Source organism: Nocardia sp. NPDC020380 (genome assembly GCF_044386975.1).
In the GTDB taxonomy this organism is placed as follows: Bacteria; Actinomycetota; Actinomycetes; order Mycobacteriales; family Mycobacteriaceae; genus Nocardia.
The window spans coordinates 1-56,480 of the sequence record NZ_JBIRVQ010000030.1; the positions used below are offsets into that span (position 1 = coordinate 1).

Sequence of the window (56,480 nt, forward strand, 5' to 3'; positions counted from 1 at the left end):
GGTTGACCCTCTGGGGAAGTCAGGTCTCGTTCACTATTCGGCCGAACGCAATAGTTCCTGCACATTCGACACCGCCCGGCTGAGTGTTTCCGGCTCTGGGCGGAGTTCGCTGATGAGCTCGTCCAGCTCACGCAATCCGGCCCGTTGCAGGAGCCGCTTCTCGTTGGTAACCCATTCGCCGCGGGCAGCCAGCACCGCGTGCGCGGTCTGCATGCCTGCGATGGCGAGTGCTCCCGCGACCTCGGTTTGACGGCTCGCTCTGCGAGCAGCAGATAGCTGGGGATCCCGGCCAGGCGGAACATCAGTGGCTCCCAATGAAATCGGCCTTGGCGTACCTCGGTGATTTCGTTGTCCACGACGTCGAGGTCCCGATAGTGGATATCGGTGTGGCGGCCGTCGATGGTCAGCCATGCGCCACCGTTGAACACCCCGCCACCCCACGCGCCGATCTCGGAAACTGTTCCAGGCCAGCCGATCTCACGCAGGCTGTCCGGGGAGAAGTGGCCCCGGTAGTAGAGGGCGAAGTCTCAGTCGCTGTCCGGCGTGTGGGTGCCGGTGGTGGATGTTGGTTGTCCGGTCAGTATTGCAGTTACACTGCGCAGTGTAACTGTACATTTATCCGTGGGAGATCGATGAAAGCCGTGCACCTGCAGGTCGATGGGCGGCGACGGTCCTTCGTATTACAGCTACCGGTCGTGTCCCGTGCGGGTCTGCCCCTGCTACTGGTTCTGCACGGGCGGCGTTCGCCGGTAGTCGCCCCGATCCAGCGCTTCGCCGAGTCGGTAGCGCGGCGCATGAACGGTTTCGGCGCGTGCGTAGATCGATATGGCATCGCAGTCGCGTATCCGGAGGCCCTCGATGGTGCGTGGGCAGACGGCTGCGGTGTCACGACAGCGGACCTGCGGGGCGTGAACGACACCGCCTTTCTGCTCGCCGTCGCCGAATGGTGCGCCGAGCACCACGGCACCGGCCGCGATGGATTGTTGCTGGCAGGCATGTCGAACGGCGCGTTCATGGCACACCGCGCAGCCTTGGAAGCCTCCGAATCGATAGCGGCATTCGGTGCGATCGCGGGCGGACTGCCTGCCGACTTGGCCGATCACCACCCGACGCACGCAGTTTCTGCACTACTGATCAACGGCACCGAAGACCGAGCGGTCCCGATCACCGGCGGATACTCGCGCCGCCGCGGCCCGAACGGCGAGCTCCGCGGACGAACCCTCTCACTCGCCGAAACTGCCCGACGCTGGGCCGAAATCGACCGCTGCACAACCGACGAGGCGATCGACGAGCGGCCGAGCGGACTCGGCCCGAACGACCTGGCAATAACCCGCCGCACCGCCGCCGAGGGTGTCGGCGGGACCCGGGTGGAGACGTGGACCATCAACGGCATGGGCCACACCTGGCCCGGCGCTCGCTCACCGCGGATCCTCGAACCACTAGAGGGCAAGACCCCACAGAACATCGACGCGGCAGAAGAACTGTGCCGCTTCGCCCTTCCCCTCCTCATCCCCACCGCGGACCGGCGACTTCAAGATCGTCAATAGAACAGTTGCCTCCTAGGCCGGTATCGGCGCTCGGGTACTGTGCGTGAAATGTCGGAACGGGGGATGGAATTCCAATCGGATGCGGAAGACCCGAAGAGCATCAAGCTGAGTCGGGGACTACCGGATCGCGTTGCACGGGCAGAGATCTCGTATCGCCGAGAGGGCGTGATCATGGGCACGCGCGCTGTCGCTGTAACTCGACAGCGGGCGGGAGCCGCTGGAGGCAGAGGACTCCAAGGTGTGGGTGGTCGTCCATGAGTTCGCGCCGCCTGGTGCGGGTGCACTGTATTCGCTTGCGTCACTGATCAGCACGAGAACCTTGCTGCCGCGGTCCACCGCACTTTCGAGAACTCCAGACGCACCGATTATCCGTTCGTCCGGATGGAGTTGGGGTTCCAGCTGCCTCGAGGTCGAGATGCAGCGGCTCGTGGAGGAACAGGTCGACACCAGGGCCCGGCAGCCGTCGCTGATCTAGACCCCGTGTGGCTGCTCGCCGTTGGCCAGTGCCTTCCACCCGATCGGGCTGAAAGTAACGCGGTGGCTCGGCATGATGGTCCGATTCTTTATTTCCGGGTCGGCTCACCCGTGCTGGGGAACAGGGTGGGCGGTGCTCGACGTTCGATGCGTAGTGGCATCTGCGGCTCACGCGCCGCGCTGCGAATACAAACTGCCGTGGATACTGGAGTCCGAAGATCATGACAGCAAACGAGATCACTCAGGACGGTCGAGCGCGAGTCCTCGCGGATGGGGGAACGCTGCCGCTGCTCGGTCTGGGGGTGTGGCAGGTGCCCGAGGGGCGGGAGTGCGTGGACGCGGTTCGTTGGGCCTTGGACGCCGGCTATCGGCATATCGATACGGCCCAGGTGTATCGGAACGAGGCCAGCGTCGGAAAAGCGCTCAAGGACAGTGGAATCGACCGCGATGAAGTATACATCACGACGAAGTTCTTTCCCCGCCAGAACGACCCGGTTGCGGCCGTCGAACAAAGCTTGCGCGCGTTGGGTGTCGATCAGGTGGATCTCTACCTTGTGCACTGGCCGCAAGGAGGTCCGACGTGGGCGTGGCCGGGTATGGAGCGCGTGGTGGAGAACGGTTACGCGCGCTCGATCGGCGTTTCGAACTTCAGCGCATCGGATTTGGACGCGGTCACCGCGGACGCCCGGCGGACACCGTCCGTCAATCAGGTCAGCTACAGCCCTGTCGCATTCCGTGAGGGCCTGCTCGATGCCTGCCGGCGCCACGACATTGCGCTCGAGGCATACAGTCCGCTGGGCACGGGACGATTGCTGAGCAACGCCACCGTCGTAGATATCGCGTCCAACATCGGCCGAACTCCGGCTCAGGTGCTGCTGCGCTGGGTTGTCCAGCGCGGTATTCCGGCGATCTCCAAATCGGTTCACCGTGAACGCATCGAAGAGAATCTGCGGATCTTCGATTTCACACTGTCGCCGGAGGATGTGGCTCGACTCGATGCCCTCGATCGGACCGGTCGCACGGGTATTGCGCTCGAGCGCCCGTGGTGGTGAGCCGGCCCAAGGCTCGCTGCAGAGCGTTGCTCAGTATGGAGGTGGGATTCTGATCGGAACCCGTTGCACGCCAAGCGATCACCTGGTCGGGTCGGATCAGCAGCGCGCCGTCGTCGCTGACCCCGAATGCTTCCGGTCGGGGCAGTGATGCTGTGTCGAGCACGGTTCCGAGGGGATCGATTTCGCGTGCCACCTCCGCCCAGCGCTGACCGCCAGGGCCGGTGAGCAGCAGGTATCGGCCATCGCGGACCAGGCAGCCTGGACTGGTCCGTACTCGGCGCCATCCCGGAAATGCTGCAAACCGCCCACGGCTCATTGACCGTGGGCCTGGACGCCCAGCCGGGTCAGGCACTGCTGGTACGTGGCGGCACGTCCTCGGTGGGCATGGCGGCGGCCGTGCTCGGCAAACGCCTCGGGATGACCGTGTTGTCGACCACGCGCAACCCGGCCAAAGCCGATGCGCTGGTGAAGATCGGCGTGGACCACGTCCTCATCGACGACGGCGATGTCGCCGACCAGGTCCGCCGCATCTACCCCGACGGTATGGACGCCGCGCTGGAACTCGTCGGCACTCCTACCCTCCCGGACACCCTGCGCGCCACCAGGGTTCACGGCGTTACCTGCTTCACCGGGATGCTGTCCGACCAGTGGATCGTCGAGCGCTTCTATCCCATCGGCTATCTGCCGCGCGGCGTCCGCCTGAGCGCTTATGGCGGGGAGGCCGCCGACCTGCCCTCGGTAGTCCTGCAGAGCTTCCTCGACGACGTCGAATCCGGTCACGTCTCGGTGCCTGTCGCGCGGGTCTACCGGCTGGATCAGATCGCTGAAGCGCACGCCGATCTCGAGACCGGCAGGCACAGCGGCAAACTGGTGGTCCGCACCGACCGGTGACAGCGCTCGATGCACGCACCGCGGGTTGAGCTGAGCGACCTGGCATTCGGAGAATCTATGGCAGCGATCGATAGTATTCAGTTTGCGAAGGGATTATCCGTCGCCGGCGAGATGCTGAGCTAGGCATGACAACACTGCGAGACACTGCGGGTCGACGATTGCGGCCGGCCGGAATGAGAATTGCCCTGTTCGCTTGTGCAGCATTGCTGCTCGCCGCCTGCTCGACTCAGACCAAGACTCCGGCCCACGATCCCGTCGACCGATCCGGTCGACTTGTCGTTCCACAGGCCATCCACCTCGACAGTGGACTGAGCGCCGAGCGGGCAGGGCAGGAAGTCCATGTGGCGCAGCTGCTCTACACGTTCTGGAATACGGGCAATGCCGATTACCTGAATCAGGCGATTACACCGTCATTCCGCGACAACACCTTGCCGCCGGGCCGCCCACAAGGGCCTACCGGCCCCGCGGTCGCATCGAGGGGTTTCCGTGCCGCGGTCCCGGACCTGACCTGTGAATTGTCGGATCTGTACGTCACCGGTGACACTCTCACTGCGCGGCTGGTGTTCCGAGGCCGCTTCACCGGAAGCTACAACGGTGTCCAGGGAACCGGTCAGCCGATCGAATTCAACGCCATCGATCTGCAACACCTCGGCGGCGACCACTCCCTGATCACCGAGGACTGGCACATCGAGGACAATCTCACCTTTCTTCATCAAATCGGCCAAACATCTTGAGTATCCGAAAGAGTTGCTCGGAGGTGGTCGCCCATCGACGCACCTCCGACGCGGCGTTCGGGCACCGGGAAGAAGCCACGCAGGAGCGTGACACGGTGAATGCTCGGGCCAGGTCTGCAGCACAAGCTGTCGGCAGGGCAGCGAAAACCACGGCAACACACCCCGATTCGATCGTGAAACTGAATCGAATACCACCGCTACGGCGGTGAATGATCCTGCTACAACGGTAAGCGTAAATCATCCGTTGATCGGGTCATTTGCGACAATTCAGGTGGTCGATTTCATCGATCGTCCGCGTCTCAATCCGCCTGAGGCAGCAACAGTTCCGTGCGATACAGCGGGGCGAGGGCCTTGGATTTGGCGATGAACGCGGCCTGCGCGGCTGCGTCGAGCGCGGGTGGCGGGGTGGTTCGGGTCGGGACACGGACGCCGACCGAGGCGAAGAATTCCTCCTGGCCCGCCGGCGAGCACAGGCACAGCAGTCGTGCGGCGGTATCGGTGGCATTGGTGAAATGGTGGGGCGCGTTGGCCGGGATATTGATGGTTTCTCCCGCGCGCAGCACCAAATGCTCGTCGCGGAAGGTGAATTCACACTCTCCGTCGAGCACGGTGAACATCTCTTCGAAGTCGTGCCGATGCGGAGGCGGGCCACCGCCGGGCGGGATGAGCATGTCGATCAGTGTGTAGCGACCCGCGGTGTCCTCGCCGCTGATCAGGACCGTGTAGGTGTCACCGACCAGGCCTACGTGCGGAAGACTTTCATCGGTGTTGGGCCGCGCGACGACGAGGTTTCGCTTCGGGTCGTCGGGCGGTACCGGCAGGGGTGTCGAGATTTCGGTCACGGTATTTTCCTTTTCAATCAGATTGGCGCGCAGGATAAATGCTGGCATTCTGTTCGGTCATGGGGGCGATTACGTTCGCGCGAGCCAGTTTCGCTTGATGAACGCGGCGGCGGCATCGAGGGCCTGGCCGGCGTCGTCGAGCAAGGCGGCGTAGCCCTGGAAGACGTGCGGCACTTCAGGCCATACCTGCAGCTCCACTCGGACGTCCTGATCGGCGGCGCGGGCGGCCAGGCGGAGGGCGTCGTCGAGCAGGATCTCGTGTGAGCCGACCTGGATGAGCAGCGGCGCCAGCCCGGTCAGGTCGGCAAAGATCGGGCTGGCAAGGGGCGTGGCGAGGTCGTGCGCGCCGAGGTAGTCGCGGGCCCGGGTGCGCATCGCCTCCGGGGTGAGCACCGGGTCCAGGTCGGCTCTTGTTCTCGCGCTGGCGCCCGACACCGTCATATCGACCCATGGTGAGAAGACCGCCGCGCAACCGGGTTGCGGCAGCGCGTGATCCCCGAGCGCGGCGAGCGTCGCGGCGACCAGGCCCCCGCCGGCGGACTCGCCCACCATCGCGATCCTCGCGGCGGGCACACCCTCGTCGAGCAGGCCACGGTAGGCGGCCACAGCGTCCTCGAGGGCGGCGGGGAACCGATGCTCGGGCGCGAGGCGATAGTCGACCGAGATGGCCCGCGCACCGACACGCCGCGAGACGTCGGCGGCCAAACCCACCGAGTCGGCGGCAGATCCGAGGGCGTACGCGCTGCCATGGAGATAGAGCACCGCAACCGATGGATCGGTACCCGGCGTGTCCATGATGACGACAGGAACACCGCCGAGCTCGTGCTGCGCGGTGGAGACGTCACTCGGCACCGGAATCGCGGCGATCATCTCGTGGAAGATCGTGCGCTGCTCGGTGACGTCACCGCCGATGTCGAGCGGTCCGTGGCGCAGGAGTTCGTCGAGTTCTTTGCGTTGTTGCTCAGTCAATCGAGTGTCTTTCATTCGGTCCAGCGCTCGTGCAGCCGCAGTGTCGAGGGGTGCGGGCTGTCGTGGTGGTAGGTGTCGGTGCCGACCTTCTGCCCGTAGAAATGGGTCATCGGCGCATCGGTGATGAGCGAGTCCTGATTGGTGATCTCGAGCCGTATCCGATCCCCGCGCCGCGCAAGGAAAGACATCGGCAGCAGCTCTACGCGCAGTTCGTAGACCTCCCCGGGAGTGAGCGGCTCCACCCGCGCGTGCTGATGGAACGGCCGCATCTCGGAGGTCAGCTCGGGATCCTCGGCACGATGCGAAGCGCGCAACCAGCCCTGGGCGACCTTGATCGGCAGCCCGGCGGCCGGATCGCCCGACACCAGCGAAACCTTCACGAAGACATCCAAATCCGTCTGATCGGTCGAGGCGTACAAGGTCAGGACGCCGTGGCCGGTGAACTCGCGATCGGCGTCCATCGGCGCGGAAGTGAAGGTGTTGACCCGTGCGACATGGTCGGGCACGCCGTGCTTGTCGAAAACGGTGACGCCCGCCTGCCATTTCGGGTCGGGGTAGGACCAGGAGGTCGAATCCTGCTCGGCATCGGGTGCGGATTCGGTGAGCGAGCCGTCGTTGAGCGAGCTGACCGCACCACTGTGGCGCCCGCTGAGGAAGAAGGTCGCCGGCTGCACATCCGGCGGCGGCCAGGACTCGGCCGAACGGTATTCACCCGCCCCGTTGACATAGAAGCGCGCGGTGGGCTGCTTCATCACCTCGTTCTCGATGCCCTTGAGGTGAAAGTCGTACCAGGGCAACAGTTCCTCGCGATGGAACTGCTCGTCGAAGTAGTACATCTGGGCTTCGGCGAAACCGGACGGATGCGCGATCAGCAGCTTCTTGGGTCCCCGGACCCGCTCGAAGCCATAGAAGTTGCCGCGCAAATGCAGCGCCGCCTTACCCCACACACCGATGGAGAACACCGGGATATCGACCTCCGGCAACTCCCAGAACGGTGATCTGCGGCGCTGCCACTCGTCATCGAGGGGATGGGAAAGGATGTCGTAGACGTATTCCTGCTTGTTGCCGACATGGAAGTCGATGCCGTTGAGCTCGTGCTGGTAGAGCACCGATCCGAAGAGCCAGGAGCTGAGGAAACCCTGGATCGGAATCCCGCCGTGATACATCCAATCGCGGTACATGTCGGTCGCACCGTCGTATGCCACGATCGTCTTCAGATGCGGCGGCCGGGTTCGGGCGGCATTCCACTGACTCCAGCAGTAATGGGACATGCCGATCATGCCGACCGCGCCGCTGCTCCACGGTTGCACCGCGACGTGTTCGATCATGTCGTGGATGGCCTCACCCTCGCTGCGCGACACCGGATCCCAAGTGCCCTCGGAGCGGCCGGTGCCGGGCACATCCATCGCGACGTAGGCGTAACCGCTGTCGAGATACAACTGGATCGGGCCGTATTCGATGAACGGGAACACCGCATTGGGCGGAAGGTGGCGCAGGGCCTTCTGATAGGGCGACGCACCCAGGACGATCGGGTAGGGCCCGTCACCGTTCGAGGGCAGATACACATCGGCGCGCAGCAGATCCCCTGTGCGGCCGCGCACCTCGACTTCGAAGGGGGATACGTCGACGTCGACCATGTCGATCGGCTCCTGTCTGTTGTGAGCGGTGTCGCCAAGTCTGTTGCAGGGCTTGGTGAGTACGCGTCACGCGTTTCATGTGATTTCGCCCGGGCGACCCCGGTGACGTGGGGCGTGAGCATTTGCTCAGCCTGTGCACAGCGCGCCGGCGGCGCTACAGTGGCGCAATGGGTCCAACCGTCGAACCGCGATGGACGGCGATCCGGGCGCTACTGCCATGAGCCACGGAACTGTCTGCCGCACTGCGCTGTTCGAGCGACTCGGCCGCGCAGGACGCATCACCGAGGTGTCCGCGCCGGCCGGCAGCGGCAAGACCACCCTGCTGCGATCCTGGGTCGACGAGGCGGGCCTGACCGAGCACACGGCTTACGTGTCAGCGCGCGGGAAAGGGCGTGACCCGCAACGATTCTGGATAGCGGTCGTCGATGCGCTCCGAGGCACCACGGCCGGCGCGGCGCTGGTGCGGCGACTGACCGCCGCACCTGATCTGGACGGCTGGGCGGTGGTCGAACATCTGCTCAGCGACCTCGCCGCGCTGCGCGAGCGGACCTGGCTGATACTCGACGACCTGCACGAACTGACCGCCACCGACGCGCTACGCCAGTTACAACTACTGCTGACGCGGGCTCCTGCCGAGCTGCGGTTCGTCCTCGCCACCCGGCACGACATGCGACTGGGCCTGCACCGGTTGCGGCTCGACGGCGAACTGAGCGAGATCCGCGCCGCAAGCCTGCGCTTCACACTCGGAGAGACCCGGGCGCTGTTCGACGCCTCGGGACTGTCGCTGTCGGAGAAGGCCGTCGAACTGCTGCATCAGCGCACCGAAGGCTGGGCGGCCGGGCTGCGGCTGGCCGCGCTGTCACTGGCCGGGCACCCGGATCCGGACCGGTTCGCGGCCGAATTCTCCGGCAGCGACCGCACAGTCGCCGAATACCTTCTGGCCGAAGTGCTCGAGCACCAACCCGAGCCGGTCCGTGAGCTGCTGCTGCGGACCTCGGTGCTGGACCAGGTGAACGGCGGGCTCGCCGATCTGCTCACCGGCGGCTCGGGCGGGGAACGGATCCTGCTGGATCTGGAAAGCGACGGAGCGTTCGTAGTCGCCGTGGATCCACAGCGGACCTGGTTCCGGTATCACCGCCTGTTCGCCGATCTCCTGCAGCTCGAGCTGCGCCGGACTGCAGTGGCCGAGCCGCCTGCCCTGCGCGGCGATGCCGCCCGTTGGTATGCCGCGCACGGATATCCGGTGGACGCGATCCGCCACGCTCAGGCCGCACATGACTGGGACCTGGCCGTTCGCCTGCTCTCGGAGCATTGGGGAGATCTGTATCCCGACGGGCAGGTCGGTACCGCCCACGAACTGCTCGCCGGATTTCCTGCGAGCATCGCCGCCGGTAATGCCGAGATCACTGCCCTGATGGCGGCCTGGGATCTGGACCAGGGATCCCTGCACGAGGCCGAGCGTCGTCTCGCCCTCGCCGCCCAGGGAGCCGCCACCGTGCCTGTAGAGCGGCGCGGGCGTTTCGAGGTGATATCCACGGTCCTACGACTGCGTCTGGCCCGCCGTCAGGGGAACCTGTCGGTGGTGGTGCTGGAGGCGCAGCGGTTGCTGCGAGCGATCGAGACCGCCGACGCCGCGCACCTCGGCCTCGGCGACGGATTACGGGCACTGGCCCTGCTGAGCCTGGGCAGCGCCGAGACGTCGGCCCTGGGCCTCGACGGCGCGGAACAGCATCTGGAACAGGGCATCGTGCTCGCCCGACGGATCGATCGGCCGTATCTCGAGCTCGCCGGCCTCGTGTATGCCGCACATCTCGCCGCGACCAGGTCGTACGCGGCCGGCGCCGAGCTCAGCATGCGAGCGATCGACCTGGCCCGCCGGCACGGATGGGCCGACAAGCCCGTCACCTCCATCGCGTGGGCAGCTCACGCCGACGTGCTGATCGCTCAGGGACGGCTGGCGGAAGCCGAGCCTTTCCTCGAGCGCGCCCAGCACGCGCTGCAATCACAGGTCAACCGCGCTGCCGGGGTGAACCTGCACTGCGTCCGCGCCGGTCTCGAGCTGGCACGCGGCGAGTACGACGCCGCACTCGCCACGCTCGCGGCGGTCGAGCCGCTGGCATGCACACCGGTCACGCCGCACGCCCTGCGACCGATCCTGCGAGCGCAACGGCTGCACGCCCTGATCCGGCTGGGCGAGACGGAAACCGTCGAGTGCGTACTCGCCGAGATGCCCGCCGACGAGCGCGACAGCGTCGTGACGCGCATCGCCGAGGCGGCACTGCGGCTGGCTCAGGGTGATCCGCAGGCGGCGCGAAACGTGCTCGCCGCGCTCACGTCTCTTGCTGACGCGTCACCAGCAGATATTCGCCCGATGTGCGCCGTGGCGGTCATGCTGCTGGAGGCGATGGCATGTGATGCGCTCGCCTGCCCGGACCAGGCCCGGCGTGCACTCGAGCGGGCCCTCGACGCCGCCGCGCCCGACAACGTACTGTTCCCGTTTCTCGTCTACCGGGCACCGGACCTGCTCGAGCGCCACGCCCGCGAAAACACTTCGCACGCTGTGCTGATCGCCGAGATCCTGGACCGGCTCGGAGCCAATGTTAGTGTGCCGGAGTCGATTGCGCGTGCGAGGGCGGCGGTGAGCGTGAGTGTGGCGGCGCGTCTCGAGCCGTCGGCGCACTCACACGGGACGCTCAGCCGCGGCGAGATGCGAGTCTTGCGCGACCTGCCGACCAACCTGTCCGCGCCCGAGATCGCCGCCGAACTGTCGCTGTCGGTCAACACGATTCGCACGCACATGCGCCACGTCTACGAGAAACTCGGCGCACACGGCCGCAACGAGGCCGTGGAACTCGCACGATCCCTCGGCCTGGTGGCAGGGTCGCCTGCCCTGCGGATCTCGGGCTAGCCTCGGTCCGCTGAGCGCCGGACTTCGAGCAGCTCCAGTCCGAGCGCCTCGATCCTGGAGAGCACACCGTGCAGCGCCGCCTGGTCCGGAAGCGTTCCGGCGAGCACGGTTTCGGCTCCGCTGCTCTCGGCGCGCAGGTCGGGAAACGCGCCGAGCAACATCTCCCCGAGCCGCCCGCGCACCCGGATCCTGTAGTAATCCGACGTCGGTTCACTCATCGTGGGGTATTCCGCTTCTCGTCGTCCGCCGGTGATGCACCATCGTCACATCCGACTGGGTGAGGCGCCATCACCCAGATCCTGTGATCTTCTTCGACGACAAGGGATTGCATCGTTCGCCGGTCGATACGACGATCTGCGTGCGAACGCGGCAATGTAGACCAGCGCCTTGACCGGGAAACCCGCCTTCTGCAGGTCGGTGATCACCGGCGTCCATCCTGCCGCGTCCGCCCATGCCCCGTGCACGAGCACGATCGTCGGTTTGCCGCCGGGCCAATCCGCGGCAGCCGGGCTCTGGGCCGAAGCGGAGGATGACGCCGCCCCATTGTGGTCGGTCGTCCGGCCACACGAGGTGAGTGCCGCGGCCGAGAGACCTGCGAACGCGATCATCGCGACGATCGAACGAGTGTGTCGGGCACAGTGTTTCATGGCGGTGGATTCCGGTCTGTGCGTTTCGATCATAGGCGAGGATTCGCGCATGAACTCAGTGAAAGCCACGCCGTGGCAGGCCCCCGGACTTCGAGTGGAAAAGCCACGGAATGCCGCCGATTCCGAGGGATATCGCCGTATCGATGGTCGTAGGTGAGGGAAAGAGGCTGCCGCGTCATCGCCGATCATCAAGTCGCATAACCCGATCGAACCCGACTGATAGGTTCTGGCAGCCTGCCCAACTACTCGAGGTACTCAGGGGCAGCGGGGCCGACACCGGAACTCCCCACCTGTGCGCGGCTACCGCCATGGCGGCTGCATGGTCGGGGCTGGCGGGTGGGATGTGGCTGGAGTTGGCGTATTTCCAGTGCGTGAGGGTCTCGGGGGCGGATTGCAGGGGAGTCAGGTAGCGGCGGTAGAGGCGTTTGCCCAAGCGTTCGGCGTCGGGATCGGGAGGGAGGGGGCGGATTTCGGAGATCAGGCCCACCATGCGGGCGTGTGCTACCGGCTCGGCCGAGAACCACCTGGTGGACCAATCCGGATAGCATTCGGTGGCTTTGTAGCCGAGATGTACGGCGTCGGCGAGGACGACCTGCGATTCCTCGAGCAATTCCTGCAACAACACCGAGGGGTGTTCGGGGAGGTCCTGCAGACCCGTCGAGGATCCGGGCAGATGGTAGAAGGACGTCGAATCGGCGCTGACATCCTGCGCCAGCACGCGGCCGGTGGAATCCACCAGCCAGGCATGCAGTTCGGTCACAGGGAGACCGAACGGGATCTGGTCGGGACATCAGTACCAGGAATCGATCGGATGGCCGACCTCGTGCCGAGATGACCACTCCGACGCGCGATCTCGTAGCTCCCGCTCTTCGGGGGAGACCGGCTTCGGCGGCGTGGCCGGGGCGGCCGTGTTCCGTGGGCTCGCGAAGAACAGTGCGTTCCATGGTGGCGCATATCCCGGCACGAAGAACCCGAAGCCTTGCTGCTGCTGGGCCTCTCGTTCGCGGTCATGCTGCAACCGCTCCTGGTTCAACCACTGCTGTTGGTGGTACTGCTGCTGATAGTGGTTGTTCAGATGACTGTGCTGCTGGTGATAGTGCGGCTGCGGACTATGGTGCCCGATCGGACTGTGCCCCATTCCTCCATGATGACTGCTCTCTCGGGCGCCTGCCTCGGGTTCAGAATGCGAGGAAGAGGATTTCGTCGCGGCTGTAGTCGTGGTCGGGGTGCTTCTCGGCCAGATGTGCCTGGGTCTTCTCGACCAGATCGTCTTCATCCGTTCCACGGATGTCGTGGCCGCATGGGCAGTTGAGTCGCGTCTTCATGGGATGCACCTTCCTTCGTGAGAGCGGGTTGCGCAGCGGCGGTTCAGGATTCGGTGAATGAACCGGTCTGCTGTGCCAACGGTCGTCACAGTACCTCCGACACGGGACGCTCGTCGGCTGACCCGTGGAGCCGCAGCCGCTACCGAGGCAGGTACCGTCGGACGAAAAGGAGAGTGATCATGATTGCAGTCATCGCCGAAGTGACCGTCAAGCCCGGTGCGGGGGCGGAGTTCGAAGCCGTCGTCACCGATCTCATCGCGCAGATCAAGGCCAATGAGCCCGGGAATCTGACCTATCAGCTCGTGCGCTCGCGGACCGATGCCGATAACTACCGGTTCTTCGAGCTGTACACCGACGACGCGGCCGTCGAAGCTCATGGCCGGTCCGAGCATTTCCGTGCCGCCGGAAAGTTGATGGCGCCCTTGCTGGCCGGCGCGCCGAAGATCGAGTACTTCACCGCAGTCTGAGCCTCTCGACGATGCGCTCGCCGAAGCCCCGCCGACCAGGTCGGCGGGCTTCGTGCTTGGAGCCTCCGCCAACCGGCACTGGATCGCCCGCGGGTCTACGGAGATCGCGCGGTATTCGAGATCGGGCGAGTGCTGACAACGCGGTATTCCGACCCCGTGATCGGATAGTGCGGGCTATCCGGAATTGCGGTATGTATCTCCATATTGGGGATTCTGTTATTGAATGAAGTCTTTGTCTGCCTGAGCCTGTAATGGATGATTGCAGGTGCGTTCAGGGGCGGCACACCGCGCCGAAGATTTGTCGCCCCTGCTCGCGCAATCGTTTATGGAGCCGGGCCGATGAGGAATGTGTAATGGGTGAGATCGACGTGAATTACGGCCGGTGTGAGGAAATGGCCGACGAATTCGACACCTTGCCTCCTCAGCGAATGCCAGGCCGGGTGGTGAGTGTGCGGCGGTTCCGGCGGCGGCGGGGGATCTCGGGTGGGCGGCCGGTGCTCGAGATCCGGGAACCTGGGCGGGCCGGGCGGCGGGTCACGCTGCCCGGGGCGGTGACGATCGGGCGGTCCCATTTCGGGGTGCGGGTGGCCGATCCGGCGGTGTCGGGGGAGCATCTGCGACTGGTGCCCAGTCCGCTGGGGTTGTCGGTGGTCGATCTCGGCAGTAGCAATGGCACGTGGGTGAACGGGGTGCGGTTGACCGGGCGGGTGACGCTGGCGGCCGGGGATCGGATTCACGTCGGCGATACTGTCATCGTGGTGCTGGACGCGCCGACGGGCGATCCGGATGTCGGTGAGCCGGACTCGGCCGAGGCGGCGGGTGCTCGGTCGGCCGTGCGGGAGCGGGCCGATCGTGCGCCGGACGGGTGGCTTTTCCTGGTTGACCGCATTCTGGGGATCGATGCCACCGGGCGGCGGAATCTGTTCCCCACGTCCAGTGAGCTGCCGGCGCGGCTGCCTCGACGACTATGGCGGTATGTCCGGTTGGTGAGTATGGGGATCTACGCGGCCGATATCGTCGCGATGTTCTGCCGTCCGGCGCTCGGGTTGTTCGTGTTCTTCGGTATTGTCGTGCCGATATTGCCGGGGGCTGTTTCTACTCGCGCCCGGCATTTGGCGGAACAGTTGCCCGCTGGCGGCGGTGAATCAAATTCCGCGGGAGCGGGAATTCACGCGCGATAAACCACCACCGGCCGGGCTGTATGCGCGCGGCTATCCGATTTCGGTGTTTCTGTTCTTCGGTATCGCGGGCGCGCGGCTGGCCGGTTTGGATCGCAGCGGCATCGCTGCCGGGACCGTGCTGTCGCTGGTGCTGATCGCCGCCTTCGCCGGTGGCGTGTTGTACAAGGGCAAGAGTGGCTGGTGCAGCAGCATCTGTCCGTTGTTCGCGTTGCAGCGGTTGTACGGGCAGACGCCGTTCGCGACGGTGCCCAATTCGCATTGCCGGCCCTGCGTCGGGTGTGCGAAGAACTGTGTCGATCTGCAACCGCGCGGGGCGTACCAGGCCGACCTCGCGGAGCCGGCGGCGTGGTGGACCGGGCCGCGCCGATTGTTCGCCGCGGTGCTGCCGGGATTCGTGCTGGGGTTCTTCGTGCTGTCCGGGCATCCCGAAATGGGTGTGGTGCACCGGTATTCGCTGCTGGTGTTGTTCATGGTGGTGGCGATGGCGGTGTATTTCTTCGTGGATGCGATGACGCCGTTGAGTGCGGCCATCATGAACGTAGGTTATGCGACGATCGCGCTGAACATCTTCTACTGGTATGCCGCAGTCACTCTGGTGCATTCGATCACGACGATCACGGGTGTGGACGTGTCCTGGATGCGCTGGCAGATCCGTGTCACCGTGCTGATCGCGACACTGGTGTGGATCGCCCGGACACGGGTAGTGGAGTTGCAGTTCCGGGTACACACAGGAGTGCGCCGGGAGCCGGTGCTGTTATCGCTGCCGCGATGGCGCGGTGCACAGGCACGGGATACGCCGGCGGTGTCGGTCACCTTCGACCCGCACGACGCGGCCGTCACCGCGGAACCGGGATCGAGTCTGCTGGAGATCGCCGAGAAGGCCGGGCAGCGCATCGAAGCGGGATGCCGCATGGGGGTTTGCGGGGCGGATCCGGTGGCGGTGCTGGCGGGGGCGGGGGCGCTGTCGGCGCCGGGGACCGATGAGCTGAACACCTTGCGCAGGCTGGGTTTCGGCGACGACACCCGGCTGGCGTGCTGTGCGCGGATCGAATGCGGCACGGTACGAGTGTCTTTGGCGCCGCGGGCGGGCGGCGGACGGATCGCCGCGCCCGCCGACTTCGATCGGTCGATCGTCAATATCGTCGTGATCGGCAGCGGCATTGCCGGGGTCACGGCAGCCGACTTCAGCCGCCGCGGCCATCCCGACTGCGATATCCACCTGGTCGGGCAGGAGCCGCACGGCCCGTACAACCGGATGGGCATCTCGCGGCTGGTGTACGGGCGCTCCGCTATGCGCGGGCTGTCGCTGCTGCCCGAGGGCTGGTACGACGAGCACCGCATCACGACCTGGCTCAACACGGTGGCGACGAGCATCGATGTCGGCGCGCGACGGGTGCTGCTGGCCACCGGGCAGGAACTTCCCTACGACCGCCTGATCCTCGCGACCGGTGCGCGCGCACTCGTGCCGCCGATCGACGGGCTCTGGCGCCCAGGGTGTTTCACGATCCACGAGGCCGATGACGCGTTGCGGATCCGGTCCTATGTGCAGCAGTTCGGCTGCGCCGAAGCGGTTGTCGCGGGCGGCGGGCCACTGGGCATCGAGATCGCCTGCTCGCTGCACCGGCTGGGACTGCGGGTGACGCTGCTGACACGCGGCCCGCACCTGCTGTCGAAACATATCGATGGCCGGTGCGCGTGGCTGCTCGCCGAGCATCTGCTCGATACCGGGATCCGGGTGGTGGAGCACGCCGAATGCCTGCGGGTCGCAGGCGATCCTGCGGTGAACGGGGTGTGGCTGGCCGACGGGCGGCGGCTGGACTGCGATCTCTTCCTGACCGCCACCGGAATTCTGCCGAACATCGATCTGGCCCGCGCGGCGGGTATTCCGGTGCGGCGCGGTGTCCTGGTCGATGACCGAATGCGTACTGCCGCACCGCATGTGTACGCGGCGGGCGATGTCGCCGAGCATCGCGGGCAGGTGTCCGGACTATGGCCGGCGGCGGCCGAACAGGGGGAGGTGGCGGCGGTGAATGCGCTCGGCGGGGAGCGGGCCTTTCTCGGCGGCGCGTCGGCCGTGTTGTTGAAAGATGCGGGCTTGGAGTTGTTCTCGCAGGGGCCGGTGCATCCGCGGGCCGGTGGGTCGGCCATTGTGGTGCACGGTCCGGGGTCCTATCGGCGGCTGGTGGCCGAGCACGGGCGAATCACGGGAGTGACTGTGCTGGGCCATCATCCGGGGGATGTGGCTGCCGCACAGTTTGCAATTCGGACAAAGTTGGCAATTTCCGGCGAGGACTGTCGTGCATTGTCGGCGGGGGATTGGTCCGTTTTGCGGCAGGGTTGAGTTTGGCCCGGACCGACCGGTCGCTGTTGTTTTTCGTGGGTGCTCCAAATACTCTAAAATTCTTGACAGCAATAACACAGATACCTATCGTGTAGGTAACGCTTACGCGTAGAAGTTATCAAGCTTTGATTGCGAATCTGCATCTGCGGGCCTCCTCCCCGGTGATTAATTTGCTCTGCCGAAAGAGAATTCTTCATGCCGAAGCGCTATTCCGAAGACATCCGCCGAAAAGTACTCGAACTCGTCTCCACCGGTCGCACGGTCGCACGAGTCTCCGCTGATCTGGGCATTGCCGAGCAGACCATCTACAACTGGCGCCGCCAAGAGCTGATCGCCAGCGGTCATGCCCCGCTCACCTATACCGGATTGACCGAACTCCTCGAAGCTCGCCGGCGGATAACGGAACTGGAACGTGAACTATCCCGACTACGAGGGGTTTGTGAGAAGTCGCCACACGCCGTCGCCCGGTAACGGGCAGCGTAGCTCTCTCATTTCACCAAGACTCCGGCAGCCGCAATAGATTTCGGCGCCGGATTTTCGGGTGGCACCGATACTCGGCGGGTATTTTCCCGCCTTCTTTCGGCTGCCCGGCGATCGACGCATTGGCGCGGGTGTAGATCGATCAGATTCACCGATCGCTAATGTCTCGAGGAGAATGCTTTGCTTGGAAGTCACCGAAGCAGCGTCGATCGCAGGGTGAATGCGGCCATCGCGGCCGCGTCCGCCATCTCCGTACTGGTGGGTGTCGGGGTGGTGATCATCGACGACGTGGGCCCGGCCACCGCGGATACCGCTGTGCCGGACCCGAATTGCACGCTGATCGTGCCCGCCGATCCCTTGTCCGCCAGGGGACTGGCGACGCCGTATCAACTCGTTGCCACCGACGCGGCGGCCGGGCCCTGCAATGAAGCCAATGTCGGCCAGTCGGCCTTCGTCGAGGCGGCGATCCTGTCCGGGGACGGCAAACTGTCCACCTACGACCCGCTGGTCATCGACCAGGGCACCCGCCCCGCCGCCGAGACCGTGCCGGCCCGGGTGGAACCCGGCTCGACGGTGGCCCTCTGGTTCGGCTTCAACGGCACCACCCTGACCTTGAAATCATCCGGCAACGGGGACGCACTCGCGGATGCACACTGCGTCAACGGATTACCGGGTGGCACGAACTTCGGTCAGTTCGCCTACTGCAATGCCGCGACGTTCTTCCAGGACGCGAACCGGCGAATCACCGGCCACACCTTGGTGGTACCGGCCAACGGCACCGCCAAGGACGGGCTGCCCTGCCCGACCACCCGCGACTTCTCCGTCGTCGACCAGGACCAGAGCGACAATGTCGTCACCCACTACCTCGCCACCGCCAACGGCCAGACCGCACAGAACAATCCGGCCAACCAGGCGAAACTCACCAACACCAGGGACCTGCGGAACCTGCCGCGGAAACGACGGAAACCGCCCGCTCCCACCACGACTCCGGTCGTCGATCTCGCCAACGGCAGCGACAACCTGCTGCTGAGCGAATTCATCGACCCGGCGCTGGGCTGCACGCCCTTCACCGCACCGAACCAATCCAGTGGTGGCCAAGCGTCGGCAGCGTTGGCGATGGACGAACTGTCCGCCGCGGCGAACCAGCAGGCCCCGATCGCGCTCGTCCCACTGAACGATCCGATGACCCTGGACAACGGCGCGAACAGCCCCGACAAGACCAACCTCTATCGGCAGGGTGTCGACCAGGCCGCACTCGGTGGCACCGACAATGGCGACGGCGCGACCTACTGCACCAATGTCTTCACGAATGCGGCTGGTATCCAACGCGTTTTCCAAGACCAGGCCTTCTTCGCGGGCGCGCCGTCGGTGGATCCCGCCATGGCCACGAATCTGTTCACCTTCCTGGCCGTGCGCGCGCAGCAGTCGTTCGGGAATCTCAACTGCCAGGCCCTGACCGCCCTCGCGAATCCCATCACCCTCACCACCGACAACAACGGAGTGGTCACCGCCGCCACCTTCGCCGCCGTCGGCGCGGCAACCTCGACGACGCCGATCGACCCCTCCACCACCGACCCATCCACTACCGACCCGATCACTACTGACTCAGCCACGACGGATATCACGACGACGGACCCGATTACGACGACGGACCCGGCTACGACAACGAATCCGACGACGACCACAGATCCGACAATTACGACGGTTCCGATGATTCCGACAACAAGCACGGTCCCGACGACGAGCATGGCTCCGATCGCCACGGCTCCGATGACGAGGATTCCGCCACCCACCCGCCACCGGCATCGCTGAGTCCGGATATGCGGCGAGCCGGTCCGAAAGGACCGGCTCGCCGAATTCTTGTTCGCCGTGTATCAGTGCATGCCGAAGGTCTTCAGCAAGGTGGTGATATTGGCCGCCAGAGAGGTGACCGTGTTCGCCAGATCCAGTGCAGCGGAACCGAAATTGAGGAGAGGCATTGCAATCTTCTTTCGCAGTGAATATTGGAAGTACCGCGAAAGCTACGATAGTTACCTCGCAACCCGTTCGGAACCGTCATTCGGCCTTGCTGGAAAACACAGAAACAATTGCAGTCGAACGGGTTTCGCGCGCCTTCGTCCGCAACTCGCCTCGTTCGGTATGAGTCGCCGTCGGCTCGCAGACCCCGAGCCCGGCCTCTTCGATCAGGCGCCGGATGTAGCGGATCGTGACTCTGGTGAGCGGGCCCTCATTGCCGGTGGTCATTTGCGATCGCCTTGTCCGAACGGCTGATTCGACGTGTTCTCGGGAGCTTGCATACCCTGGGCCTGGCTCTTGGCGAGAGCTGGCTTCAGGCTGCCGGGGTAGAGGTACTCGTCGGCGGGCTGTTGTGTTCCGTTGAGCCAGGCGTCGAAGAATCCGTCCAGGTTCTCGGAGCTGCGGGACTGGATGAACTGGCGGAACTCCGGGATCGAGGAGTTACCGAACTTGTGGTCCTGCACGAAATCGCGGACGGCGGTGAAGAAGGTGTCGTCGCCGATGGTGCGGCGCAGAGCGTGCAGGAACAGGGGTCCGCGGGTGTAGACGGTGGTGAATTCCTTACCCTTGCCCGGGTCGTACAGCGGAGTCGACCAGATGTCTTTCTGGCCCGCTTTGGCGAGGGCGTCGAGGTAGAGCTGGTCGGCGTCCTTGTTGTCGGTGCGTTCGGGCCACAGGATGTCGGCGGTGTAGCTGGCGAAGCATTCGTTGAGGCAGACGTCCTTCCACTGCTTGACCGAAACCGAGTCGCCCCACCACTGATGCGCATTCTCGTGGACCACCGTGTTCAGGTCGGTCCACGGAGCGTAAATGGGCCGTGTCTCGGTCTCGAGGGAGAACTTCAGATCGGTGTCGACGTAGATACCGCCGCCGGATTCGAACGGATACGGTCCGTACAGCTGTTCTTCGAAATCGAGGATAGCCGGGAGCTGCTTTTCCAGATCCTGCTTCTGCTCGGCCGCGCCCTTGGCGAAGAAGCTCTCCAAAGGCGTTCCGTCGGAACGCTGCTGACTCAGGTGCGTGAACTTGCCGATCGCGACGGTGGTCAGATAGCCGACGATCGGGCTCTTCTCATCCCACGTGACGGTGTGCTTGTCGGTACCGGAAGGAACATCGGAGGTGAGGGTGCCGTTCGATGCCACGTCCCAACCGGTGGGCACGGTCGCGTGCAGGCTGAACGTGGCCTTGTTCAGCGGCGTGTCGTTGAGCGGGTACCACGTTGTCGCCGAATGCGGTTCACCGGCGGCGAATGCCCCACCGGACGGCGTATACGTCCAGCCGTTGCCGCCGGTATCTGCCGCGGTTCCGGAGTAATCGACCGTGACCGTGAACGGCTGCCCCGAAACCAGTGGCGCCGAAGGCGTTACGACGAGCTCATGTTCGCCTTGATGCTGAGAAGTGGCGGATTGACCATTCACGGTGACGGATTGGACCGGGGGACCGGCGAAGTCGAGATTGAACGACGACAGATCCTGGGTCGCTGTCGCCGTGATGGTGGTCTTGCCGGCCAGGTTATGGGACGCCGGGTCGTAGTCGATGGCGACGTCATAATTACCGGCGGTATAGCCACCATTGCCATCCTGCGGATAGTAGGGGTCACCGGTGCCATCCGAGCCCGGCGACGGCGCCGCCGAGCCCGAGTTCGAACCTTCGGCGCCCGTCGAGGGGGCCGCAACCGCGGGCGCGCCCGCCGTCAGACTCAGCGCAAGAGCCAATGCGGGCACGACAATCGGCCGCCGCCGCGATCTCGCGGCGATTCCGGACGGATTACGCATATCCGCCGAGCGATCAATCTTCATGGAACACAACTCCTGTGCTGGAAGAGTCGGAAAAGAGCACAATCGTGCAATGCATACCGAAGTCACGCCTGCGCGTAATGGCGTGCAGGACAGGCGAATTCAGCGATATGCGTGTAGCTGTTTCAGATTGCCGACTGGACGGCCTCGTTGTCCAGGACACCGGAAGTGGGGATGCGAGTGGGGATCACGAGTTCCGGCCGGATGTCGATCAGCGCGGTCGCCGGACGTCGGGACAGTGATGGATCCCGATGAAGGCAGGAGCGACCCCATGTCCAGCGACACACTTCCTGATATCTCACCGCATTTGGCGCGAACCGACCCCATAGCCATGGAGAAGTTCAATCGACTGCTGATCGCGCAGTACCTGGCCAACAACGGCCGACTGACAGGATTGTTCGAGCACGTGCCGGTACTGCTGCTCACCACCGTCGGCGCGAAGACCAGCCAGGTCCGCACAACGCCGCTCACCTACCTACGCGATGGCGAGGACTACGTCGTGATGGCATCCAAGTCCGGTGCCGCGGTCAATCCGGCCTGGTACCACAATCTGATGGCGGCAGGGACCGCCGCAGTGCAGATAGGGTCGCAATCGTTCCAGGTCCGAGCAATCAAAACCGAAGGCGACGAACGGGACCGGTTGTTCGCGCTGATGGCCCGACTCAACCCGGCAGCATCGCAGTATCAGCAGGTAACCTCCCGGCAGATTCCGATGATCGTGCTGCGTCACATCCAACCGGTGGCGCGATTCGTCGTGATGTACGACGTACCCTCCGATATCGAGGCATTCGAACGCCACTACCGCGAGGTCCACATCCCTCTGGCCAAGCAACTTCCCGGGCTGCGGCGATACACAATCAGCCACAACGTGACACCCGTGATCGGCGCACCCTACTACCTCGTCGCCATGCTCGACTGGGACGACCTCGACGCCCTCGGCGCGGCATTCGGATCCGACATCGGCACGCAGACAGCCCGAGACGTCACCGACAACCTGGTCCGCTACGCGACCATGCGCAGCATGATCCTGCAACTCGACGACAAATAGTAAGCCACGGTCGCACGCCGCGTATTGTGCTGGCGTGCGACCGAATTCGTCGAGCTGGAGGTGACGAGGCCGCGATGTCCGAACCGTATTCCGCGATGGCGCAACTCCAGATCTCACGGTCGGCGCTGAAGAGCTACCTCGCGGCACCCGCGCGACCCACGTCCTATTGGTCGGACTGGGCAGACATGCGCGGGCGCAAGGACGCGACAGGGAGGCAGGATGGCCTGCCTTTCTCCCTGCATCGGGAGATGGACTTCGACTCCGTCGACCGCTGGCTGTCCGAAGGCGATTACCGCAGCCACCTTCACGACATCCTGGGAGTCGCTGAGATGCCGTCCGCCGCTCGCTTCGACTACGACGAGCAGACGGGTCTGGCCACGATCGTGAATCTCACGGTGGGTGCCGAGTGCTTTCGCAACCCACTCTGGTTCCTCGCCACCGTCCGAGGAGCCGCCGACTACATGGATGCCGGCAGCGGGCTCGCGGTAATCCGTCAACACCTCTGGGGTGGCTCGAAAAGCAAGTACACGCTGGCCGTTTCGCAGCTTGAACCAGGCAGCTCACGGTTTCTGAACCCGTCCGCCGACGCCTACACCGATGCAGTGCACCGGGCCGGCACCGCCTTCACCGCCATCAGCCTCGGCCCTCCCGAGGTGTGATGTAGCAGATGCCCGGATAGATTGTGCACAATCTAATTGAGGGCTACTTTGTTGTGTGTGACAGAAGAGCTGGAGCTGGAAAATCAGCTGTGCTTCGCGCTCTACGCGGCGTCGCGGGCGATGACGGCCATGTATCGGCCCAAGTTGGACGCGCTCGGCATCACCTATCCGCAGTACCTGGTCTTGCTGGCGTTGTGGCAGCGCGACGGCCGAACCGTCGGTGACCTCTGCGCCGCGCTGGAGTTGGACTCGGGCACGCTCTCGCCGCTGCTGAAGCGGCTCGAGGCGGCAGGATTCGTCGAGCGTCGACGCTCGGCCGCCGACGAGCGTCGTGTCGAGATCACGCTGACCGATCGCGGGCGCGAACTGCGCACCGCCGCCTGTGCGATCCCGGCGCAGTCCGCCGAGATCACCGGCCTGGAACTCGGCGAACTCGCCGAACTCCGCGAAACCTTGCACCGCCTCACCGCGGCGCTGACCACGCACACTCCATCGAAGGAGAATCGCTGATGAATATCCTGTACACCGCCGAGGCCCTGGCCACCGGTGAGGGCCGCAACGGACAGGTCCGCACCGACGACGGCAAAGTCGATGTGACGCTGTCGATTCCGAAGGAGATGGGCGGTAGCGGGGTGGGCACCAACCCCGAACAGCTCTTCGCCGCCGGTTACGCGGCCTGCTTCCATTCCGCGCTGCGCAGTGTGGCGCGCGCGAGCAAGGCGAATGTCGAGGACTCCGCGGTCGGCGCGAAGGTCGGTATCGGCCCCAATGATGCGGGCGGCTTCGGTCTGGCCGTTACCCTCGAGGTGTCGCTGCCGCACCTGCCGCTGGAGGAGGCGCGGGAGCTGGCCGCCAAGGCGCACCAGGTTTGCCCGTACTCCAATGCCACCCGAGGCAACATCGACGTCGACGTGATCGTGGTCGAGGACTGAGGAGAACTGACATGCGTGCAGTAATCATCGAACAGTTCGGCGAACCCAAAGACGTACTGGTAGCGGGGGAGCGGCCGCTGCCCGAGCCCGGCCCTGGCGAGGTGCGCATCGCCACCGCGCTCGCGCCGATCCACAATCACGACCTGGCCATCATTCGCGGCGTGTACGGCTACCGGCCGGAGCTTCCCGCGGTGCCCGGCACCGAAGCGGTCGGCCGCATCGACGCCCTCGGACCCGAGGTGACCGGCTTCGAGATAGGCCAGCGTGTCACCGTCTCCGGCGTGCAGGGCGCGTGGGCGGAATTCTTCGTGGCGAAGGCGGGCGGGGTTGTGCCCGTACTGGATTCGGTCTCCGACGAGACCGCGAGCCAGCTGCTGGCCATGCCGTTGAGCGCACTGATGCTGCTCGAGGACCTGCAGGTCGAGGCGGGTCAATGGATCGCCGTCAACGCCGCCAACGGCGCGGTCGGGCGCCTGGTGAACCTGCTCGCCCGTGAGCGCGGTGTGCATGTACTCAATCTGGTGCGCAGCCCGGCGGCCGTTGAATCGTTGCAAGCGTTGGGTTTCGAGCAGGCGCTCGACATCGAATCGCCGGATTGGCAGCAGCGCGCGGCGGAGCTCACCGGTGGTGCACCTGTCGTTCGCGCAGTCGACCAGGTCGGTGGCCGCGCCGCCGGCGATCTGCTCTCGCTGCTCGGCGCACGCGGCGAACTCATCTCCTTCGGCGCCCTCTCGGGGCAGCCGCTGATCCTCGATCCTGGCCCGATCATCTTCAAACAGGCTGTGGTGAAGGGCTTCTGGGGCTCCAAGCGCGCCGAAGAGATCGGCGCGAGCGAACGCCGCCGCCTCATCGGCGAGCTGATCGGCTTGGCCGCGCGCGGCGTGCTGAAGCTGGGCGTCGAATCGACCTACCCCCTCGACGAGGCGGCCGAGGCGGCCGCGGCCAGTGAACGCCCGGGTCGCAACGCCAAGATCGCGTTGTCGGCTGCGCCGCTGGGAGGTTAGGGCGCCGACCCGACCGGGGCCGCGACGCACGCGCATACTGGGAGTCGTCTACTACCGGAGGTGCCCGATGGAACGCCACCAGGATCTATCGCAGGATGCACGCCGTAAGGCAGAAGCCGAACGAGCTGCGGCTCACCGCGCGGAACGCCACGACCGGGTAAAGGACATGAACGCCGTCCGCGAGGAGCTCGGCGGCGATTACGCTGAGCCGACCCACGACGCATACCGCGAGGACGGCGACGAGGAACCGAGCTAGTTTCCCGATCAACGTTGGTGCACTTCGAGTGCGGCGCGGACGCCGCTTTCCAGGGCGCCTTCGATCCAGGCTGGTTTGAGGCTGGTGTGGTCTCCGGCGAAATGGAGCCGGCCCTCCACCGAGCTGGTTGCGGCGTGGTGTTCGTGGAGTTGGCCGGGGGTGGGGATCACGGCCTCGCCGAGGGCGTATCGGGCGCGTTGCCAGCTTTGGGACAGGCCGATGCCGGTGAATTCGGTGTCGACCACCGGGCCGAACATGTCGCGCATGCCTGCGAGGGCGAAGTGGACGCGTTCGCTGTCGGTGAGGGAGTCCCAGCGCATGGCGTCGTCGGACCAGGTGTAGGCGGCGAGTACGACGCCGCCGTCGGAATCGTCTGTGTGCGAGGGGAAGTAGGTGAATCGGTTGGGTGAGTCGGAGACGCAGCCGCCGCCGCGGAATCCGTGGGGGCCTTGTTCCCAGAAGCGGTTGCGGAATTCGAGCAGGACCTTGGTGGCGGCGTCGTGGTGCATTTCGATGACGGCGCGGCGTTTGGGGTAGGACAGCATCGGTTCGAAGGTGCAGAACCGCATGGAGGTCAAGGGAATTGCGATGATCGCGTAGTCGGCGTCGAAGGATTCGATGGGGTCGATCGGGGCGCCGTCGGTGTGTTCGTTGCCGGTTTCGGCGGTGGTCCACACCCGGACGCCGTGTTCGGTGTGTTCGACGCGAGTCATGCGTTTGCCCTGAGCGAGCGCCGGACCCAGCTTGCGGGTGAGGGCGTCGGTGAGACTGGCGGTGCCGCCCTGTAGCTCCCAGTAGGTGGCGTCGGGGCGGATGAGGGCGTGATCGACCATGGCCGAGATGACGCCGTAGTGCAGGCGCGAGGTCAAGTTCTCGAGTGTGCCGACCGCCTCGATCTGCGGCAGCGTCCAGCCTTGTCGCATCAGGTAGCGGTGCAGCGAGAAGTCTTCGTAGGTGTTGAAAACATCCGTCCAGCCCTCGATTTGGTGATCGATGGGCTGGTCGGCGGACACCTGGGTACGACTCATGGCCTGGTTCAGGGCGATTCGCGCTTGGGCGGGCAGGGCGACGCCGAATCCCCGATGCACGGCACCGGGATCGCGGGCGTATCCGGCGCGATCGACACACTGCCCATTGACCTTGATCAATGTGCGCCCGGCGGCCGCGGGGGAGACCTGTGCCGGCGCGGCGGGGCCGTTGGACCACTCGGCGCCGGTGAACGATCGGTACACCACCGGGACGGGCTCGGCGGAGCGTGCGTCGGGTCGTACGTCGACATTGTGGAACTGGCGTCGGCGCACGCCGAGTTTGTCGGCGAGGGCCAGGACCATCGGGTGCGCGCTCGGCAGTCGCATGGCACCGGCCTCGGCGTAGAGCGCGGGATCGGAGAAGACGCCGCGGAAGGTCTTGACCCGCCCGCCGGTGCGATTGCCGTTGGCTTCCAGCACGGTGACCTGATGCCCGGCCTCGACCAGCAGATTCGCCGCGCTGAGCCCGGCCGGACCGGCACCCACGACGATGATGCGTTTGGGCGCGGTGGTTTTCGGCAGTCCGGTGTCGATGAGCGTGCGTAACTGCGCGAGTTTCACATCGTTGCCGTCGGCGTCGACCTGCAGCATCTCACTGGCCAGATCGCGGCTGCGGTCGCGGGAGCGCTCGGACTCGGTGTTCGCCGACGGGGCCCCGCAGGAGGTGGTTGCCAGCGAGCCGGCGACCCCTATCGCGCTCGCAGCCAGTGCGGTGCTCAACAGTGCGCGACGTCCGATTCCACTCTCCGGCATGCTTGATCCTCTGTTCAGGGGCCAAACGATCCGAACTGGTGCAGTGACGCGGGCACACGCTAACAAAGACTGACCGGTTTGTTCGTGCGCAACGCGAGAGGGGAGGCTGGTCGGTATTGTTGGGCAGGCTGTTCCTTCGCCGCGCTCGGGCACATGGCGACCCGGGACGGCGAGAACAATAGCTCGATAAGAGGACACGCCGATGGCAGAACCCACCGACAGCGTGCTGCTACCCCAGTTCGTCATGAAGCAGGCTGTCGATGCCGGGTTGGCCGCGGGGTGGATCGTCCGGGAATCCGGTCTCCCGCAATGGGCGATGGTCGGCGACACTGCGCGTATTCCCAGCCACGGTTACCTGCGGACCTGGGAGGTGGTCGAGCATGGTCTCGGGATCGCGGACGCGGCGGTGCGGATCGCCGAATGCTATGTGGTCGGCGAGCTCGGACTGTATGACTACTTGTTCTCCACAGCCCCTACGCTCGGCGCGGGATTGGCGGTGTGTGGTCCGTTCATCGGGGCGATCAGCACGAACTTCCGCTTCGAACCGGGGCCGGAAACGATGCAGGAGATCAGTTTTCGCGTCGCGATGATCGACGGCGAGGGCCGGGGCCGGGAATTGGCGATGCAATTCGCGCTGGCGGCGATCTTCACCCGAACGCGGTTGGTCACCGCCGAGCGGGTGGACCCGGTGCGGGTCACCTTCCGTCAATCCGCGCCGCGTAACCATGCGAGCCTTGTCGAGGTCTTCGGTACGGACGCAATCGATTTCGATGCACCGCAGGATGGTGTGACGTTCCGGGCCGCGGACCTGGACCTGCCGTTGCGTACCGCCGACGCACGACTGGCCGCCATTCTGCATCGCTGTGCCCAGGAGTTGCCCGCACTGCCTCCGCGCGCCACGACCTGCGCCGACCGGCTTGCCGCCGTGCTGGCCTCGGCGCTCGAAGCCGGGCCGGTCACCCTCGAACTGGTGGCGCGCACCCTGGCGATGAGCCCGCGCACTCTACAGCGACGACTGGCCGAAGAAGACACGACCTGGCGCGCGCAACTCGATCGCGCCCGCCGTCTCCGGCACGAGAAGGTCTGTGCCACAAGACAGCTCACGCAGCCGGAGAAGGCGTCCCTGCTGGGCTACGGCGACCCACGCTCCGCGCGCCGGCTGCTCAAACGGTGGCGCGCCGACGAGGCCATGGAAAGTTGCGCCGCGGAATCCGGGGGGACCGACCCCGACGCTCTGGCCTGCTGATCGAAGCACGCCGGCCCGGCGGATGCGCGGCGCGATTTGTGTCGTGTTGTGGCGCGTTTGCCCCTTACGCAGCGGTTTCGAGATCGGCGATGCTTCATGCCGCTGTACAAGAGCACTGCGATGAGGAGCAATCGTGATGACCGAGTTCGTCGAGATCCCCGGCGGCCGGATCGCCTATGACGTGCGAGGCGAGGGCCCGCTGGTGGTCCTGGCCCATGGGATGGGCGACCGCCGCGCCGCCTATCGCTTCGTGGCACCGCGACTGGAAGCCGCCGGCTACCGCGTCGCCACACTCGACATGCGCGGGCACGGCGAGTCCAGTACCGGATGGGACAGCGTCAGCCGCACCGACAATGCGGGAGACATCCTGGCCGTGATCCGTCATCTGGGTGGCCCGGCTTTCCTTGTGGGGCATTCGCATTCCGGCGGCGCGGCGACGATCGCTGCCGCCCAGGAGCCCGAAGCCATCACCGCCCTGGTCGAGATCTGCCCCTTCACGAAGGTGCCCACGCTCGACTTCGGGTCCTACCTGCGTCGACGCCAGTACCGGCGTGGCGTCAACTTGCTCGTGGGGCTCGCGATGACCGGCAATCTGAAGCTGTGGGAAAGCTATCTGCGCGGTCCCGCCTATCCTGGCGTCAAGCCCGCCGATCACGACCGGCAGGTCGCGCTGATCATGTCGCTGCTCGAAGATCCAGGCCGCGCAGACGGATTCGCGAAGGCGCGCGCGTCCAAGCCCAGTGACGCCGAGGCCCAGCTGCCGAACATCAAGTGCCCTGCCCTGGTCATCATGGGCGGCGATGTTCCCGACTTCGGCAAGCCCCGTGCCGAGGCGGAAGGCATCGTGGCCGCCATGCCGAAAGGCCTCGGCACCGTCGCGATGGTCGAGGGCGCCGGGCATTACCCCCACAATCAGTACCCGGACGAGACCTCCGAGCTGATCATCGAGTTCCTCGCCCAGCAATCGAAGGCGTAGTCGGCGAGCACTGCTGAATTGCCATGAACCGCCGCGATGAGTTTTGCCCGTTGGTGCAGTCTGATCTGTATGGGCAAACTCATCTATGGCTTCAACGTGTCGGCGGACGGCTACATCGCCGACGCGCAAGGCAATATCGACTGGTCCGCTCCGAGCGACGAACTGCATCAGTACTGGAACGACTTCGAGCGGGAGACCGCCCTGTCGTTCTACGGGCGGCGGCTATACGAACTGATGTCGGCGTACTGGCCGACCGCCGACAAGGCTCCCGACGCCGGCCCCGTGGTCGTCGACTTCGCACCCATCTGGCGTGCCATGCCCAAGGTCGTGTTCTCACGCACCCTGGAGTCGGTCGACTGGAACTCCCGCCTGGAACGCGGCGACCCGGTCGAGGTGGTGGCGAAGCTGAAGGCCGAGACCGACGGCCAACTGGAGGTGGCCGGCGCGACGGTGGCGGCACCGATCGTGCAGGCCGGGCTGGTGGATGAGTTCCGGATCGTGGTCGCGCCCACCATCGTGGGCGGGGGCACGCGGTTCTTCCCGAGCCTGCCGTCATGGATCTCGCTGCGACTGTTGGAGAACCGCACCTTCCCGGGCGGCACTGTCCTGCTGCGCTACGAGGCGAAACACGACTGACCGACCCGCCGACACCGAGCAGGCCGCCCGACACCGAGCCGGGCGGCCAGTATCAGTGCCAGGAGGGGAATCAGGATCTGCACGGTCGCAGTGATTGCCAATACCGCTGCCACGAGCAACGTGTTGGCGAGGTCGCCATGGCCGCTGAACATGAGCATCATGAAGTAGATCGCCTCGACGACCGCGAATATGATCGCCGGCACCGCGCCAATGATGATCAGCCATCGACCGGCTCGGCGGCGGGTGAACAATGCGACAGCGCCGACGAAGAGCAGGACTGCGGACAGGGCCGGTGCCAGAAAGATCGACGCCGAGATGAGGCGTTGCGGCAGTGTCGAGTTCGCGCCCACCAACGAGAACACGACCACGAGCAGCGCCCAGGCATTCGCGGCCGCTGCGATCAGAGCAAAGACGCCCGCCGAGGTCGCAGCAACCCTCGGCTCAGAGCTCGCGGCTGGAGAGCCAGGGCTCTCGGTTGCATTGTCCGCCATGGAATTCCCCTCCCGACGCTGCATGCCCCCTGAACCATGCCCATGCCATGGCCCGACACCGCAGCGGAATCGCTTGTGCTCCCGAATGATCGCAGCCGGCGATTTCACAGACATTTCAGTGCTCGGCTCCTGAGAAGTCGCAGCCGCAACAACCACAGCTACAACGCCAGCGGAACTGTGGGCATGACGGTTCCAGGTGGGTTGCCTACTGTGCTGTGGCATCCGGCTGATAGTCGCCGGCGGATAGAAAACGGACAGACACCATGGATTTCATTTCAGCGATTGCCGCCCTGTTCCCGATTGCGTCGACCGGTAGCTTCAACCCACTCTGCTGGGAATCGCCGTCCACGACTCCCGCCGGGTGCGGATCGGCCTAGCCTCGATTCGTCCGGCGCGTGAGCCGGATGATCTTCACGGCGGCAGCGACGTACCAGGCCAGGATGACGGTGAAGAACAGGCGTTCGGTGAAGCCGCCGATGTGCATGGTCCAGGTTCCGAACATCACGAGCATGATGGCCAGTGCCGTGGCTGCCGTCGCTATGGAGTAGGTGCCGAAGGCGCGCCATCCCGGAATCCTGCGGAGTCGTAGTCCGATCAGCAGGAAGCCGAGGATGGCGCCCACGGCGATCAAGGGCATGCCGACCACCCAGTGCAGAGCCACTGTAGACGGCGCTTCGGTGAACAGGCCCGCCCACGCAAAACCGAAGCCCGGCAATAGGATCAGGGCGAGTGGCAGCCACCCGACGGCTTGGCGGCCGATTGCGCGACGCAGGGCCACGCAGCATCCGGCGAGTAATGGGGCGAGCAGGATCAATGATCCGTCGAGCATCCAGTCGTGCGGCCCCACGCCCAGATCGCTGATGGCCTGGCGCACAGGGGAATAGCCGGACCGGATCAGGCCTGCGGCGAGGGCGGTCGATGCAAAGAGTGCGGGTCCGACAAGACCTCCGGCGGCGAGTGCGCGGGTCCTCTCGGTGGCGAGGGCCGCCGCAATCGTACTGTCGGCCTTGGCAATTCGATCATGGTGTGAATCGGGTACAGCGGAGTTCATCGCCTCAGCGTGTACCCGAAGCTGGGCGCCGGACATCGGCTTGGAATCGACGATGTGGCTACGTCCCGTGACGTAGCGTGAGATCCGCCCCTTTCTGTTTGCTGATCTCGTTGATTGCAGAATTCGGAAATTGCATACCTTGCGGAATTCTTCAGCAATCCGGCGCATTCCGTGCCGCGCGTGGGTAGCGTCGCGGCCACCCGAATCGCCCCCTCAGGCGCGGGAGAGAGGAAAAGCCATGGTGGATATGGCAATCAGCCTGAAAGACATGATGTTGCTCGATGGTGCGCTGGGTGCGGCCGTCGTCGACTACAACAGCGGGATGCCGCTAGGGATGCTCGGCGGGTCACGAGATCTCGATCTCGAAATCGCCTCGGCGGGAAACACGGAACTGGTACGCGCCAAGCTCCGCACCATCGAGCAGCTGGGGCTGAACGAGGAGATCGAGGACGTCCTCGTCACTCTCGGCGGTCAATACCACCTGATCCGGCCGGTGCGCGGCCGCAAATCGCGAGGCCTGTTCCTCTACCTCGCCCTCGACCGCGAACGCGGCAACCTCGCCCTGGCCCGGCACCGGTTGAAGGATATCGAGGAGCAGATCGAAGTCTGAGGGTCTCCCGAAAAGGCCGCGTCGGCAGGATGATTGCCCTACCGTTCTACGACGGCGCGAAGCTCAGGAAAAAGGAGTGGCACCGGATGCCGGCAACGCAAAGGCCGCTCTATCAAATGAAGGCCGACTTCTTCAAAACCCTCGGCCACCCTGTCCGCATCCGGGTCCTCGAACTCCTGAGCATGCGCGAACACGCCGTCTCGGAAATGCTCGACGAAATCGGTATAGAAGCAGCGAACCTCTCGCAGCAGCTCTCCATCCTGCGCCGCGCCGGCCTTGTCACCGCCCACCGCGAAGGCCTTTCGGTCACCTACGCCCTCACCTCACCACAGGTCGCCGAACTGCTGGCGGTCGCTCGCGCCATCCTGACCGGAGTCGTTGCAGGCCAAGCCCAAGCCCTGGGACAGTCGGCCTGACACACGATGGGATCCTCCGCGATTGTCGTTTGGCGGGCCTTCTGTCGGATAGTCGTTCTGGCCGTAGTGCTGGCGCGACCAACCTCAGCGGACGGTTCCATCGGTATTTTCGAACCTCGGGGCGGATCAAGATCGCTGTCGCCGCTGAAGCCTTGGCGCTCGAACAACATCCTGTTCTGGGCGCGGCGCAGATTCGGTGTCCGATCGAGTTGCCATACTCGCAGAGTCTTGTCGCGCCATGCTGACACGATCGTTGTTCTGCCGTCTGCCACAACGGAACTCAAGAATCAGGCCCCGCTGGGTTGGCCACCGAGGACTGTGAGAACTTCTCCCGTTCCTACGTCGCTCAACGTGAGATGATCGCCGGCGGCGGAGGCCACGATTTCCTGATTCCGGAATTGGGTGAAGACACCGTGTGTGGCGGCGTCGGGCAACGAGCGAGACGTCGGCCATCCCACCGGCTCCTGACGGCGTCTACTGGGCCACAGCCTTTTTCGGTGCGGCGCGTTGCGCCTGATCTGCCCAGCGATGATCGCGGGCCCAACCCGCGAACCGGAAGCGGTGTCGCGCAGGGCAACCGCAACAGCCTCGTTTCCAGCCTCGCCCGGCCCGGCGATCAACGTGGTGTACTGGCAATGCCGCGTAGCTAAGCCGTTGGGAGGCACGTCAACTCGGGTGTTTCCGAAGACGGGTGCCGGGGAGGTAAGGCAACGGGACCTCTGCTATTGCAGAGAAGCCGTCCAAGGTCTTCCTGCATCCGAGAGGTCCCGTTGTCCTCCCAGTCTGTCACTACGACGCTCACCCGCACCATTACCGTTGCCGGGGGAATCTTCGCGCCCGGTCACCTCGGTGAGCTGACCCAGTACCTGCCGTTCGAGTTGATCGACGACGTTCTCGACCGGACCCGGACGATCCAACGCCGTACCCGCCTGCCGCCCTCGCGCGTCGGGGTGTATTTCGTTCTAGCACTGGCTGTTTTCCCGGCGCTGGGCTATGAGCGGGTCTGGGACAAGCTGACCGCCGGGCTGGGATCGCTGCGTCTTCGCACGCCTTCGGAGAAGGGACTACGCGATCTTCGCCGACGTTTGGGAGCGGCACCGTTGAAGGCGCTGTTCGAGGTCGTGGCCGGCCCGTTGGCGCAACCGGCAACCCCGGGTGTGTGCTATCGGCGTTGGCGCACTGTGGCTTTCGACGGCTGCGGCTCGCTGCAGGCTCCCGACCACCCGCGGGTCCACTTGTGGCTGGGCAAGTTCACTCGCCACCGGGGTGGTGTCGAGGGCTATCCGCATCTGCGGGTCCTGACCTTGTGCGAGAACGGAACTCGCGGCCTGCTCGGTGCGGTCTTCGGCTCGATCAAGCGTAGCGAGACCGACTACGCCGCCACTTTGGTGCCTCTGCTGGACGACACGATGCTGTTGCTCGCCGACCGCAATTTCGGCGGCGACGACATCCGCACCCGTGTCGCTGCCACCGGCGCCCGGCTCGTGATCCGGCTCAGCTCCCGCCGGCGACCGGCCGTATGGGCCACCCTGCCCCGACGGATCGGTGCTGACCAGGATCAACGGCTTCCGCTTCCGCACCATCGACATCCAGATCACTGCCACCTGCGCCGACGGATCCGCCGTGGGTGACCGCCACCGGATCATCACCACCCTGCTTGACCATCACACCGATCCAGCGGTCCAGATCGCCCGCCTCTACCACGCGCGATGGGAGATCGAATCGGCATTCTTCGCGCTGCGTCACAACATGTTTCACGGACGGGTGCTGCGCTCGACCGATCCTGTCGGGCTCGAGCAGGAGATGTGGGCCGCGCTCACGATCTACCAAAGACTGCGCCGCGCGCTGTGCGACGCCGTGGAAACCGCGCCGGGAACCGACCCCGACCGGGCAAGCTTCACCGTGGCCTTGACCGCCGCCATCAATCAGATCGTCACCGCAACCAAACATCACCGGCAACGACTCACCTGTAAATGCAATCACCAGAGCGGTTTTGGGCAATCTTCTACCTGCCCGTCGTCCGCGCATCAGCGCTCGCAAGGTCAAATGCCCCATGTCCCGGTACGGGACCGCGCTCACCGTCAACCGACCCATGAAGAGCCAAGCCGGAATCTGTCAAACCCCGTGAGACAGGTCAGGCTGCCTGTTCTGTGTCGGCATTCTCCTTCGGAGGCGGGTTGATCCAGACGGTTTCGGGGAGCGCGGGCGGGGTCGGTTCGGCGCGGAACCGGCCCGGGTTGGCGGCGTAGGCCGCGGCCAGGACCTGACCGCGGCGGGCCCGAATCTCGACGGCGGTGCCGTCGTGGACCGATGCCGGGGTATGCAGGCCGATACCGCCGTGGCGGTGCTCGTTGAGAATACCTGCGGCAGAGCCAGATTGAGGCGATAGCGGGCGGGGAACTGGACGAACGAGCCGAGCAACGATGACCGAGCCAGCACTCGATGCCGCTCGCGCGCAGTGCGAGAGGGCTGAGTTGTGCTACCTAACGGCCTGTGGCCAATGTTTCGAGAAGCTGAACGAACGCAGTCTCCAACTGGTCGCAACCCTCGATCGAGGTTGAGAAGAATGTGGCACCGATCTTGCCGTGTGGTGCGAGTGTGGACCAGAGGTGGGGGATCGTGCCGGTTCCTGTCGCGGGGTCGAAGGCGACCGTCGGTGCGCTCTGCAAGGCGCTGATCAGCTCTGCAGAACCGATTCCGACGTAGTGTGGTGAGCTGATGGCGTCGGTGGCCTTGTAATGAACCTCGCCGCCGTTGGAATATGCTGCTGTCCCGTCCGCACGCCATGCGCCACGAATACATGCGCGAGCGGTGCGGTGCGGATGTGTTGTCCCCGTCTGTCGAAGATTGATCTCGACCGCCCATAGTCGCCCTACTGCAGGTTCTGCGATGAAATCGACTCCCGCATGACCGGTTACTCCCAGCTGAGCTAACCGGGCAAAGAGCTTGCCCGACAAGCTGATTACTTGCTGGCGGTATCGGCCGTCCGCCGGATATCGGCACGCGTGGAACTCCCCGGTCGAACCGATCAATTGGTCATGGACACCCAGGAACTCGACCTGCACCGGAGCATCGTGGCTCGATCTCGACAAATAGGCGAGTGCACTCGGCCAGGCCAACGCCGAGCCGGGGGCGGCCTCGATCCGTCGCTCGACGATGCACCCGTACTGTTCAACCAGATCCAGAAACTCTGTGGTGGTCGTTCGTTCACTGCACGGGCACGAGGCCTGAGCGAGGGTCTTTGCTGTGATCGGTTTCCCAAGCGTTCGGGTATCGACGACGGAATTGCCGTGTCCGCTGCCGAATCCGTGATCCAGCTTCACCATCCACGCCGGCGAATCCAGTCTTCTGGTCAATCGAGCCAAAGTCTGTACGAGGTCATCCACACCTCGTGACACATGGTAGGAGCCTTCGAGGTGTGGGATGTTCGCCGCTCGAAACAGTTGCCGGGCACCGGATTTCGTTCCCCATACCAGCAATTCGGGGCAGGTGTCCAGTAGTGGGATGTCCCATAGACGGGCCAATCTCGCCATCGAGATGCTGGATGCATAACAGGACAGGCCCTCGATCACGTGACCGCTGCGGCGCGCAACGCGAATGGTTCTCGCTATGCGTTCGATCAGCTCGGTGTCGGTCGCGACCTTCTCGCTCAGGTGCATCGGCCGATCATCTGCGACATCGACTAGAGCATGCCGATCCCTCACGTCCTCGCGACGTGAGGGCAGGCATCCGAACAGAAAATCGAGGACATGCTCGCCCAAGGGTGGGGCCTGAAGCTGGATGACAACGAGGTCGGGGCGGGCGCCGACAGACAGTGACTCCCATACCGCACGACTGCCCGACAGCCAACGACCGCTACCGTGCGCCATCTCGCGCGCTGAGAACTCTTGCGAGGCGCAAACCACTCTCACCCGTCGCGGCGGACAGCTCTCGAGGATGCGATCCAAGCGGTCGAGCGTCTCGAACCGTTGCGACTCACCGCGAGGCGAGTGCCCAGTCAAGCGCTGCCTCCACGTGCAACAGTGTCGTATCGAACACCGGCAGCGGACAATTGCTGTTATCCAACAACAGGCCGATCTCTGTACATCCGAGGATGACCGCCTCTGCGCCGCGGTCAGCAAGTGCTCGCACGATATCGATGTAGAGCGCTCGGGAATGATCGAGGACCTTTCCCAGGCACAATTCGTTGTAGATGATGTCGTGCACGATGGTGCGATCGGGTTCATCGGGCACCACCACGTGGAATCCCTTGTCTTCCAACCGGGACCGATAGAACTGCTGCTCCATCGTGTAGCGTGTTCCCAAAAGGCCTACGGTTGCGACCTGCGCCGTGCTCAAGGCCGCGGCCGTGCCATCGGCGATGTGCAGAACGGGAACCTCGACCGCGGCGGAGATCTCGTCGAAAACTCGGTGCATGGTATTGGTGCACAGCACCACGCACTCTGCCCCACCGTCTTGCAAGCGCTGAGCGTGTTGCGCCAGGAACGTACCTGCGCGATCCCACTCACCGTGCTGCTGCATGCTTTCCACCTCGGCGAAGTCGACCGAGGACAGCAGACACGACACCGAGTGCAGTCCTCCGAGTCGATCGCGGACTCGTCGGTTGAGCTCTTGGTAGTAGATCGCCGTGGATTCCCAACTCATTCCACCGATCAAACCGATGGTTCGCATACGTCCGTTCCACTCCTTTTTCGGGTATTACTTGAATGTGGCGGGTGCAGTTGACAGGCTGACCAACTCGCACAGAGCGAACAACACACGCTCGGTCGAGGTCGCGAAGTTCAGGCGAAAATGCCCGGAGAACACTTCGCCGAACAAGCTACCAGGCTGAGTCGCGCAGGTTGCCTGATCGATAACTCTGCGGCGCCCCGTGGTGTCTCCGCCGTTGATCCACGCGAAGTACGTCGACTCGGGAGTTACCACCGAAAGGCCGCTTTCCGGACAATCGTTCAGCGTTCCTACGATCAAGTCGCGATTTCGGTGCAGTAAGTCACGGAATTGATCGAGCCATGAATCGCACCGAGACCAAGCGGCGATGGTGGCCTCGATACCGAGCACGCTCGCCCCGCTGCGCAGATGCCAGGGCAGCGCCTGAAACCGCGCTTGGAGCAGGTCGCTGCCGAAATGGCCTACTGCGCACCGCAATCCTGCGATATTGAAGCTCTTCCCGGCCGAGGTAAACAGGATCGTCCTCGCTCGAGCTTGCATGATCGCGGCGATCGAGCGATGCGGGACGTCGTAGACGAGGTCCTGGTGGATTTCGTCAGCGAAGATCACAGCGTCATGTCGTTCAGCGAGCTCGGCGATCGACTCGAGCTCGGCGGCATCGAAGATTCGGCCGGTGGGATTATGCGGCTGGCACAACACGACCACCCGTATCGGAAACGGCAGATCCGGCCTGTCCAGGACACTCATGGTCCGGTCACCGGCGGACAGGGCATCGATGAGGACGGGCCGGCGGCCCAGCGCCACGATGATGTCCAGAATAGGAGGATAGGTCGGCCGATGTGTCAGCACGTAATCACCTGGTTCACTGAACGCCAGCAGCACGCAAGACAGGGCTTGCATGATCTGCGCACAGATCTCCACTCGTGCGGGATCCACGGCGACGCCATATCGAGTCGAGAGGCGTGTAGCAAAAACGTTGGCAAGCAGGGCAGGACCACCACGAGGTGAATCGAAGTCCGGATAGCCCAAATCCGAACTCGCAACCGCCGAGTCGAGAACCATCCGGATAGGTTCGGCGATCGCGAAGTCTGCTTCGGCGACATCCATCGGAATTCGGTCGGCCCTGGCCCGGCTCCATTTGAGGCTGTGGCGGCGCCGCAACACGGACTCGCTCAGCGCGTTCAGCTCGAGTTCCATCACAGCGACCTGACTGCGGTGCTTGAGCCGACCGGCTGCAGTACCTGTTGGATCGCTCGCACCCGGACCCTGCTTCCCGCAGGGACATCACTGGTTATTCGGGCACCAGCATCGATACGGCAATCATCGCCGATCGAGACCGGTCCGAGTACATAGGCGTTGCCGGCGATCACCACGCGGTCACCGATGCTCGGATGGCGACGTTCGGTCGCGGACAACCCGAGGCCGATGGCACGACCTCCAAGAACCACGTTCTGAAGGAAGTAACAGTCGTCGCCGATTTGGGCCTGCTCTCCGATCACGGTCCCCCAGCCGTGATCGATCACCATACGATCACCGATGACCGCCGCCGGATGGATCTCGACACCCGTACGTGCCTTCGCGCGCTCGGACAATACCCGTGCTGCGCACGACAGACCTCCGGTAACCGCTGCTGGGAGCTCGGACCGGGATTGAGGTGGGCGCTGCAGATGCAGGACGTACAACGTGTGTGCGACCCGGTAGGTGAACAGCGCCCGGAAACTGAGATTGCTGAGGTAGCAATACCATTGGTCACCATGAGCGGCAGGGTCGCGGGCTGCGAGCGCGGCGAGGTCGGAAGCGATCGTCGCTGTCACAGGTTGTGCATGCGTCAGCACTGTAGATTCTTCTATTCTCGCGAGCTCTACCAGATCGGCGACCGAACTCACCAGCTCCTCGATGTCGCGCAGGATTTGGCTTTCGACCGTAGCCGGTTCAGACATAGTCCTCACCTCGATCGAAAAGAACTGTCACGACAACTTGATTCGGGTCGGCTGATATCCGCGCTGTGCGATAGCGGCACGCGGCGGCGTAGTTCGCCAGGCTGCTGGGCCCGACATCGAAACGCAACTGGGCCAGCAACTCGGCGCGGGCGCTCTCGAGATCGGCCTCGGTGACGGGGACGATGTCATCGAGCTCGGCGGCAGGGAAGAACGGTGCGGGCTCACCGACCGCGATCCCCTGCATGGGATGTGGACCAAAGGCCCCTGCCGACAGGTCGCACTCAGGTGGTTGTACACCGATGGTCGTTACCTCAGCGAACCGGGCGCGCAAAACGGTACTGACTCCACGCATTGTCGCGCCGGTACCGGTACCGCACACGAGAGCGACGCTACCGACCGTATCCACGCCCGCAGAGGCGAGTTGCTCGGCGATCTCCGGCCCCGTGTCGTGCTCATGGGCTCGAGGATTAGCGGGGTTCGCAAATTGATTCAGGTAGTGGTATCGATCGCCTTCTCGCGACAACAGAACCGCGATCGCCGCGCCGTTGTCCGCACAGTGGGGAAAGTATTCCTCCCGCTCGAGTACCACCGCGCCCAGTCGGCGCGCAAGATCTCGCTTTGCCGCCGAATATGTTCGGTCGACCACCAATGTCAGTCGATAGCCGCGAGCTCGGGCCTCGATCGCCAATCCGATTCCCAGATTGCCTCCCGTTCGTTCGAGCAGGCTGAGGTTGCCTGACGGATGGACGAGACCGCGCTGTTCGGCATCATCGATGAGATGAGCGGCAACTCGTGCCTTGTGGCTGCGGCCCGGATGCAGGAACTCGCACTTGAGGAAGATCTTGTCCGGCCTTTCCACCAGCGGAGTCACCGGATACAGTCCAGGTGTGCGCCCACAATCCGTGACAGCGGCTCGGGATTCGATCATCTTGGTACCTCCAGCGATTCGAGGATCCTGCGCGCTCGAACGGTTGTGGGATGATCAGGACCCAGCAGGCATGTGAATCCCTCCAACACGGCCCGACCCTCGACTATCGCCTCGTTACGACGCCCGACCGCATACAGTGCGACAGCGACATTCGAACGTGCGGTCAAAGTGGAGGGATGCTCGGGGCCTCGCAGGCGCGTGAATCCCGCTGCGACTACTTGCTGCTGGATCAGTGCTTCCTCGCGACGGCCGAGTGCCGCACGAGTAACCGCCAAATTGCCACGGCTGGTGAGTGTCGAAGGGTGATCGGGTCCGAACGTGGCGATGAATCCCGCGAGGACTTGCTCCTGCTCGGATTCGGCCTGCTGAAAGCGCCCCAGCGAGAACAGCATCGACGCCAGGTAGTTGCGGCTGGTCAACGTGGACGGATGAGCCGAACCCAATGTCTGCTCGAAACCTGTGACGACACTGCGGTGTTCGTTCTCGGCCTCGCGGACCTGTCCCAGTGCCTGGAGGACCACAGCGTGATTGGACTTGCACGTCAACGTGGACGGGTGATTCTCGCCCAGTATCCGACCGAACCCCTCCACACTGGCTCGATGTGCCGCTTCGGCTTGGTCCACTTTTCCCCGCGCGTGCAACACAACTGCCAGGTTCGACAAAGCGGTCAATGTCGTTGGATGGTCGGAACCCAGTACCTCTCGATATCGGTCGAACACCGACTGGTGCAACTCGACCGCCTCGCCGAGCCGCTCATGCGCGTGGAGCACCAATGTGGGACTACCGTTGCTTGTCAACGCATCGGGATGGTCTGGTCCGTAGACCCTGGTACTGGTGTCCAGCACCGCACGATGCTCGGTTTCGGCGTCTTCGAGCCGGCCCAGTGAGGCGAGCACCGCAGCGATGTTGATCGTGTGGTCTCCTCGGCCTGCAATGGCCTCACCCAGCACCCGGTCATAGGTGCGCAGCACTGCGCAGTGCTCGGCCTCGGCCTCGGCGAAGCGGCCGAGATCGTGCAGTACCAATGCCAGATTGTTCCGGTTGGTCAAGGTGGCGGGATGGTCGGCGCCCAGCAGACGGGCACGCACCTCATGGACGATTCGATGCTCGGCCTCGGCCTCTCCGAGGCGACCGAGTTCATGAAGTAACAACGCCAGATTGTTGCGACTGGCGAGAGTCGCCGAGTTGTCCGGGCCGAGGGTGCGCAACCGAGCCGCGAGAACGGCTGCGTGCTCGGTCTCGGCCTCGGCGAACCTGCCCATCGCGCGCAATGTCGCCGCGTGGTGACCCCACGCGGCCAACGCCGCTTCGCTGTCGGTTCCCATCTCAGCGGCATAGGCTTCTCGGGCTTTGTCGAAAGCTTCGAGCGCGATCAGATAGCTGGCGTGCAGCCGTGCTGTGGCACCGATTCGCATCGCCTCCGCGCTGTCTGCGGTGTCCAGGCATGCGCGCAGTACCGTGTCGGAGACCGGTTTTTCTGCGGCACGCGTCACCTCGTCGACGACGTAGTCGAACACGATCACCGGTGCGTCTTCGGAATCGTCCGCCGGACGCAACAGTGCCGTGGTCGCCTGCGCTACGGTGGCCCACGTCCACGCGCAGTCGAGGGATTCACCGGCGACACGAATTCCTCCGCGGGTCGGGAGCATGGACTTCGACAGTTCGACGAGAAAGGTTCGAGCCAGAGGCTGGATCATCCCGGCGCGTCGGCACTCGACCGCCGCCGACACCAAGGACGCGCCTCGGACATGGTCCCCGCCTTCCCGCGAACCCTGCCACTTTTGCATCAGCTCCGGACCTGCGGCCAGATACTCGGCGATACCGAACGATGCGACATGTTCCACCGCGTCAGCGAGTCGGACGTCGGTGTGCGCCCGCGTGCGGGCCCGACTCTCCTCCGTATCGGAGAACATGCGTGCCAACGGTATTCGGGTTGCGGCGGCGATCGTCGCGAGGGCTTCACCACTGACCGTACGGACGCCGGGGTCGGTTTCTTCGTAATTGGCCAACTCGACCAGTCGGATCGTGGCGACGACGAAACGCTCTCTGCCGGCATCGTTGAGTAGTTGGCCAATCATGCTGTAGGTCAGTCCGCCGTCGCCGAGGAACTTCTCGAGGTCGTCCAGAAATAAAACACACCGACTCAGATCGGTCATCCTCGATACTGCGTGCTCGAGCACCCGGCGCTCTTGCACCGCGAAGAGTAGATGATCGGGCAGCGCGGCAGCAATGGCCTCGAAGGCGGTACGCGACTTGCCGGCCGTGGAATCTCCAACGATCAGAATGAATCCCGGCCGCGCCAGCAACTCACGCAAATGGGTGTCGATATCGCGCGGGACATATGGCGGCTGATCGCTTTGCCGTCCATCGGAGGTCACGATACGCCGCGCACGGTGGACTCCCAGTAGCGTCGGGTCGGTGACATGGCGAACCAGTGGCATACCCTTCCCGGTGCGCAGACAACCGTTTCGGACTGCCAGCTCCTCGGTGCGATCCCTCTTGAGCAAATCCACCAGATCGTCACGCCAGAATCCCGCGAACAGAGCGCATACCGCCGCCGCAGCAACAGAACCGCCCAGTACGAAAGGCGCGTCGACATGTGCCGCCGTAAGGATGGCGGGCACCGCGACCACTAGCGCTGCCGATCCCGCCAAGGCAAGAGCCCGAGGGTGGATCCTGTCCAGCCCCCGATGATGTCGCCTCAATATTCTCAGATCCCCCGCCTTGAACGTTCGCTCGAACCACCCCAATGCTAGGAGATCTGCTGGCACAACATATCCGTTAATCAACCCCCCTCGACGCAAAGCCGATCTTGAAAAAGCTGTTTGGGCAAGTTCGCGATCCCGAAATATGCAATCTGAATATTCTAGTAGCGCATCATGATTCGCTGATGCTCGAAAATTGCAAGTGGTCGGTTTTCGATATGTCTCGGATCTGGCACTATTCGATCGAGAACGGATAAAGCCACCATCCAGAGATCTCTCTTAATTCGGCGTTCGCTGGGTTGAAGGTGAACAAGTCCAGCAGCCCCGTCGGCCAGGCGGGCAAGTCGACTCCGGTGTAACCACCCCGTGCAGTAGTCGCCATCAGCGCTGCAGATGACGTGAAAAGCGCACCGATGGAAGGGGTCGATGGCTTCTGGTGTCGGATTGTTCTGCTGCTCTTGGCGAGTTGGCGCACCTCTGCGGGGTAAGCCCGTCCCGGTGGGGAGTTGGAGGGTACGCCTGGTGAGGTCGGCTTCGTCGGTGTCCCGGGTATGGGATGCGTCGCGCTTTGGAAGCCGTTCATCGGCGCTGGGTCTGTGGCGTCGCTTCGCGCAGCCAACACGACGGTCGCTACAACATCGCGCGCCTGCGCTCCAAATAGATGTCGATGGCGCGGCGGGACCGTCGGATGCTCATGCTTGGGCGGGGACTTTCAACCCCGGCTCGTCGGGTTCTGTTGTGACCTGGGCCGATCTCACGGACGCATGAGCCTGGTTAGTAAGGAGAGCGCGAATGTCGCGACCTCCTCGGGCTGCGTAAGACGTCGGACTTAGGCGGACGTCGTAAGGTCCGGGTTCCGGGTGGCGGCCTTCTCCGAACCTCAGACGCCCGTGCTTTGCGGGTCGGATCCGGTGCCATAGGCGATGCATTGCAGCAGGTTTCGGCCGAAGGCCTGGCCGTTGCTGATGTCGGTGTCTTGTCCAAGGTGGTTCAGGAAGCACTCGTTGGTACGGGTCGGCGCCGCGTCCGTGTGAGTGTGGCCATCACCGTGGGTATCCCGCCGACGCTGCGGTCGCAGGAGGGAACGAAGCCGGGGACGGTGAATGTTGGGTTGTGGGCGAGGCATTCGACGTCGCTGGGCGTGATGGCGCCACGGCGGTGATCTCGCCGCGGTTGGACTGGATCGGTGTGTGATGGGTGCACTGTGTCGTGCGGCCATTTCAACGTTGACATGCCGATCATCGTTCCTATAGTTCACTATATAGTGAACTATAGGTTCGTGAGGGTGGACGACATGCGATCGATTCTGGGCGCGGGCTGCCGGGTAGCGAGACGGTGAGCGCCGCCGATTTCTGGCCGCGGTCCGGTCTGAGTTGCCGTGTCCTCGGGCCGCTCGAAGTGGCGGTGGATGGTAGTCCGGTCAATGTCGGCGGCGCGATTTCGCGGCGGGTGATGGGGGCGTTGGTGGCCGTGAATGGGCGGGCGCTGTCGGATGATCGCCTCATCGAGCAGGTTTGGGACGAGCCACCGCGGGCCCCGCTGGAGGCCCTGCGGGTGGTGGTGTGGCGAATTCGTAGTGTGCTCGGTCCCGCGGGACGAGATGCTCTGCACCGCACCACAGGCGGGTACGCGCTGGCGATCCCGGCGGAGGCAACCGATTACGGCCGGTTCACCGCGGGGGTGTACGCGGGACTGGCCGGACTGGCCGCCGGCAGATACGACCAGGCCGTACAGGATTTCGGTGCAGCACTTGCGTTATGGCGCGGCGAACCCTGGAGTGAATTCGAGGAGATGGGCCCGCTCACCTCGATTCGCCTCGAGCTCAACGAACTCCGCGATGTCGCGATCGAGGAACTGCAGGCTGCGCGGCTGGCGCGTGGAGAGCTCGCGACCACGGTTGCCGCGCTACACGCCGCGGTCGATGCCGCGCCCTACCGCGAAAGGCGCTGGGAGTTGCTGGCATTGGGTCTGTATCGCAGTGGTCGCCAAGTTCAAGCGCTGACCGAACTGCGCCGGGTGCGTGCATTGCTGACCACCGATATCGGGGTCGAGCCGGGGCCACGGCTGCGGGCGATCGAACAGCGGATGCTGAATCAGGACCCGGATCTGATCGTGCGCGATCGCCTGGTGCGCAGTCACGAGTGAGCTGTGGCTTCGCAACCGACGCCATTCTCGATTGTCGCCCGTGTCGCAGGGAGGACACCGCAGGTGGGGAATGGTGTGTGGATGCGCATTTGGGCCATTCGGGCGGTGGGGGAGTCGGGTTGGGTGGGAATCCGGACCGAGAGCGGGGGATTCAGAATGAAACGTGTGTTGGTCAACGGTAGGGTGACCGGCGGTGACCTGAGTGTTGTCGGGTCCGTTCTAACTGAATTGGGAGTTCTATGAAGTACACCAAGTTCGTGGCCACTGCATTCGTTGCTGCCGCGGCGACCGGCATTGCGGCGGGCACCGGGTATGCGGCGCCTGTCGATGCGGCTCCGGCTGTGCAGTCGGCTGCTCCGACGGTGCAGGGCACCGATCACGGGGTCGATTACACCGTGGCTGTGAATGATGCGAACGGCTTCGTCACGCAGGTGACCGGTGGGCAGTTCAGCCTGGATGCGACGGGTAAGACCGTGCTGCTGAAGAACCAGGCCGGAGATGTCGTCACCCAGGTGCCGCTCAACGGTGCACTGGCGGGTAAGCAGTACGGGCTCACCGCGGCCATCGACAACGACGGCAGCAAGCTGACGCTGACCTCGGTGTCGGCGCCGCTGGCTTCCGCGCAGGACATCGACTCGCAGGGCTGGTTCTTCAGCGAGCTGCAGCATGCCGCGCTGGGTGCGGTCATCGGCGGCATCATCGGGTTCTTCTTCCTGGGGATCGGGGCGCCCATCGGTGCGCTGATCGGCCTGCTGATCGCCGGTGGACAGCCGCTGATCGATTCGGGCTCGGCCTACTTCAGTGGTCAGCCCTGAAAACGCTGATACTCGGCGGGACCCGGGAAGCCCGGGAACTGGCCGGCATCGCTTCCGGTGAGCGGGGATTCGAGATCGTTTCCTCGCTCGCCGGGCGCGTGCGCGATCCTGTCCTTCCGGTAGGAGAGGTTCGCGTGGGGGGATTCGGGGGTGTGGCGGGGCTGCGGGAATGGCTGGCCGGCAATGGGATTCAGGCCGTCATCGACGCCACTCACCCGTTTGCGGGCGGTATGACCGCCAATGCTGCCGCTGCGGCAGCGAGTCTGGGGTTGCCGGTGCTGCATCTGCGCCGTCCGGGCTGGACCGAGCAGTCGGGGGACGACTGGATTCGGGTGCCGGACCTGACCACTGCGGTGGCCGCGATCGAGACTGCCGCGGGTGAGCGGGTTTTCCTGACCATCGGTCGGCAGGGAGTGTCCGCCTTCGCGGAGTCGGAACGGTGGTTTCTGATCCGGGCGATCGATCCGCCCGAGGGCGCGGTGCCGGCACGGTATGAACTGCTATTGGCGCGTGGACCTTTCAGCGTGGCCGAGGAATCGGAGCTGCTGGCCGATCGGCGCATCGACGTGCTGGTGACCAAGGACAGCGGGGGAGCGCTGACCGAGGCCAAGCTGGAGGCCGCTCGCGGGCTGGGGTTGCCGGTGGTGGTGATCGAGCGACCGACGCTGCCGGAAGCTGCTCGTCAGGTGGAAACGGTCGCGGCAGCCTGGGATTGGTTGCAACGCCTGCGCTGAATCCGGACGCGCGCCGGGTCTCCGGTGCAGTTAACGGACGCTTGGTATTTGAAGCGGATTCCCGGTGTGCGCGCGGTCCTGGCCCAATACGCTTGTCGCGTCGCTGTAACTGAGCAGCGTTGTGCTCGGTCAGCGGGTAGCGCGGTGTCGTCACCCTCATGCTGCGAGTTGTCGGGAGAAGGGGCCCACGCCATGTCGAAGAACCGCGGCCGGATCGTTTCGGGCCTACCGTCCGACATCAACTCCGGGCGGCCACACCCGGCCCGCTTCTACGACTATTGGCTGGGCGGCCGCGACAACTACCTACCCGACCGCCAACTGGGTGACGAGATTGCCGCGCACATCCCCGGCATCCGCGCGATGGCCCGCGCCAACCGCGCCTTTCTCGGCCGCGCGGTGCGTTATGCGATGACCGAACTGGGCATCACCCAGTTTCTGGATATCGGCACCGGCCTGCCTACCGCACGCAATGTCCACGAGGTGGCGCAGGATGTGAATCCTGCCGCGCGAATCGTCTACGTGGACAACGATCCGATCGTCCTCGCGCATGCCCGCGCACTCATGTCCAGTACCCGGGAAGGCAGAACCGCTTTCGCCTTCGCGGACCTGCGCAAGCCCGACTCGATCTTGAACGACCCGATCCTCGCGGAGACGCTCGACCTGGATCGTCCCGTCGCGGTCATGCTGATCGCCGTTCTCATGTACTTCCGCGACGCGGACGATCCGCAGAGCATCATCGCGCGACTGCTCAGTGCCGTCCCCGCGGGCAGTTGCCTGGCCATCACCTACCCCACCGCCGACGTCGACCCGAAGGGCGCGACACTGGCCGCGGACGCCTGCGAACGCGCGGGCATCACCATGGCCCTGCGGTCCCGCGCCGAGGTCGAATCCCTTTTCGCGGGAACCGAACTCGTGACGCCGGGCGTCGTCCACCTGGATGACTGGCACCCCGAACTCGCCGAGGCCCCGATGTTCGAGCCCGAGCCCTACTCCGGCCCCGCCTGGGCCTACGCCGGAGTGGGACGCAAGCTCTGACGGGGCCGGGTCAGGACAGCCGGCTGGTGCGGTCGAGCAGGTCGGGCAGGCGGTCGAACCATTCCAGGACGGCGCGTTCGTAGCGGATGCCGAAGTCGAGGGTGGCGCGTTCGAAGGGCGACATCTGTTGTTCGTCGTGGCCGGAGAGGTAGCGGGCGAGGCGTTGTTCGTGCACGGTGCGGTTGGCGGCGATGATGCGGTCCAGGCGCTCGGTGTCGACGTATTCGCCGAAGGAGATGCTGAGCAGCAGCGGGACGCGGATGGTTTCCGCGCCCGGATCGCGGGCGATCCATTCGGCGAAGGCCTCACGACCGTTCTCGGTGATGCGGTACGGGGTGCGGTCGCGGGCGCCGGAGCGGCCCTTGTCGACCAGTCCGTTCTGGTGCATGGTGGCGAGTTCGCGGTAGACCTGGCTCTGGGTGATGGTCCAGAAGTCGCCGATGTGGTCCTGGGCCTGGGCGACCAGGTCCCATCCGGACATTTCGCCTCGATGTAGGAATCCGAGCAGGGACGCGGCCGTCGAGTTGAGCGGGCGTCGTGCATTGTCTTCTGCCACTAACCACTCCTTCCACGCTACGTTCCAAAGTGGAATATTAGTCGCCGTAACGACGTGAGGTGAACACCCGCGGTCCGCCCGGCGCGTCGAACACCGTGGTGGTCGACGCACCCACGATCAGCAGGGTGCGCATATCCACCTCGGCCGGATCCAGCTCCGCCAGCGCGACCACTCGCACCGACTCGGCCGGGCCACCCACATCGCGCCCGATCACCACCGGCGTATCCGGTTTGCGATGTTCCAAAACGAGATCCCGCATTTTCGCCACCTGCCAGGTGCGCTGCGAGGAGGCCGGGTTGTAGACGGCGAAAGCCATATCCGCGGCGGCCACCGCCGAAATGCGCTGTGCCACCACCTCCCACGGCTTCAGCCGATCCGACAGGGAGATCATCGCGAAGTCATGCCCCAAAGGTGCGCCCATCCGGCTCGCCACCGCACTGGCAGCGGTCACGCCCGGCAGCACCCGCACCGGAACATCACGCCACTGCGGATCTGCCGATTCCTCGACCACGGCCGCGGCCATGGCGAACACGCCGGGATCTCCGGAGGACACCACGACGACACGTCCGCCCTGCTTGGCCAGATCCAATGCCATTGCCGCACGCTCGGATTCGACCCGATTGTCGCTGGCATGTCGTCGTTGACCGGGTCGCACCGGCACTCGGTTCACGTAGGTGGAGTAGCCGACGATGTCGGTGGCCTCAGCGAGGGCCCGCGTCACATCCGGCGTGGTCCACTCTTCGGCGCCCGGGCCGAGACCCACCACGACCACCTCACCGACTGACCGGGTATCGGCTTCGGTTTGCGCTCGGGCGGTAAGGGTATCGGCTGAGTCTTGTTCGGAAGCACTGGCCGTCAGCGGGATTCGAGTCGCCGGCTTGGGTCCCGGTACGACGGCGATCGCGAAGTACGGCACGCTCGCCTCGTCCACGTCAGCGGCGCGCAGGACGCGCTGCTTCTTGCTGCTCGCGCGCTCCACGTAATAGGCGTCGGCGAGTCGTCCGGAATCCGAAAGTGCCTGGCGCACACCTGGATAGGTGCGGCCGAGCTTCATGATCGCGGCCGCCTCGGTGCCGCGCAGTCGGCGGGTGAGCTCCTCGGTGGGCAAGGTTCCCGGCAGGATGGTGAGTACCTGCTCGCCCTCCACCAGCGGGGTGCCCAGCGCGGCCGATGCGGCACTGACCGAGGTGACGCCGGGGATGATCTCGGTGTCGAAGCGATCGGCCAGGCGGCGATGCATGTGCATGAACGAGCTGTAGAACAGCGGATCACCCGCGGCCAGCAGCGCTACCGTGCGGCCCGCGGAAAGATGTTCGGCCAGTGCGGCGGCCGCCTGCTCGTAGAACTCGTCGATTGCGCCTTGATAGCCACCGGGATGGTCGGTGGTCTCGGTGGTCACCGGATAGACCAGATGCTCTTCGAGCTGCCCTTCGCGCATGTACGGCTCGGCAATGGCGCGCGAGATGCTGCGCCCGTGCCGTGCGCTGTGAAAGGCGATGACATCGGCGGCGCCGATGATGCGCGCTGCCTTGACCGTGACGAGTTCCGGATCGCCGGGCCCGAGCCCGACGCCCCACAGTTTGCCGCTCATTCCTGTTCGCTCGCAATCGCATTCAGGGCGGCGGCGGTGATGGCGCTGCCACCTCGGCGGCCACGCACGGTGAGGTATTCCAGGCCGCCGTGCTCGGCGAGGGCCTGCTTGGATTCGGCCGCGCCGATGAATCCGACCGGGATACCCAGCACGGCGGCCGGGCGCGGGGCGCCGGCGTCGATCAGGTCGAGCAGGTGGAACATGGCGGTGGGCGCATTGCCGATGGCCACGACCGCGCCGTCGAGGCGGTCACGCCAGAGTTCCAGCGCCGCAGCCGATCTGGTGTTGCCGATCTCGGCGGCGAGACCGGGCACGCGGGGATCATCGAGCAGGCACAGCACCTCGTTGTCGGCGGGCAGCCGCTTGCGAGTCACGCCCGAGGCAACCATCTTGGCATCGCAGAGGATCGGCGCACCGGCCCGCAGCGCGGCGCGCGCCCGCGTCACCACATCGGTGCTGAAGTCGACGTCCGCGGCCAGATCCACCTGTCCGCACGCGTGGATCATGCGCACGACGACCTGCGACACCTCCGCCGGGAATCGCGCGAGATCGGCTTCGGCCCGGATTGTCGCGAACGAGCGCCGATAGATCTCGGCCCCGTCGGTGAGGTAGCTGGTGCGCACGTCGGACATGGGTTCCACCCTAATGTTCCGCCTGTGCGCCACCGTGGAGCGGGTAGTGCGCCGGGCCACAGCGTCCGGATCGGGGGAGGCCGGATCAGGTGCGGGGCCGTTCGAGCAGCCGCGACATGACGATGTTGCTGCGCGTGCGCCCGACGCGGGCATTGGCGCGGATGCGTTCGACGGTGGCCTCGATCTCGGCCATGTCCTTGGCCATGACGTGCACGAGCGCATCGGCCTCTCCGGCGATGGTCCAGATCCCGACCACCTGCGGGATCGGTTCCAGGCTGCGGCGCAGTTCGGCCGGAGAGATGTTGTCGCGGTAGAAGACCTCGACGTAGGCCTCGGTCCGCCAGCCCAGCGAGGCCGGATTCACGACGGCGGTGAAGCTGGTGATCTGACCGCCCGCGACCATCTTGTCCACGCGCCGTTTGACCGCCGGCGCGGACAGCCCGACCTGCGCGCCGATCTCCTGGAACGAGGCGCGCGCGTGCTTGAGCAGATGCGCGAGGATGCGCCGGTCGATTTCGTCCATGAAACATCCTTTCGCGGCTACGCAACGATTCGTTGCTCACGGCTCGATCAACGCAACAAATCGTTGTTTCTGACGCAACGGTACGCCACATAACTTCGTGGAAAGCCCGGTCCGCGCCGATTCCGAGGAGCCTCGTTGACGTCAGTAGCCACCCTCCAAGCGCCCGATCCCACCGGGGCCCGCCGCCCCGTCGCCCGCCGGTACCTGATGTGCCGGCCCGAGCATTTCGAAGTCACCTACGCCATCAATCCGTGGATGGACACCGCCACCCCCGTCGACCGGGCCAAGGCCCTGGCCCAGTGGGACGCGCTGCGCGCCGCCTACGAAGCCCACGGTCACCGGGTCGAGGTCATCGACGGCGTGCCCGGACTGCCCGACATGGTCTTCGCGGCGAATGGCGGCCTGGCCATCGGGGATCGGGCGTTGTCGGCCCGCTTCGCCAATCCCGAACGTGCGGACGAGGGTCCGGCCTATCACCGCTGGCTGGAGGGACAGTTCGCCAAGGCGGCCGCGGCCAGTGAAACCAATGAGGGCGAAGGAGATTTCGCGGTCTCCGGAGACCGCATCCTGGCCGGTACCGGGTTCCGCACCGCGGTCAGCGCGCACCGCGAGGTCGAGGAATTCTTCGGAATGCCGGTCGTCTCACTGGAATTGGTGGACCCGCGCTTCTACCACCTCGACACCGCGCTGATGGTGCTCGACGACACCATCGTCTACTACCCGCCGGCCTTCTCCGCCGAGAGCGCCCGCCTGCTCGCCGAGCTGTACCCGGACGCGATCCTCGCCACCGAGGACGACGCGAATGTGCTGGGCCTGAACGGGGTCTGCGACGGCTACCACGTCTTCCTCAGCAACCGGGTGACGGATCTGGCCGAGGCACTGGCCGCGCGCGGGTACGAGCCGGTGGGCATCGACCTGTCCGAACTGCTCAAGGCCGGCGGCAGCGTGAAGTGTTGCACCCTCGAATTGCACCAGGTCAGAAGGGGATCCGCGCCCGCAGCGGGCTGAGAATGGGGTCTTTGAGCGGGTGCGCCAGGATGAGATAGCGCAGCATCATGATGGCCCCGCTGATCTGCACCACTGCCAGGGGTATCTCCCCGAGCATCGCGGTGCCGATGGAAGTCCAGATGTCGTCGGGTTCGGCTGTGATGATGTCGAACCAGGCGTCCACGAGCAGCAGCATCCCGGTGCCGAAGGCGGGCAGGATCAGCACCACCCGCCTTCGCCAGCCGAGGTAGGCGCAGGTCGCCATCATCAGCACCAGCGCGATATCGAAACCGATCCAGGCCGCGGGCCAGTTGCGGGCCTGGTAGTCGTCGGGCAGCGTGAGCCCGAGGTAGACCATCCACGGAATCAGCGCGAGGCAGCCACCGACCATGAGCGCCAAGCGGGCGCGGCGGATCAGATTCACCACTTCCGGGCGCGGCAGCCGCAATCGTGGCGTGTGCAGCCGCTGGATCAACGCCCGCCGCTCCTCCTCGGACATGGCCGCGATCTCTTCATCGCTCAACTCTCGAACGGCCACCCCTGCCTCCTTCGCCACGGTCACCGAAATCCACTGTGCCGGATCCCCGCCACGCCGACCCCGATCGCCGTGCCCTCGGCGCGTCTCGCGGCCGGTGCCGCGAGCGGGCAATGGTTGCGGCATCGTGCGAGTAGCCACCACCACCAGTGCCCGGTGATCTTGAAGCAGACGCCTACAAGGCGGGGATGCGCCGGGAATTCACTCGCTGGGGACTATCCGATAGCCGTCGGTGGTGGCGATGACGTCGGTGACGTGACCGCGCGGGCGACCGCAGCGACGCTCGCAGCCCGACCAGTGCTGGCGACCAGCGGCGACGACTTCGTCCGCGTCCAAGCCCTCGTGGGCTGATTGTGCTGTGCCGCTGGGGATTACCCGCCCGGATTCGACCGCTTCTGCGGCGTCGGCGCGGATATCGGTGTGGGATTTGGCGCAGCCGGGCAGGCCCGCGCAGGCGCTGACCTGCAGCCAGGGGGAGGCGGCGTCGAAGATGAGGCCCATCGGGGCGAGTACACGCACGACCTGTTCGGCGGTCCATTCGTCGAGGTCGGTGATGACGATGCTGCGCCACGGAGTGAGGTAGACGGGATGTTCGATCGCCGCGATGAATTCGGCGGTGCGGGCGGGCAGCGAGCCCAGGCGCACGCCCGCGCCCAGTGCTACCTTGCCGTCTGCCTGGGTGAGCCAGCCAACCGGAATATCTTGGCGTGCAGTGACTTCCACCGTGTCGGGGCTAGTGGTCAGTCCGGGGTGGGTGGCGAGTTGTTCGGTGAGTTTGTCGTGGCCGTCGGGGATTTCGTGCAATCGCCATTGCCCGTCGCGCAGGGCAAGGAAAGCGTGAGCGGCGGCGAGCATCAGATCGACAGCTTCGGCGGCGGGTACACGTAGTCCGGTGTCCTTGCCCGCCAGCAGGAGTGCGAAATTGCCGTCGTCCACGGCGTGGATGCCGATGTCGCCGCCCAGGCCGCTGACATCGCCGCGCCCGTCGTCGAGGGTGAACAGCACCCGCCCGGGCAGTTCGGCGAGGCCGGGGTGGTCGCGCAATCCCGTGTCGAGGGCGGGGACGAGAGCGTGCACGTCGGCCCAGCCGCCGACGCGGCCGGACAGCGGCGAGGCGATGATGTTGCGCACCCGTTCGTGGGTCGTGCTGGGCAGCAGCCCGGCGGTGGTGAGGCGCTCTTCGAGGGCGGCGGCATCGCGCACCTGCCGCAATTGCACATTGCCGCGTGAGGTCAGTTCGATACTGCCGTCGGCCAATTCGACGGCGGCCTCGGCCAGGGCCTGCAGTTGTGCGGGTTCCAGCCGCCCGCCGGGTATGCGGATACGGGCGAGGGGCCCGTCGGCGGCCTGATGCAGGCGCAGCACGCCCGGGCAGGAATCGGCTTCGTTTCGCTCCATGACCAGCCCAGCCTACGGCGGGCGTCGGTGCCTGGCGCCGACGCCTGTCCGCGGGAGCTCAGGCGGAGCGGCGGGGTTCGACCGGCCGGGAGGCGCCGCGTACGCGCGCGTACGGCGGGGCGAGTTGCCAGCTGTCCTGCAGCAGATTCGGGGTGCGGTGATGATCGACGTGGTCGCGGTGCACGGTGCTGCCCATCGACGCGAAGCCGAACAGCACGGCGGCCGCGCAGATGATGCCCGCGATGAGGGCGTATCGGGCGTGGCCGCTACCCGCGGCCGTCAAAGTCATTGCCAGCATCGCGAAGGCAACCAGAGCGCAAAAGTACACTGACCAGGCGGCAAATCGGTTCCGCCGGACCCATGAGGGAGTATTCGGCATATTCCGAGCGTACGCCTGCAGTGACCGCCGTCACAGGCTTGTGAACAGGGCTTTGGCGCCGCTGGACTCGGGGCATTGCAGGACGCCCTGGCTCTGGGTGACGGCAGATAGCGGGGTCGGCCCGCGGCAGGATCTCGGCGGTCGGACGAATCCAGCTGCGAGGACGGCGGCAATTGGATGGGTCGCCGGCCGGAATCGAGCAGGGCCCCACGCTGATGCGTGGGGCCCTGCTCGGGTTTTGTGCTGTCCGCTCAGGAGTGGCGGGGTTCGATGTATTTGGGGGCGCCGCGGAGCCGGGCGTAGGGCGGGGTCTTTTCCCAGCAGTCGTTGAGGAGGTTGGGGACCAGGTGGTGCTCCACGTGGTCGCGGCGGACGGTCGTCGTCATGATGGTGAGTCCCAGGAGGACGGTGGCGGCGCAGATGATGCCCGCGATCATGGCCCACTGGGTGTGGCCGCTGCCTGCTGCTGTCAATGTCATTGCCAGCGTCGCGAAGGCAACCAGTATGCAGAAGTACCCTGACCAGGCGGCGAAGCGGTTCCGCCTGACCCATCCCGGAGTGCTAGGCATACGGGCAGCGTACGCCCGGACCGGTCGGTCGGACAGTGACGCGGACGAGCCTTTGCCGCACTGTGATCCGCGCGCCCGCGGGCCCCGCGGACCGAATACGACGGCCGTGCAGGCATTGCGCGCACCGCCTTGCACGACCATCCGTTCGAACGCGATAGAGTCGGCGCGCTCGTCGAACGGAAGAAACCGGTGCAATTCCGGTGCGGTCGCGCCACTGTGACAGTCAGACCTTCCCGTCGAGCGCCGAACCGTGCTGGGCGCGTCACCCGAGGAAGGCCGAGACCCTGTGATCCTGCTGCTGTCCACCTCCGACACCGATCTGCTGAGCGCACGCGCCAGCGGAGCCGACTATCGGCTCGGCAATCCGGCGCGCCTGCTGCCGGACGATCTGCCGGGCCTGCTGGAAGGCGCCGACCTGATCGTCGTGCGCATTCTCGGCGGTAAACGCGCCTGGGAGGAGGGGCTGGAGACGCTGCGCGGCAGCGGGATTCCGGTGGTGGCGCTCGGTGGTGAGATCGCGCCGGACGCCGAGCTGATGGAATGCTCGACCGTGCCCGGCGGCGTGGCCGCCGACGCGCACAACTATCTGGCCGCGGGCGGGCCGGGAAACCTGCTGCAGCTGCACAACTTCCTCTCCGACACGGTGCTGCTCACCGGGCACGGTTTCGAGCCGCCGGTGGAGATGCCGAGCTGGGGTGAGCTGGAGCGGGATTCGCGTCCGGTCCCGGCGGGCGCGCCGACCGTGGCGGTCGTGTACTACCGCGCTCAGCATCTGGCCGGCAACACCGGCTACATCGATGCGCTGTGCGCGGCCATCGAGGACAAGGGCGCGCGGGCGCTGCCGGTGTACTGCGCCTCGCTGCGCACCGCCGAACCCGAACTGCTGAGCCGGCTCCGCGAAGCCGACGCGCTCGTGGTGACCGTGCTGGCCGCGGGCGGCACCAAGCCGGCCACCGCGTCCGCCGGTGGCGATGACGAGGCCTGGGATGTGGGCGCGCTCGCCGACCTGGATGTGCCGATCCTGCAGGGACTCTGCCTGACCAGCGGGCGCGAGCAGTGGGCGGCCAATGACGACGGCCTGTCCCCGCTGGATGTGGCCACGCAGGTGGCGGTGCCGGAGTTCGACGGGCGCATCATCACGGTTCCGTTCTCGTTCAAGGAATTCGACGCCGACGGCCTGTCGACCTATGTGCCCGATCCCGAGCGCGCCGCGCGGGTGGCGGGTATCGCGACCCGGTATGCGCGGCTGCGTCATATTCCGGCCGCGAAGAAGAAGATCGCGATCGTGCTGTCGGCGTATCCGACCAAGCACGCCCGTATCGGTAATGCGGTCGGCCTGGACACCCCGGCCAGTGCGATCAAGCTGCTGAGTGAGATGCGTTCGGCTGGTTACGATCTCGGCGCGGAAGGGGAGATTCCGGGACTGGAGCAGGCCGACGGTGACGCGCTCATCCACGCACTGATCGCGGCGGGCGGGCAGGATCCGGACTGGCTGACCGCCGAACAGCTGGAGGGCAACCCGATCCGCATCGGCGCCGATGCCTACACCGCCTGGTTCGACACGCTGTCCGAGGACCTGCGCGCGGCGGTCATCGAAGCGTGGGGCCCGCCGCCGGGGCAGATGTACGTCGACCGCTCCGCCGACCCCAAGGGCGAGATCGTCATCGCCGCACTGCGTTTCGGCAATGTGGTGCTGATCGTGCAGCCGCCGCGCGGTTTCGGGGAGAACCCGGTCGCCATCTACCACGACCCGGACCTGCCGCCGAGCCACCACTACCTGGCCGCCTACCGCTGGCTGGCCGCCCCGGACGGTTTCGCCGCCGACGCCATGGTGCACCTGGGCAAGCACGGCAACCTGGAATGGCTGCCCGGCAAGACCCTCGGCATGTCCGCCTCCTGCGGCACCGACGCCGCCCTGGGCGACCTG

At 65.2% G+C, this 56,480-nt stretch carries 54 protein-coding genes, 3 pseudogenes and 1 riboswitch (1 of these 58 running past the window's edge); of the genes and pseudogenes, 28 read left to right on the plus strand and 29 right to left on the minus strand.

Annotation, left to right across the window (positions count from 1 at the left end; translation table 11 throughout):
• Positions 1-33: 33 nt before the first annotated feature.
• A pseudogene (locus ACH438_RS45220) lies at positions 34-647 on the minus strand (nucleotidyltransferase domain-containing protein).
• Here ACH438_RS45220 and ACH438_RS45225 point away from each other — a divergent pair.
• Positions 633-1,547: an alpha/beta hydrolase family esterase gene (locus ACH438_RS45225; protein ID WP_397017320.1), complete on the plus strand. Its 915-nt coding sequence runs from the start codon at positions 633-635 to the stop codon at positions 1,545-1,547. The pseudogene ACH438_RS45220 and the gene ACH438_RS45225 sit on opposite strands and share 15 nt — an antisense overlap.
• Before the next feature lie 695 nt (positions 1,548-2,242).
• The gene (locus tag ACH438_RS45230; protein ID WP_397017322.1) at positions 2,243-3,073 is read left to right on the plus strand and encodes an aldo/keto reductase; all 831 of its coding nucleotides are present in this window, start codon (positions 2,243-2,245) and stop codon (positions 3,071-3,073) included.
• Here ACH438_RS45230 and ACH438_RS45235 read toward each other — a convergent pair.
• Positions 2,985-3,389 carry a hypothetical protein gene (locus ACH438_RS45235; protein WP_397017324.1) on the minus strand — a complete coding sequence of 135 codons (405 nt, stop codon included), beginning with the start codon at positions 3,387-3,389 and terminating at the stop codon, positions 2,985-2,987. The two genes, ACH438_RS45230 and ACH438_RS45235, sit on opposite strands and share 89 nt — an antisense overlap.
• Here ACH438_RS45235 and ACH438_RS45240 point away from each other — a divergent pair.
• Positions 3,365-3,964, plus strand: coding sequence for a zinc-binding dehydrogenase (locus ACH438_RS45240; protein WP_397017326.1), 600 nt, complete (start codon positions 3,365-3,367; stop codon positions 3,962-3,964). The two genes, ACH438_RS45235 and ACH438_RS45240, sit on opposite strands and share 25 nt — an antisense overlap.
• Positions 3,965-4,089: 125 nt before the next feature.
• Positions 4,090-4,698, plus strand: a complete 609-nt coding sequence (locus ACH438_RS45245; protein WP_397017328.1) for an ester cyclase — start codon at positions 4,090-4,092, stop codon at positions 4,696-4,698.
• A 299-nt stretch (positions 4,699-4,997) separates the two neighbouring features.
• Here the strand turns inward: ACH438_RS45245 and ACH438_RS45250 are convergent, their stop codons facing one another.
• The 3 genes from ACH438_RS45250 to ACH438_RS45260 all read right to left on the minus strand — a co-directional run bounded on the left by ACH438_RS45250 (position 4,998) and on the right by ACH438_RS45260 (position 8,146).
• Positions 4,998-5,540 (minus strand): cupin domain-containing protein, encoded by a 543-nt coding sequence (locus ACH438_RS45250; protein WP_397017330.1) that lies wholly within the window; start codon positions 5,538-5,540, stop codon positions 4,998-5,000.
• A gap of 69 nt (positions 5,541-5,609) precedes the next feature.
• A complete protein-coding gene (locus ACH438_RS45255; RefSeq protein WP_397017332.1) occupies positions 5,610-6,509 on the minus strand; it encodes an alpha/beta hydrolase in 900 nt (299 codons plus the stop codon).
• An 11-nt stretch (positions 6,510-6,520) separates the two neighbouring features.
• Complete coding sequence (locus ACH438_RS45260) at positions 6,521-8,146, minus strand: CocE/NonD family hydrolase (RefSeq protein ID WP_397017334.1); 1,626 nt, start codon at positions 8,144-8,146, stop codon at positions 6,521-6,523.
• A gap of 217 nt (positions 8,147-8,363) precedes the next feature.
• On the opposite strand from ACH438_RS45260, the gene ACH438_RS45265 reads away from it, so the two are divergent.
• The gene (locus ACH438_RS45265) at positions 8,364-11,054 is read left to right on the plus strand and encodes a LuxR C-terminal-related transcriptional regulator (RefSeq protein ID WP_397017336.1); all 2,691 of its coding nucleotides are present in this window, start codon (positions 8,364-8,366) and stop codon (positions 11,052-11,054) included.
• Here the strand turns inward: ACH438_RS45265 and ACH438_RS45270 are convergent.
• The 5 genes from ACH438_RS45270 to ACH438_RS45290 form a co-directional block, all read right to left on the minus strand.
• Positions 11,051-11,272: a hypothetical protein gene (locus ACH438_RS45270; RefSeq protein WP_397017338.1), complete on the minus strand. Its 222-nt coding sequence runs from the start codon at positions 11,270-11,272 to the stop codon at positions 11,051-11,053. The two genes, ACH438_RS45265 and ACH438_RS45270, sit on opposite strands and share 4 nt — an antisense overlap.
• A gap of 45 nt (positions 11,273-11,317) precedes the next feature.
• The gene (locus ACH438_RS45275; protein WP_397017339.1) at positions 11,318-11,752 is read right to left on the minus strand and encodes a hypothetical protein; all 435 of its coding nucleotides are present in this window, start codon (positions 11,750-11,752) and stop codon (positions 11,318-11,320) included.
• Between the two features lie 124 nt (positions 11,753-11,876).
• Positions 11,877-12,461 (minus strand): hypothetical protein, encoded by a 585-nt coding sequence (locus ACH438_RS45280; RefSeq protein ID WP_397017341.1) that lies wholly within the window; start codon positions 12,459-12,461, stop codon positions 11,877-11,879.
• Positions 12,462-12,491: 30 nt separating this feature from the next.
• Entirely contained in the window at positions 12,492-12,839 is a 348-nt protein-coding gene (locus ACH438_RS45285; protein ID WP_397017343.1) for a hypothetical protein, read from the minus strand.
• Between the two features lie 40 nt (positions 12,840-12,879).
• The gene (locus ACH438_RS45290) at positions 12,880-13,026 is read right to left on the minus strand and encodes a DUF1059 domain-containing protein (protein WP_397017345.1); all 147 of its coding nucleotides are present in this window, start codon (positions 13,024-13,026) and stop codon (positions 12,880-12,882) included.
• A 179-nt stretch (positions 13,027-13,205) separates the two neighbouring features.
• On the opposite strand from ACH438_RS45290, the gene ACH438_RS45295 reads away from it, so the two are divergent.
• From ACH438_RS45295 to ACH438_RS45315, 5 genes are all read left to right on the plus strand, one after another.
• Positions 13,206-13,493 carry a putative quinol monooxygenase gene (locus ACH438_RS45295; RefSeq protein WP_397017347.1) on the plus strand — a complete coding sequence of 96 codons (288 nt, stop codon included), beginning with the start codon at positions 13,206-13,208 and terminating at the stop codon, positions 13,491-13,493.
• A gap of 353 nt (positions 13,494-13,846) precedes the next feature.
• The gene (locus ACH438_RS45300; RefSeq protein ID WP_397017350.1) at positions 13,847-14,674 is read left to right on the plus strand and encodes an FHA domain-containing protein; all 828 of its coding nucleotides are present in this window, start codon (positions 13,847-13,849) and stop codon (positions 14,672-14,674) included.
• A complete protein-coding gene (locus ACH438_RS45305) occupies positions 14,634-17,015 on the plus strand; it encodes an FAD-dependent oxidoreductase (protein WP_397017352.1) in 2,382 nt (793 codons plus the stop codon). Before ACH438_RS45300 ends, ACH438_RS45305 begins: the two co-directional genes overlap by 41 nt.
• 195 nt (positions 17,016-17,210) lie before the next feature.
• Positions 17,211-17,486 (plus strand): transposase, encoded by a 276-nt coding sequence (locus ACH438_RS45310; RefSeq protein ID WP_397017354.1) that lies wholly within the window; start codon positions 17,211-17,213, stop codon positions 17,484-17,486.
• A 225-nt stretch (positions 17,487-17,711) separates the two neighbouring features.
• A complete protein-coding gene (locus ACH438_RS45315) occupies positions 17,712-19,307 on the plus strand; it encodes a hypothetical protein (RefSeq protein ID WP_397017356.1) in 1,596 nt (531 codons plus the stop codon).
• Positions 19,308-19,550: 243 nt separating this feature from the next.
• On the opposite strand, the gene ACH438_RS45320 is transcribed toward ACH438_RS45315, so the two are convergent.
• Both ACH438_RS45320 and ACH438_RS45325 read right to left on the minus strand, forming a co-directional pair.
• A complete protein-coding gene (locus ACH438_RS45320; protein ID WP_397017358.1) occupies positions 19,551-19,739 on the minus strand; it encodes a hypothetical protein in 189 nt (62 codons plus the stop codon).
• Positions 19,736-21,310, minus strand: a complete 1,575-nt coding sequence (locus ACH438_RS45325; RefSeq protein ID WP_397017360.1) for a M1 family metallopeptidase — start codon at positions 21,308-21,310, stop codon at positions 19,736-19,738. The genes ACH438_RS45320 and ACH438_RS45325 overlap by 4 nt, the downstream gene beginning before the upstream one ends.
• A 268-nt stretch (positions 21,311-21,578) precedes the next feature.
• Between ACH438_RS45325 and ACH438_RS45330 the strand changes: the two genes are divergently transcribed.
• The 6 genes from ACH438_RS45330 to ACH438_RS45355 all read left to right on the plus strand — a co-directional run bounded on the left by ACH438_RS45330 (position 21,579) and on the right by ACH438_RS45355 (position 25,206).
• The gene (locus ACH438_RS45330) at positions 21,579-22,355 is read left to right on the plus strand and encodes a nitroreductase/quinone reductase family protein (RefSeq protein WP_397017362.1); all 777 of its coding nucleotides are present in this window, start codon (positions 21,579-21,581) and stop codon (positions 22,353-22,355) included.
• A gap of 74 nt (positions 22,356-22,429) precedes the next feature.
• Complete coding sequence (locus tag ACH438_RS45335; RefSeq protein ID WP_397017364.1) at positions 22,430-23,014, plus strand: hypothetical protein; 585 nt, start codon at positions 22,430-22,432, stop codon at positions 23,012-23,014.
• Between the two features lie 57 nt (positions 23,015-23,071).
• Entirely contained in the window at positions 23,072-23,524 is a 453-nt protein-coding gene (locus tag ACH438_RS45340) for a MarR family winged helix-turn-helix transcriptional regulator (protein WP_397017366.1), read from the plus strand.
• Entirely contained in the window at positions 23,524-23,946 is a 423-nt protein-coding gene (locus ACH438_RS45345) for an organic hydroperoxide resistance protein (RefSeq protein ID WP_397017368.1), read from the plus strand. The genes ACH438_RS45340 and ACH438_RS45345 overlap by 1 nt, the downstream gene beginning before the upstream one ends.
• Before the next feature lie 11 nt (positions 23,947-23,957).
• The gene (locus tag ACH438_RS45350; RefSeq protein WP_397017370.1) at positions 23,958-24,950 is read left to right on the plus strand and encodes a zinc-binding dehydrogenase; all 993 of its coding nucleotides are present in this window, start codon (positions 23,958-23,960) and stop codon (positions 24,948-24,950) included.
• Positions 24,951-25,017: 67 nt separating this feature from the next.
• The gene (locus tag ACH438_RS45355) at positions 25,018-25,206 is read left to right on the plus strand and encodes a hypothetical protein (protein WP_397017372.1); all 189 of its coding nucleotides are present in this window, start codon (positions 25,018-25,020) and stop codon (positions 25,204-25,206) included.
• Between the two features lie 8 nt (positions 25,207-25,214).
• On the opposite strand, the gene ACH438_RS45360 is transcribed toward ACH438_RS45355, so the two are convergent.
• A complete protein-coding gene (locus tag ACH438_RS45360) occupies positions 25,215-26,987 on the minus strand; it encodes an FAD-dependent oxidoreductase (protein ID WP_397017374.1) in 1,773 nt (590 codons plus the stop codon).
• 202 nt (positions 26,988-27,189) lie between these two features.
• Between ACH438_RS45360 and ACH438_RS45365 the strand changes: the two genes are divergently transcribed.
• The 3 genes from ACH438_RS45365 to ACH438_RS45375 all read left to right on the plus strand — a co-directional run bounded on the left by ACH438_RS45365 (position 27,190) and on the right by ACH438_RS45375 (position 29,845).
• Positions 27,190-28,233 carry an AraC family transcriptional regulator ligand-binding domain-containing protein gene (locus ACH438_RS45365; protein WP_397017376.1) on the plus strand — a complete coding sequence of 348 codons (1,044 nt, stop codon included), beginning with the start codon at positions 27,190-27,192 and terminating at the stop codon, positions 28,231-28,233.
• 136 nt (positions 28,234-28,369) lie between these two features.
• A complete protein-coding gene (locus tag ACH438_RS45370; protein ID WP_397017378.1) occupies positions 28,370-29,209 on the plus strand; it encodes an alpha/beta fold hydrolase in 840 nt (279 codons plus the stop codon).
• Between the two features lie 69 nt (positions 29,210-29,278).
• Positions 29,279-29,845: a dihydrofolate reductase family protein gene (locus ACH438_RS45375; RefSeq protein ID WP_397017380.1), complete on the plus strand. Its 567-nt coding sequence runs from the start codon at positions 29,279-29,281 to the stop codon at positions 29,843-29,845.
• Here ACH438_RS45375 and ACH438_RS45380 read toward each other — a convergent pair.
• Positions 29,824-30,336, minus strand: a complete 513-nt coding sequence (locus tag ACH438_RS45380) for a hypothetical protein (protein ID WP_397017382.1) — start codon at positions 30,334-30,336, stop codon at positions 29,824-29,826. The genes ACH438_RS45375 and ACH438_RS45380 overlap by 22 nt on opposite strands.
• A gap of 373 nt (positions 30,337-30,709) precedes the next feature.
• On the minus strand, positions 30,710-31,387 hold the full coding sequence (locus tag ACH438_RS45385) for a DUF998 domain-containing protein (RefSeq protein WP_397017384.1): 678 nt from the start codon (positions 31,385-31,387) through the stop codon (positions 30,710-30,712).
• 238 nt (positions 31,388-31,625) lie between these two features.
• Between ACH438_RS45385 and ACH438_RS45390 the strand changes: the two genes are divergently transcribed.
• From ACH438_RS45390 to ACH438_RS45400, 3 genes and pseudogenes are all read left to right on the plus strand, one after another.
• A complete protein-coding gene (locus ACH438_RS45390) occupies positions 31,626-31,997 on the plus strand; it encodes a hypothetical protein (RefSeq protein ID WP_397017386.1) in 372 nt (123 codons plus the stop codon).
• Positions 31,998-32,083: 86 nt separating this feature from the next.
• The gene (locus ACH438_RS45395) at positions 32,084-32,413 is read left to right on the plus strand and encodes an ArsR/SmtB family transcription factor (RefSeq protein WP_397017388.1); all 330 of its coding nucleotides are present in this window, start codon (positions 32,084-32,086) and stop codon (positions 32,411-32,413) included.
• A 770-nt stretch (positions 32,414-33,183) separates the two neighbouring features.
• A pseudogene (locus tag ACH438_RS45400) lies at positions 33,184-34,478 on the plus strand (IS4 family transposase); the annotation flags it as partial.
• A 418-nt stretch (positions 34,479-34,896) separates the two neighbouring features.
• Here ACH438_RS45400 and ACH438_RS45405 read toward each other — a convergent pair.
• Genes ACH438_RS45405 through ACH438_RS45430 form a run of 6 tightly spaced genes read right to left on the minus strand, consistent with a single transcriptional unit; the run spans position 34,897 to position 42,582 of the window.
• Positions 34,897-36,360 (minus strand): hypothetical protein, encoded by a 1,464-nt coding sequence (locus tag ACH438_RS45405; protein WP_397017390.1) that lies wholly within the window; start codon positions 36,358-36,360, stop codon positions 34,897-34,899.
• A gap of 28 nt (positions 36,361-36,388) precedes the next feature.
• A complete protein-coding gene (locus ACH438_RS45410) occupies positions 36,389-37,084 on the minus strand; it encodes an aspartate/glutamate racemase family protein (RefSeq protein ID WP_397017393.1) in 696 nt (231 codons plus the stop codon).
• Positions 37,085-37,111: 27 nt separating this feature from the next.
• On the minus strand, positions 37,112-38,278 hold the full coding sequence (locus ACH438_RS45415; protein WP_397017395.1) for an aminotransferase class I/II-fold pyridoxal phosphate-dependent enzyme: 1,167 nt from the start codon (positions 38,276-38,278) through the stop codon (positions 37,112-37,114).
• A complete protein-coding gene (locus ACH438_RS45420) occupies positions 38,278-39,021 on the minus strand; it encodes a serine O-acetyltransferase (RefSeq protein ID WP_397017397.1) in 744 nt (247 codons plus the stop codon). Before ACH438_RS45420 ends, ACH438_RS45415 begins: the two co-directional genes overlap by 1 nt.
• A complete protein-coding gene (locus tag ACH438_RS45425) occupies positions 39,014-39,892 on the minus strand; it encodes a PLP-dependent cysteine synthase family protein (protein WP_397017399.1) in 879 nt (292 codons plus the stop codon). Before ACH438_RS45425 ends, ACH438_RS45420 begins: the two co-directional genes overlap by 8 nt.
• Positions 39,893-39,945: 53 nt before the next feature.
• Complete coding sequence (locus tag ACH438_RS45430; RefSeq protein WP_397017401.1) at positions 39,946-42,582, minus strand: tetratricopeptide repeat protein; 2,637 nt, start codon at positions 42,580-42,582, stop codon at positions 39,946-39,948.
• Positions 42,583-43,989: 1,407 nt separating this feature from the next.
• Here ACH438_RS45430 and ACH438_RS45435 point away from each other — a divergent pair.
• From ACH438_RS45435 to ACH438_RS45450, 4 genes are all read left to right on the plus strand, one after another.
• Positions 43,990-44,799, plus strand: coding sequence for a BTAD domain-containing putative transcriptional regulator (locus tag ACH438_RS45435; protein ID WP_397017403.1), 810 nt, complete (start codon positions 43,990-43,992; stop codon positions 44,797-44,799).
• Between the two features lie 239 nt (positions 44,800-45,038).
• Positions 45,039-45,614, plus strand: coding sequence for a hypothetical protein (locus ACH438_RS45440; RefSeq protein WP_397017405.1), 576 nt, complete (start codon positions 45,039-45,041; stop codon positions 45,612-45,614).
• The gene (locus tag ACH438_RS45445; protein ID WP_397017453.1) at positions 45,611-46,348 is read left to right on the plus strand and encodes a cobalt-precorrin-6A reductase; all 738 of its coding nucleotides are present in this window, start codon (positions 45,611-45,613) and stop codon (positions 46,346-46,348) included. The genes ACH438_RS45440 and ACH438_RS45445 overlap by 4 nt, the downstream gene beginning before the upstream one ends.
• Before the next feature lie 192 nt (positions 46,349-46,540).
• Entirely contained in the window at positions 46,541-47,383 is an 843-nt protein-coding gene (locus tag ACH438_RS45450; RefSeq protein WP_397017407.1) for an SAM-dependent methyltransferase, read from the plus strand.
• Between the two features lie 10 nt (positions 47,384-47,393).
• On the opposite strand, the gene ACH438_RS45455 is transcribed toward ACH438_RS45450, so the two are convergent.
• From ACH438_RS45455 to ACH438_RS45470, 4 genes are all read right to left on the minus strand, one after another.
• Positions 47,394-47,939, minus strand: coding sequence for a PadR family transcriptional regulator (locus ACH438_RS45455; RefSeq protein WP_397017409.1), 546 nt, complete (start codon positions 47,937-47,939; stop codon positions 47,394-47,396).
• 37 nt (positions 47,940-47,976) lie between these two features.
• Positions 47,977-49,530 carry a precorrin-3B C(17)-methyltransferase gene (gene cobJ / locus ACH438_RS45460; RefSeq protein WP_397017411.1) on the minus strand — a complete coding sequence of 518 codons (1,554 nt, stop codon included), beginning with the start codon at positions 49,528-49,530 and terminating at the stop codon, positions 47,977-47,979.
• Positions 49,527-50,162, minus strand: coding sequence for a precorrin-8X methylmutase (locus ACH438_RS45465; RefSeq protein ID WP_397017413.1), 636 nt, complete (start codon positions 50,160-50,162; stop codon positions 49,527-49,529). Before ACH438_RS45465 ends, cobJ begins: the two co-directional genes overlap by 4 nt.
• 85 nt (positions 50,163-50,247) lie before the next feature.
• Complete coding sequence (locus ACH438_RS45470; RefSeq protein WP_397017415.1) at positions 50,248-50,685, minus strand: Lrp/AsnC family transcriptional regulator; 438 nt, start codon at positions 50,683-50,685, stop codon at positions 50,248-50,250.
• A gap of 135 nt (positions 50,686-50,820) precedes the next feature.
• Here ACH438_RS45470 and ddaH point away from each other — a divergent pair, with 135 nt between their 5' ends.
• Positions 50,821-51,693 (plus strand): dimethylargininase, encoded by an 873-nt coding sequence (gene ddaH, locus ACH438_RS45475; protein WP_397017417.1) that lies wholly within the window; start codon positions 50,821-50,823, stop codon positions 51,691-51,693.
• Here ddaH and ACH438_RS45480 read toward each other — a convergent pair.
• From ACH438_RS45480 to ACH438_RS45495, 4 genes are all read right to left on the minus strand, one after another.
• A complete protein-coding gene (locus ACH438_RS45480; protein ID WP_397017419.1) occupies positions 51,662-52,234 on the minus strand; it encodes a hypothetical protein in 573 nt (190 codons plus the stop codon). The genes ddaH and ACH438_RS45480 overlap by 32 nt on opposite strands.
• Before the next feature lie 174 nt (positions 52,235-52,408).
• Positions 52,409-53,611, minus strand: coding sequence for a precorrin-3B synthase (cobG, locus tag ACH438_RS45485; RefSeq protein ID WP_397017455.1), 1,203 nt, complete (start codon positions 53,609-53,611; stop codon positions 52,409-52,411).
• A gap of 52 nt (positions 53,612-53,663) precedes the next feature.
• The gene (locus tag ACH438_RS45490) at positions 53,664-53,894 is read right to left on the minus strand and encodes a hypothetical protein (protein ID WP_397017421.1); all 231 of its coding nucleotides are present in this window, start codon (positions 53,892-53,894) and stop codon (positions 53,664-53,666) included.
• Positions 53,895-54,235: 341 nt separating this feature from the next.
• Positions 54,236-54,553, minus strand: coding sequence for a hypothetical protein (locus ACH438_RS45495; RefSeq protein ID WP_397017423.1), 318 nt, complete (start codon positions 54,551-54,553; stop codon positions 54,236-54,238).
• A 144-nt stretch (positions 54,554-54,697) separates the two neighbouring features.
• A riboswitch (cobalamin riboswitch) is annotated at positions 54,698-54,917 on the plus strand.
• A gap of 99 nt (positions 54,918-55,016) precedes the next feature.
• Between ACH438_RS45495 and cobN the strand changes: the two are divergent.
• A pseudogene (cobN, locus tag ACH438_RS45500) lies at positions 55,017-56,480 on the plus strand (cobaltochelatase subunit CobN) (its annotated part continues 2,007 nt past the right edge of the window); the annotation flags it as partial.

What these genes read in the sequence shown, in the direction of transcription:
- ACH438_RS45225 (WP_397017320.1), top strand. Translation starts at nt 633, where the DNA reads ATGAAAGCCGTGCACCTGCAGGTCGATGGGCGGCGACGGTCCTTCGTA.
- ACH438_RS45230 (WP_397017322.1), top strand. Translation starts at nt 2,243, where the DNA reads ATGACAGCAAACGAGATCACTCAGGACGGTCGAGCGCGAGTCCTCGCG.
- ACH438_RS45240 (WP_397017326.1), top strand. Translation starts at nt 3,365, where the DNA reads ATGCTGCAAACCGCCCACGGCTCATTGACCGTGGGCCTGGACGCCCAG.
- ACH438_RS45235 (WP_397017324.1), bottom strand. Translation starts at nt 3,389, where the DNA reads ATGAGCCGTGGGCGGTTTGCAGCATTTCCGGGATGGCGCCGAGTACGG.
- ACH438_RS45245 (WP_397017328.1), top strand. Translation starts at nt 4,090, where the DNA reads ATGACAACACTGCGAGACACTGCGGGTCGACGATTGCGGCCGGCCGGA.
- ACH438_RS45260 (WP_397017334.1), bottom strand. Translation starts at nt 8,146, where the DNA reads ATGGTCGACGTCGACGTATCCCCCTTCGAAGTCGAGGTGCGCGGCCGC.
- ACH438_RS45265 (WP_397017336.1), top strand. Translation starts at nt 8,364, where the DNA reads ATGAGCCACGGAACTGTCTGCCGCACTGCGCTGTTCGAGCGACTCGGC.
- ACH438_RS45270 (WP_397017338.1), bottom strand. Translation starts at nt 11,272, where the DNA reads ATGAGTGAACCGACGTCGGATTACTACAGGATCCGGGTGCGCGGGCGG.
- ACH438_RS45275 (WP_397017339.1), bottom strand. Translation starts at nt 11,752, where the DNA reads ATGCGCGAATCCTCGCCTATGATCGAAACGCACAGACCGGAATCCACC.
- ACH438_RS45285 (WP_397017343.1), bottom strand. Translation starts at nt 12,839, where the DNA reads ATGGGGCACAGTCCGATCGGGCACCATAGTCCGCAGCCGCACTATCAC.
- ACH438_RS45290 (WP_397017345.1), bottom strand. Translation starts at nt 13,026, where the DNA reads ATGAAGACGCGACTCAACTGCCCATGCGGCCACGACATCCGTGGAACG.
- ACH438_RS45295 (WP_397017347.1), top strand. Translation starts at nt 13,206, where the DNA reads ATGATTGCAGTCATCGCCGAAGTGACCGTCAAGCCCGGTGCGGGGGCG.
- ACH438_RS45300 (WP_397017350.1), top strand. Translation starts at nt 13,847, where the DNA reads ATGGGTGAGATCGACGTGAATTACGGCCGGTGTGAGGAAATGGCCGAC.
- ACH438_RS45310 (WP_397017354.1), top strand. Translation starts at nt 17,211, where the DNA reads ATGCCGAAGCGCTATTCCGAAGACATCCGCCGAAAAGTACTCGAACTC.
- ACH438_RS45320 (WP_397017358.1), bottom strand. Translation starts at nt 19,739, where the DNA reads ATGACCACCGGCAATGAGGGCCCGCTCACCAGAGTCACGATCCGCTAC.
- ACH438_RS45325 (WP_397017360.1), bottom strand. Translation starts at nt 21,310, where the DNA reads ATGAAGATTGATCGCTCGGCGGATATGCGTAATCCGTCCGGAATCGCC.
- ACH438_RS45330 (WP_397017362.1), top strand. Translation starts at nt 21,579, where the DNA reads ATGTCCAGCGACACACTTCCTGATATCTCACCGCATTTGGCGCGAACC.
- ACH438_RS45335 (WP_397017364.1), top strand. Translation starts at nt 22,430, where the DNA reads ATGTCCGAACCGTATTCCGCGATGGCGCAACTCCAGATCTCACGGTCG.
- ACH438_RS45345 (WP_397017368.1), top strand. Translation starts at nt 23,524, where the DNA reads ATGAATATCCTGTACACCGCCGAGGCCCTGGCCACCGGTGAGGGCCGC.
- ACH438_RS45350 (WP_397017370.1), top strand. Translation starts at nt 23,958, where the DNA reads ATGCGTGCAGTAATCATCGAACAGTTCGGCGAACCCAAAGACGTACTG.
- ACH438_RS45355 (WP_397017372.1), top strand. Translation starts at nt 25,018, where the DNA reads ATGGAACGCCACCAGGATCTATCGCAGGATGCACGCCGTAAGGCAGAA.
- ACH438_RS45360 (WP_397017374.1), bottom strand. Translation starts at nt 26,987, where the DNA reads ATGCCGGAGAGTGGAATCGGACGTCGCGCACTGTTGAGCACCGCACTG.
- ACH438_RS45365 (WP_397017376.1), top strand. Translation starts at nt 27,190, where the DNA reads ATGGCAGAACCCACCGACAGCGTGCTGCTACCCCAGTTCGTCATGAAG.
- ACH438_RS45370 (WP_397017378.1), top strand. Translation starts at nt 28,370, where the DNA reads ATGACCGAGTTCGTCGAGATCCCCGGCGGCCGGATCGCCTATGACGTG.
- ACH438_RS45375 (WP_397017380.1), top strand. Translation starts at nt 29,279, where the DNA reads ATGGGCAAACTCATCTATGGCTTCAACGTGTCGGCGGACGGCTACATC.
- ACH438_RS45380 (WP_397017382.1), bottom strand. Translation starts at nt 30,336, where the DNA reads ATGGCGGACAATGCAACCGAGAGCCCTGGCTCTCCAGCCGCGAGCTCT.
- ACH438_RS45385 (WP_397017384.1), bottom strand. Translation starts at nt 31,387, where the DNA reads ATGAACTCCGCTGTACCCGATTCACACCATGATCGAATTGCCAAGGCC.
- ACH438_RS45390 (WP_397017386.1), top strand. Translation starts at nt 31,626, where the DNA reads ATGGTGGATATGGCAATCAGCCTGAAAGACATGATGTTGCTCGATGGT.
- ACH438_RS45395 (WP_397017388.1), top strand. Translation starts at nt 32,084, where the DNA reads ATGCCGGCAACGCAAAGGCCGCTCTATCAAATGAAGGCCGACTTCTTC.
- ACH438_RS45410 (WP_397017393.1), bottom strand. Translation starts at nt 37,084, where the DNA reads ATGCGAACCATCGGTTTGATCGGTGGAATGAGTTGGGAATCCACGGCG.
- ACH438_RS45415 (WP_397017395.1), bottom strand. Translation starts at nt 38,278, where the DNA reads ATGGAACTCGAGCTGAACGCGCTGAGCGAGTCCGTGTTGCGGCGCCGC.
- ACH438_RS45420 (WP_397017397.1), bottom strand. Translation starts at nt 39,021, where the DNA reads ATGTCTGAACCGGCTACGGTCGAAAGCCAAATCCTGCGCGACATCGAG.
- ACH438_RS45440 (WP_397017405.1), top strand. Translation starts at nt 45,039, where the DNA reads ATGAAGTACACCAAGTTCGTGGCCACTGCATTCGTTGCTGCCGCGGCG.
- ACH438_RS45450 (WP_397017407.1), top strand. Translation starts at nt 46,541, where the DNA reads ATGTCGAAGAACCGCGGCCGGATCGTTTCGGGCCTACCGTCCGACATC.
- cobJ (WP_397017411.1), bottom strand. Translation starts at nt 49,530, where the DNA reads ATGAGCGGCAAACTGTGGGGCGTCGGGCTCGGGCCCGGCGATCCGGAA.
- ACH438_RS45465 (WP_397017413.1), bottom strand. Translation starts at nt 50,162, where the DNA reads ATGTCCGACGTGCGCACCAGCTACCTCACCGACGGGGCCGAGATCTAT.
- ACH438_RS45470 (WP_397017415.1), bottom strand. Translation starts at nt 50,685, where the DNA reads ATGGACGAAATCGACCGGCGCATCCTCGCGCATCTGCTCAAGCACGCG.
- ACH438_RS45490 (WP_397017421.1), bottom strand. Translation starts at nt 53,894, where the DNA reads ATGACTTTGACGGCCGCGGGTAGCGGCCACGCCCGATACGCCCTCATC.
- ACH438_RS45495 (WP_397017423.1), bottom strand. Translation starts at nt 54,553, where the DNA reads ATGCCTAGCACTCCGGGATGGGTCAGGCGGAACCGCTTCGCCGCCTGG.